The 57,671-nt window shown below is 44.2% G+C and carries 52 protein-coding genes and 2 tRNA genes (1 of these 54 only partly in view); 9 read left to right on the top strand and 45 right to left on the bottom strand.

The features are described 5' to 3' along the window. Nucleotides 1–166: 166 nt before the first annotated feature. Entirely contained in the window at nt 167–571 is a 405-nt protein-coding gene (locus PAN94_RS05805) for a YwiB family protein (RefSeq protein ID WP_285875089.1), read from the bottom strand. A 117-nt stretch (nt 572–688) separates the two neighbouring features. Between PAN94_RS05805 and PAN94_RS05800 the strand changes: the two genes are divergently transcribed. The 4 genes from PAN94_RS05800 to PAN94_RS05785 are packed head-to-tail and all read left to right on the top strand — an operon-like array spanning nt 689 to nt 5,265. Further along, complete coding sequence (locus PAN94_RS05800; protein ID WP_285875088.1) at nt 689–1,990, top strand: HD domain-containing protein; 1,302 nt, start codon at nt 689–691, stop codon at nt 1,988–1,990. A 1-nt stretch (nt 1,991) separates the two neighbouring features. After that, nucleotides 1,992–2,801, top strand: a complete 810-nt coding sequence (yidA, locus tag PAN94_RS05795) for a sugar-phosphatase (RefSeq protein ID WP_285875086.1) — start codon at nt 1,992–1,994, stop codon at nt 2,799–2,801. Beyond that, the gene (locus tag PAN94_RS05790; protein WP_285875085.1) at nt 2,801–4,015 is read left to right on the top strand and encodes an aminoacyltransferase; all 1,215 of its coding nucleotides are present in this window, start codon (nt 2,801–2,803) and stop codon (nt 4,013–4,015) included. The genes yidA and PAN94_RS05790 overlap by 1 nt, the downstream gene beginning before the upstream one ends. A gap of 14 nt (nt 4,016–4,029) precedes the next feature. Continuing rightward, nucleotides 4,030–5,265, top strand: coding sequence for an aminoacyltransferase (locus tag PAN94_RS05785; RefSeq protein WP_285875084.1), 1,236 nt, complete (start codon nt 4,030–4,032; stop codon nt 5,263–5,265). A 33-nt stretch (nt 5,266–5,298) separates the two neighbouring features. Here the strand turns inward: PAN94_RS05785 and PAN94_RS05780 are convergent, their stop codons facing one another. From PAN94_RS05780 to parE, 22 genes are all read right to left on the bottom strand, one after another. Next, nucleotides 5,299–9,432 carry a GBS Bsp-like repeat-containing protein gene (locus PAN94_RS05780; RefSeq protein ID WP_285875083.1) on the bottom strand — a complete coding sequence of 1,378 codons (4,134 nt, stop codon included), beginning with the start codon at nt 9,430–9,432 and terminating at the stop codon, nt 5,299–5,301. 64 nt (nt 9,433–9,496) lie between these two features. Continuing rightward, the gene (gene tpiA / locus PAN94_RS05775; RefSeq protein ID WP_048763789.1) at nt 9,497–10,255 is read right to left on the bottom strand and encodes a triose-phosphate isomerase; all 759 of its coding nucleotides are present in this window, start codon (nt 10,253–10,255) and stop codon (nt 9,497–9,499) included. A 159-nt stretch (nt 10,256–10,414) separates the two neighbouring features. Further along, nucleotides 10,415–11,176, bottom strand: a complete 762-nt coding sequence (locus PAN94_RS05770) for an HAD family hydrolase (RefSeq protein ID WP_285875082.1) — start codon at nt 11,174–11,176, stop codon at nt 10,415–10,417. Next, nucleotides 11,157–11,561, bottom strand: coding sequence for a PaaI family thioesterase (locus PAN94_RS05765; RefSeq protein ID WP_285875081.1), 405 nt, complete (start codon nt 11,559–11,561; stop codon nt 11,157–11,159). Before PAN94_RS05765 ends, PAN94_RS05770 begins: the two co-directional genes overlap by 20 nt. Before the next feature lie 245 nt (nt 11,562–11,806). Beyond that, entirely contained in the window at nt 11,807–12,997 is a 1,191-nt protein-coding gene (locus PAN94_RS05760; RefSeq protein ID WP_285875080.1) for an MFS transporter, read from the bottom strand. Nucleotides 12,998–13,075: 78 nt separating this feature from the next. Beyond that, entirely contained in the window at nt 13,076–13,939 is an 864-nt protein-coding gene (locus PAN94_RS05755; protein ID WP_285875079.1) for an Rgg family transcriptional regulator, read from the bottom strand. Nucleotides 13,940–14,275: 336 nt separating this feature from the next. Then, nucleotides 14,276–16,171, bottom strand: a complete 1,896-nt coding sequence (locus tag PAN94_RS05750; RefSeq protein ID WP_149555695.1) for an ABC-F family ATP-binding cassette domain-containing protein — start codon at nt 16,169–16,171, stop codon at nt 14,276–14,278. A gap of 238 nt (nt 16,172–16,409) precedes the next feature. After that, nucleotides 16,410–17,816 (bottom strand): 6-phospho-beta-galactosidase, encoded by a 1,407-nt coding sequence (gene lacG / locus PAN94_RS05745; protein ID WP_002899825.1) that lies wholly within the window; start codon nt 17,814–17,816, stop codon nt 16,410–16,412. Between the two features lie 231 nt (nt 17,817–18,047). Then, complete coding sequence (locus PAN94_RS05740) at nt 18,048–19,754, bottom strand: lactose-specific PTS transporter subunit EIIC (RefSeq protein ID WP_149555696.1); 1,707 nt, start codon at nt 19,752–19,754, stop codon at nt 18,048–18,050. After that, nucleotides 19,754–20,071 (bottom strand): PTS lactose transporter subunit IIA, encoded by a 318-nt coding sequence (gene lacF, locus PAN94_RS05735; protein ID WP_125371058.1) that lies wholly within the window; start codon nt 20,069–20,071, stop codon nt 19,754–19,756. Before lacF ends, PAN94_RS05740 begins: the two co-directional genes overlap by 1 nt. Before the next feature lie 24 nt (nt 20,072–20,095). Beyond that, nucleotides 20,096–20,929 (bottom strand): PRD domain-containing protein, encoded by an 834-nt coding sequence (locus PAN94_RS05730; RefSeq protein ID WP_149555697.1) that lies wholly within the window; start codon nt 20,927–20,929, stop codon nt 20,096–20,098. Between the two features lie 427 nt (nt 20,930–21,356). Continuing rightward, complete coding sequence (locus tag PAN94_RS05725; protein ID WP_149555698.1) at nt 21,357–21,722, bottom strand: hypothetical protein; 366 nt, start codon at nt 21,720–21,722, stop codon at nt 21,357–21,359. Nucleotides 21,723–21,726: 4 nt separating this feature from the next. Beyond that, a complete protein-coding gene (locus tag PAN94_RS05720) occupies nt 21,727–22,464 on the bottom strand; it encodes a matrixin family metalloprotease (protein ID WP_187759269.1) in 738 nt (245 codons plus the stop codon). 151 nt (nt 22,465–22,615) lie between these two features. Next, nucleotides 22,616–23,809 (bottom strand): 30S ribosomal protein S1, encoded by a 1,194-nt coding sequence (rpsA, locus tag PAN94_RS05715; protein ID WP_148876301.1) that lies wholly within the window; start codon nt 23,807–23,809, stop codon nt 22,616–22,618. Nucleotides 23,810–23,971: 162 nt separating this feature from the next. Continuing rightward, nucleotides 23,972–24,043 (bottom strand) — tRNA-Gln (locus tag PAN94_RS05710). A gap of 9 nt (nt 24,044–24,052) precedes the next feature. Continuing rightward, nucleotides 24,053–24,133, bottom strand: a tRNA-Tyr gene (locus PAN94_RS05705). Nucleotides 24,134–24,183: 50 nt separating this feature from the next. After that, the gene (locus PAN94_RS05700; protein ID WP_125388101.1) at nt 24,184–24,414 is read right to left on the bottom strand and encodes a DUF2969 domain-containing protein; all 231 of its coding nucleotides are present in this window, start codon (nt 24,412–24,414) and stop codon (nt 24,184–24,186) included. Between the two features lie 93 nt (nt 24,415–24,507). Beyond that, on the bottom strand, nt 24,508–25,611 hold the full coding sequence (locus PAN94_RS05695) for a branched-chain amino acid aminotransferase (protein ID WP_125388100.1): 1,104 nt from the start codon (nt 25,609–25,611) through the stop codon (nt 24,508–24,510). A 62-nt stretch (nt 25,612–25,673) separates the two neighbouring features. Next, nucleotides 25,674–28,124 (bottom strand): DNA topoisomerase IV subunit A, encoded by a 2,451-nt coding sequence (gene parC / locus PAN94_RS05690; protein WP_285875076.1) that lies wholly within the window; start codon nt 28,122–28,124, stop codon nt 25,674–25,676. A gap of 52 nt (nt 28,125–28,176) precedes the next feature. After that, nucleotides 28,177–28,911 (bottom strand): CPBP family intramembrane glutamic endopeptidase, encoded by a 735-nt coding sequence (locus tag PAN94_RS05685; RefSeq protein ID WP_285875075.1) that lies wholly within the window; start codon nt 28,909–28,911, stop codon nt 28,177–28,179. Beyond that, a complete protein-coding gene (locus PAN94_RS05680) occupies nt 28,892–29,725 on the bottom strand; it encodes an aminoglycoside 6-adenylyltransferase (RefSeq protein ID WP_285875074.1) in 834 nt (277 codons plus the stop codon). Before PAN94_RS05680 ends, PAN94_RS05685 begins: the two co-directional genes overlap by 20 nt. A 104-nt stretch (nt 29,726–29,829) precedes the next feature. Next, complete coding sequence (gene parE, locus PAN94_RS05675; RefSeq protein WP_285875073.1) at nt 29,830–31,773, bottom strand: DNA topoisomerase IV subunit B; 1,944 nt, start codon at nt 31,771–31,773, stop codon at nt 29,830–29,832. A gap of 222 nt (nt 31,774–31,995) precedes the next feature. Here parE and plsY point away from each other — a divergent pair, with 222 nt between their 5' ends. Further along, nucleotides 31,996–32,640 carry a glycerol-3-phosphate 1-O-acyltransferase PlsY gene (plsY, locus tag PAN94_RS05670; protein WP_285875071.1) on the top strand — a complete coding sequence of 215 codons (645 nt, stop codon included), beginning with the start codon at nt 31,996–31,998 and terminating at the stop codon, nt 32,638–32,640. Nucleotides 32,641–32,810: 170 nt separating this feature from the next. Here plsY and nt5e read toward each other — a convergent pair whose 3' ends face one another. From nt5e to PAN94_RS05605, 13 genes are all read right to left on the bottom strand, one after another. Further along, nucleotides 32,811–35,051: a cell surface ecto-5'-nucleotidase Nt5e gene (nt5e, locus tag PAN94_RS05665; RefSeq protein WP_285875070.1), complete on the bottom strand. Its 2,241-nt coding sequence runs from the start codon at nt 35,049–35,051 to the stop codon at nt 32,811–32,813. A gap of 291 nt (nt 35,052–35,342) precedes the next feature. Further along, the gene (locus tag PAN94_RS05660; RefSeq protein WP_285875069.1) at nt 35,343–36,611 is read right to left on the bottom strand and encodes a dihydroorotase; all 1,269 of its coding nucleotides are present in this window, start codon (nt 36,609–36,611) and stop codon (nt 35,343–35,345) included. A 12-nt stretch (nt 36,612–36,623) separates the two neighbouring features. Then, nucleotides 36,624–37,088 carry an NUDIX hydrolase gene (locus PAN94_RS05655; RefSeq protein WP_002904550.1) on the bottom strand — a complete coding sequence of 155 codons (465 nt, stop codon included), beginning with the start codon at nt 37,086–37,088 and terminating at the stop codon, nt 36,624–36,626. Between the two features lie 8 nt (nt 37,089–37,096). Next, the gene (locus PAN94_RS05650; protein ID WP_285875068.1) at nt 37,097–37,750 is read right to left on the bottom strand and encodes a uracil-DNA glycosylase; all 654 of its coding nucleotides are present in this window, start codon (nt 37,748–37,750) and stop codon (nt 37,097–37,099) included. Between the two features lie 34 nt (nt 37,751–37,784). Further along, nucleotides 37,785–38,537 (bottom strand): DUF4336 domain-containing protein, encoded by a 753-nt coding sequence (locus tag PAN94_RS05645; RefSeq protein ID WP_285875067.1) that lies wholly within the window; start codon nt 38,535–38,537, stop codon nt 37,785–37,787. Beyond that, complete coding sequence (locus PAN94_RS05640) at nt 38,534–40,072, bottom strand: glycosyltransferase-like membrane protein (RefSeq protein ID WP_285875066.1); 1,539 nt, start codon at nt 40,070–40,072, stop codon at nt 38,534–38,536. The genes PAN94_RS05645 and PAN94_RS05640 overlap by 4 nt, the downstream gene beginning before the upstream one ends. 112 nt (nt 40,073–40,184) lie before the next feature. Beyond that, on the bottom strand, nt 40,185–40,814 hold the full coding sequence (gene pyrE, locus PAN94_RS05635) for an orotate phosphoribosyltransferase (protein ID WP_005589648.1): 630 nt from the start codon (nt 40,812–40,814) through the stop codon (nt 40,185–40,187). Nucleotides 40,815–40,861: 47 nt separating this feature from the next. Then, nucleotides 40,862–41,554 carry an orotidine-5'-phosphate decarboxylase gene (gene pyrF, locus PAN94_RS05630; protein ID WP_005589646.1) on the bottom strand — a complete coding sequence of 231 codons (693 nt, stop codon included), beginning with the start codon at nt 41,552–41,554 and terminating at the stop codon, nt 40,862–40,864. A 203-nt stretch (nt 41,555–41,757) separates the two neighbouring features. Continuing rightward, on the bottom strand, nt 41,758–42,696 hold the full coding sequence (locus tag PAN94_RS05625) for a dihydroorotate dehydrogenase (protein ID WP_285875065.1): 939 nt from the start codon (nt 42,694–42,696) through the stop codon (nt 41,758–41,760). Between the two features lie 12 nt (nt 42,697–42,708). Next, on the bottom strand, nt 42,709–43,515 hold the full coding sequence (locus PAN94_RS05620; protein WP_285875064.1) for a dihydroorotate dehydrogenase electron transfer subunit: 807 nt from the start codon (nt 43,513–43,515) through the stop codon (nt 42,709–42,711). Between the two features lie 212 nt (nt 43,516–43,727). Next, entirely contained in the window at nt 43,728–44,693 is a 966-nt protein-coding gene (locus PAN94_RS05615) for a hypothetical protein (protein WP_353048968.1), read from the bottom strand. Nucleotides 44,694–44,720: 27 nt separating this feature from the next. Then, nucleotides 44,721–45,566, bottom strand: coding sequence for a hypothetical protein (locus tag PAN94_RS05610; protein WP_285875062.1), 846 nt, complete (start codon nt 45,564–45,566; stop codon nt 44,721–44,723). A gap of 145 nt (nt 45,567–45,711) precedes the next feature. After that, nucleotides 45,712–46,527 carry a hypothetical protein gene (locus PAN94_RS05605; RefSeq protein ID WP_285875061.1) on the bottom strand — a complete coding sequence of 272 codons (816 nt, stop codon included), beginning with the start codon at nt 46,525–46,527 and terminating at the stop codon, nt 45,712–45,714. Nucleotides 46,528–46,637: 110 nt separating this feature from the next. On the opposite strand from PAN94_RS05605, the gene PAN94_RS05600 reads away from it, so the two are divergent. After that, entirely contained in the window at nt 46,638–47,546 is a 909-nt protein-coding gene (locus tag PAN94_RS05600; RefSeq protein ID WP_002895403.1) for a LysR family transcriptional regulator, read from the top strand. Between the two features lie 48 nt (nt 47,547–47,594). Here the strand turns inward: PAN94_RS05600 and PAN94_RS05595 are convergent, their stop codons facing one another. The 6 genes from PAN94_RS05595 to rpiA form a co-directional block, all read right to left on the bottom strand. Continuing rightward, complete coding sequence (locus tag PAN94_RS05595) at nt 47,595–48,326, bottom strand: NAD-dependent protein deacylase (protein WP_048764639.1); 732 nt, start codon at nt 48,324–48,326, stop codon at nt 47,595–47,597. Further along, a complete protein-coding gene (locus PAN94_RS05590; RefSeq protein WP_285875060.1) occupies nt 48,319–49,095 on the bottom strand; it encodes a Gbs1250 family HEPN protein in 777 nt (258 codons plus the stop codon). Before PAN94_RS05590 ends, PAN94_RS05595 begins: the two co-directional genes overlap by 8 nt. A 2-nt stretch (nt 49,096–49,097) precedes the next feature. Further along, entirely contained in the window at nt 49,098–49,805 is a 708-nt protein-coding gene (deoD, locus tag PAN94_RS05585; protein ID WP_015604594.1) for a purine-nucleoside phosphorylase, read from the bottom strand. A 222-nt stretch (nt 49,806–50,027) separates the two neighbouring features. Beyond that, on the bottom strand, nt 50,028–50,840 hold the full coding sequence (locus PAN94_RS05580) for a purine-nucleoside phosphorylase (protein ID WP_285875059.1): 813 nt from the start codon (nt 50,838–50,840) through the stop codon (nt 50,028–50,030). 26 nt (nt 50,841–50,866) lie between these two features. After that, nucleotides 50,867–52,078 carry a phosphopentomutase gene (locus PAN94_RS05575; protein WP_285875058.1) on the bottom strand — a complete coding sequence of 404 codons (1,212 nt, stop codon included), beginning with the start codon at nt 52,076–52,078 and terminating at the stop codon, nt 50,867–50,869. A 13-nt stretch (nt 52,079–52,091) separates the two neighbouring features. After that, nucleotides 52,092–52,769: a ribose-5-phosphate isomerase RpiA gene (gene rpiA / locus PAN94_RS05570; RefSeq protein ID WP_285875057.1), complete on the bottom strand. Its 678-nt coding sequence runs from the start codon at nt 52,767–52,769 to the stop codon at nt 52,092–52,094. A gap of 229 nt (nt 52,770–52,998) precedes the next feature. On the opposite strand from rpiA, the gene PAN94_RS05565 reads away from it, so the two are divergent. From PAN94_RS05565 to PAN94_RS05555, 3 genes are all read left to right on the top strand, one after another. Continuing rightward, complete coding sequence (locus PAN94_RS05565) at nt 52,999–53,613, top strand: CD20-like domain-containing protein (RefSeq protein WP_285875207.1); 615 nt, start codon at nt 52,999–53,001, stop codon at nt 53,611–53,613. 220 nt (nt 53,614–53,833) lie between these two features. Continuing rightward, entirely contained in the window at nt 53,834–55,207 is a 1,374-nt protein-coding gene (mnmE, locus tag PAN94_RS05560) for a tRNA uridine-5-carboxymethylaminomethyl(34) synthesis GTPase MnmE (protein WP_285875056.1), read from the top strand. Between the two features lies 1 nt (nt 55,208). Continuing rightward, nucleotides 55,209–55,394 (top strand): hypothetical protein, encoded by a 186-nt coding sequence (locus PAN94_RS05555; RefSeq protein WP_285875055.1) that lies wholly within the window; start codon nt 55,209–55,211, stop codon nt 55,392–55,394. 107 nt (nt 55,395–55,501) lie between these two features. Here PAN94_RS05555 and PAN94_RS05550 read toward each other — a convergent pair whose 3' ends face one another. The 3 genes from PAN94_RS05550 to PAN94_RS05540 form a co-directional block, all read right to left on the bottom strand. Further along, complete coding sequence (locus PAN94_RS05550) at nt 55,502–56,167, bottom strand: ABC transporter ATP-binding protein (protein WP_285875053.1); 666 nt, start codon at nt 56,165–56,167, stop codon at nt 55,502–55,504. Further along, on the bottom strand, nt 56,168–57,229 hold the full coding sequence (locus tag PAN94_RS05545) for an ABC transporter permease (RefSeq protein WP_285875052.1): 1,062 nt from the start codon (nt 57,227–57,229) through the stop codon (nt 56,168–56,170). Between the two features lie 253 nt (nt 57,230–57,482). Then, nucleotides 57,483–57,671, bottom strand: the 3' end of a protein-coding gene (locus PAN94_RS05540; RefSeq protein WP_268731393.1) for an SP_0198 family lipoprotein. Its footprint extends 243 nt past the window's final position; only the last 189 of its 432 coding nucleotides appear in the window; its start codon lies off the right edge, out of view; the stop codon is at nt 57,483–57,485.

The following is a 57,671-nucleotide window of genomic DNA, read 5'->3' as shown; positions in this document are numbered from 1 at the left end:
CTTTCAAAATAAACAAAAAAGAGACCTGTTTATTAACAAGTCTCGCTATTTCATACAAGGCCGGAAATTTCTTTCGTATTGACGACCTTGTAACGGTAAAACCGTTAGCTACTCCCTTGAGTGTATTTATTATACCAAAATTTTTGTATTTTTCAAGGCAGAGCTGTTATTTTTCAAACTTTTCTTCCGTCCATTCGATTTTCATCTGATAGGAAGCAAAAAGCTGATCATCGTCGGCTCTTTTCAAATCATAGTGAAGTTCCAAAGCCTGATTTTCTACATCTAAGTGATAGTGCTGAGTGTCCGTCACAAAATGCTGAGCTCCTAGCGGAGTTGGGATGGATACTACATGCTGACCATTCTTGATAAAATGAAGAATGGTTTTTGGCTCAGAAAAGCGGGTCATGGTCAGCTTGTCCTCATTAAACTTCAGAACGACCTTTTCCTGCTCCTCGCTCTGATAAATCAAATAGTGATTGCTTCCTTTTTGTGCCCATTCTACATCATAGACCTGGTCAATCAACTCCATTTGCTCATCTAATTTGATTTGATTTCTCATTCTGATTTTCATTATTTTCTCACATTCCTTGTTTCTTTCTTCTATTTTACCAAAAATTTCTTGAGAATTCTTCCTTTCTACTTCAGGCTTTGAATGTCGCCCACTGAGCATTTATGATATAATAGGACTATGGTTGAAAAAGTATTTCGGGACCCGGTTCACAATTATGTGCATGTGGATCATCAGGTCATTTATGATTTAATCAATACCAAAGAATTTCAACGGCTGCGTCGCATCAAACAGCTGGGCACTTCTGGCTATACTTTTCACGGCGGGGAGCACAGCCGTTTTTCGCATTGTCTGGGAGCCTATGAGATTGCTCGACGCATCACCAAGATTTTCAATGAAAAATACAGCGAGGTCTGGGATAGTCACGAAAGCCTGCTGACCATGACTGCTGCTCTTCTACATGATTTGGGGCACGGCGCCTATTCACATACTTTTGAGCGCCTCTTTGATACTAATCACGAAGATATTACGCGGCAAATCATCACCAGTCCAGAGACAGAGATTCATCAAGCCTTGGTACAGGTTTCGCCAGATTTCCCCGAAAAGGTGGCTAGCGTCATCAACCATACCTACCCCAATAAGCAGGTGGTCCAGCTGATTTCCAGCCAAATTGATGTGGATCGGATGGATTATCTCTTGCGGGATTCCTTCTTTACTGGTGCTTCCTATGGGCAATTTGACTTAACCAGAATTTTACGAGTGATTTGTCCAGTAGAAAATGGCATCGCCTTCAAGCGCAATGGCATGCATGCGGTAGAAGATTACGTTGTCAGCCGCTACCAGATGTACATGCAGGTTTATTTCCACCCGGCCAGCAGGGCTATGGAAGTTTTGCTGCAAAATCTGCTCAAGCGGGCCAAGTTTCTCTATCCGGCTCAGAAGGATTATTTTGCGCTGTCATCGCCCAATCTCATTCCATTCTTTGAAAACAGAGTGACCCTGCAGGATTATCTTGCCTTGGATGATGGTGTTATGAATACCTATTTCCAAGTTTGGATGACTAGTCCAGACAAGATTTTATCTGACCTGGCTCAGCGTTTTATCAACCGCAAGGTCTTTAAGTCTATCGTCTTCTCTCAGGAAAACGAAGCGCATTTGGATATAATGCGAGACCTAGTTGGACAGGTTGGCTTTGACCCTGATTACTATACTGCTATTCATCGTAATTTTGATTTGCCTTATGATTTCTACCGGCCTGACGTTGAAAAACCCCGGACTCAGATAGAAATTCTGCAAAAAGATGGCAGCCTAGCAGAACTGTCCAGCCTGTCTCCTATCGTTCATTCGCTAGCCGGGACCAGACAAGGCGATAATCGCTTCTACTTCCCCAAGGAAATGCTAGCAGAGACCGGACTTTTCAGCGAAAAAAACCAGACCTTTATGCACTATATCAAAAACGACCAATTTACCTACGGAGAATAATATGTCTATCAAATTAGTTGCCGTCGACATTGACGGCACCCTTTTAAATAACCAAAAAGAAATCACTCCTGAAGTCTTCAGCGCTATTCAGGATGCCAAGGCTGCTGGTGTCAAGATCGTCATTGCAACCGGCCGTCCTATTGCAGGAGTTCAAAAGCTTCTCGAGGAGCTAGGGCTTAATCAGCCAGACAACTATGTCGTTACCTTCAACGGCGGACTGGTGCAGGATACTGTTACAGGTCAAGAATTAATCAAGGAAACACTGACTTATGACGACTATCTCGATATCGAACTGCTCGGGCGAAAATTAGGCGTTCACATGCATGCCATCACCAAGGACGGCATTTATACTGCCAATCGCAACATCGGCAAGTACACTGTTTACGAGTCCAATCTTGTTAACATGCCTATCTTCTACCGCACGCCTGAAGAAATGACTGATAAAGAAATCGTCAAGTGCATGTATATTGATGAGCCAGAAATTCTGGATGCGGCCATTGCCAAGCTTCCACCAGAATTGGCCGAAAAATATACACTGGTTAAATCCGCTCCTTTCTATCTAGAAATTGTCAAAAAAACTGTCAATAAAGGAGCTGCTATCCTCCATCTAGCTGAAAAACTTGGCTTGAGCAAGGAGCAGACCATGGCTATTGGTGATGAAGAAAATGACCGTGCCATGCTGGAAGCAGTCGGATCTCCTGTTGTCATGGAAAACGGCAGAGAAGAACTCAAGAAAATCGCCAAATACATCACCAAGTCGAACGAAGAATCCGGCGTAGCACACGCTATTAGAGAGTGGGTTTTAAAATAATGTTTAGCTACAAAATTGGAATTTCAGCTCAGGAACACGATGATTTTGTCACGGCTCATCCGCAGGCCAATCTCCTGCAGAGCTCTGCTTGGGCTCAAATCAAGGACAACTGGGGAAATGAACGCTTGGGCTTCTACAAAGACGGCCACTTGGTTGCTGCAGCCAGTGTCCTGATTAAACCACTGCCCTTGGGGATGACCATGCTTTATATCCCTCGCGGTCCTATTATGGACTATAGTGACAAGGAGCTGCTGACCTTTGTTTTGGCGTCGCTCAAGAAATTTGCCAAGGAGAAAAAAGCGCTCTTTATCAAGTTTGACCCTAGCCTCTTTCTGGCAGAAAGCAAGATGGGGGGCCAATTGCAAGACAATACCGAGACTGTTGAGCTGATTCAAGAGCTGCAACAAGCAGGAGCTGTCTGGGTCGGACGGACGGAGTCTCTGGACGAAACCATCCAGCCTCGCTTGCAGGCCAATATTCATAAAGAAGACTTCAGCGAGGATCTGCTTTCTAAAAGTACTCGTCAGGCTATTCGTACAGCCCGTAACAAAGGCATTCAAATCCAATTTGGCGGAGCAGAACTATTGGATGACTTTTCAGCCCTGATGAAGAAAACGGAAAATAGAAAAAACATCCACCTGCGTGGCAAAGACTATTACCAAAAACTCTTGGATACTTATCCTGAGCACTCCTACATCACCTTGTCTAGCATTGATCTAAAGGCACGCTTGGAAGACTTGCAGACTCAGCTGACCAAGACACTCAAGGAAGCAGAGAAATTTACCGAGAAAACCAAGCCCGGCAAGATTGAGAATAACCAGCAAGAACAGAAACGCCTCCAAGAAGAGATTGACTTTCTGCAGGACAAAATCAGCCAAGGGGCTGCTGTCGTTTCCCTGTCTGGCACACTGGTCTTGGAATACGGCAAAACCTCTGAAAATATCTATGCCGGGATGGACGAGGAGTACCGCCGTTACCAGCCAGCCATCATCACTTGGTACGAAACAGCCAAACATGCTTTTGAGCGCGGAGCTGATTGGCAAAATATGGGCGGAATCGAAAACGACCTCAAGGGTGGTCTCTATAGCTTTAAATCCAAGTTCAATCCGACCATTGAGGAATTTGCTGGTGAGTTTAACCTTCCGACCAATCCCCTCTACCATCTTTCCAATTTCGCTTACACCTTCAGAAAGAAACTGCGCAGCAAGCATTAACAGAAAGGAAGCCTATGACCTTTAAACTTCTCAACCAAGAAGAATTCATCCAGCATACCTCAGCTAGCTCCCAACGCTCTTTTATGCAGACCGTGGAAATGGCAGAGCTGCTGAGTAAGCGGGGCTTCAGTACCCAGTATGTCGGCTACACCGACCCGCAGGGACAGGTCGTGGTGTCTGCTGTCCTTTACAGTATGCCGATGACTGGCGGCCTCCATATGGAAATCAACTGCGGCCCTGTTTCTACCGATGCTCAATACCTGACTCCCTTCTATCAAGCTTTGCAGGCTTACGCTAAAAAAGAAGGCGTCCTGGAGCTCATCATCAAGCCCTACGAGACTTATCAGACCTTTGACAGCAATGGCCAGCCCACATCTGATGAAAAAGTCGAGCTTATCCAGCAACTGACTGATTTGGGCTTTGACTTTGACGGCTTACAGACAGGCTATCCAGGCGGGGAGCCTGATTGGCATTATGTCAAAAACTTAGCTGGTCTGACGAAGAAAGACTTGCTCAAGTCCTTCAGTAAAAATGGCAAGGCGACCGTCAAAAAGGCGAATACCTTTGGTATCAAGCTAAAAAGACTAGAACGTGACCAACTTAGCGTTTTCAAAGACATCACAGCTGCTACTTCTAACCGGCGGGAATATGATGATAAGCCACTAGACTACTATCAAGATTTTTATGATAGCTTTGGACAGCAGGCGGACTTTATGACAGCCAGTCTCAACTTCAAGGACTATCTTCAGAACTTACAAAAGGATCAAGAGAAACTGGGCCAGAAAATTCAGAAACTGCAGGCGGACTTGGAAAACAATCCTCAATCTGAAAAGAAGCAAAATCAGCTGCGAGAGCTTTCCAGCCAGTTTGACAGCTTTGAAATCCGCAAAGCAGAGGCTCAAGAGCTGATTGACAAGTACGGCGACCAAGACCAAATCCTGGCTGCCAGCCTCTTTATCTATACTCCTCAGGAAGCAACCTATCTTTTCAGCGGCTCCTATCCTGAGTTTAATAAATTCTACGCCCCTGCCTTGCTGCAGGAATACGTTATGACCGAAAGCATCAAGAGAGGCATTCCATTTTATAATTTTCTCGGAATCATGGGAATTTTCGACGGTTCTGACGGTGTTCTGCGCTTCAAGCAGAACTTCAACGGCTTCATCGTCCGAAAAATGGGGACTTTCCGTTATTATCCTAACCCACTCAAGTTTAAGCTGCTTCAGCTCATAAAGAAAATTCTAAGACGTTAAAAAACCAAGGTCCCCCTTGGTTTTTTTGTATGTTTATCTATAACGAGGTGTCGCAAAACCACGGATATTTCCGTGACCGATGCGGTAAGTGTTGCGTTTAACTACGTTATTGCTGTTGCCTTCAATCGTGTGAATGATGCCATTTTCAACTTTTTCGACAATACCGATATGATCAGCCCAGCCATCATTTTGCTGGCTATTTTGATCCCAGTTAAAGGTGATGATATCGCCCGCTTTAGGGGTAGAATTACCATCTTCATTCCAGATACCTAGACGTTTAAAGATGTGAATATGGCGCTCAACACCACATTCGCGACCAATGAGATCGCTCAAGCCTTCTCTTTGGAAAATAACTGTTGTGAAAATGTCGCACCAGTCATCTGAATTCTTCACAGCATAACCGACTGGTAGCGGTCTAACGCTATTATAGTCATTGACCAGACGGTGGTGCTCGGCACTGCCTCCCTTGACGCCAACCATCGCTGCTGCTGCTGCAAGAACACGATCACGCTGACTGCTAGGCGATTGAGGATGCTTAATAGAAATCGTGGTCTTCTCTCCACCAGCCCCTTGCAGCTGATTGCGATTATTCAAGTAATATAGGTGAACATTGTACTCGCCTTGGCTATTTTTATGATCTCTTGCATAAACATGCTTACGATAAGTACCATCAGCTTGGCGTTCCGCCGTATACCACTGAATATCATCTTGTCCATTTTGACTGGACCAAGTTGGCAAATAGACAGTTTTGACACCTTCTGGAGCTACAACACCAGAAACGACGATATCAAATTCACCAGTTTCATTATTTTTATTTTGGATACTGATTTTACCCTGTGGTTTCTCCCCTGTCGCAATGGACACCTTGGTCGTTGTACCGCCAACACCGACCATCTTGCCGTCGTTTTGGATATAGTACAAGTGGACACTGTAGTCGCCAACAGAATTTTTGTGCTCGCTGGAACGGACAGTAAATTTATAAGTACCGTCTGACTGTTTCTGTGCCTTGTGCCAGATGATGTCATCCTGACCATTCTCATTTGACCAAGTTGGAAGCAAGACTTCGCGAACACCTTGCGGGCTAGAAACTTCTGACACGATCACATCGAATGTACCGGTCTTGGGATTGTTGTTGGCAATAGTCAACTTGCCTTCTGGTTTAGCAACGGAAGCAAGACTAACCTTAGTCGTCGTACCACCAACGCCAACCATCTTGCCATCGCTTTGGACATAGTACAAGTGGACACTGTAGTCGCCAACAGAGTTCTTATGCTCGCTGGAACGGACAGTAAATTTATAAGTACCATCTGACTGTTTCTGTGCTTTGTGCCAAATGATGTCGTCCTGACCTTGATCATTTGACCAAGTCGGAAGCAAGACTTCACGAACCCCTTGCGGGCTAGAAACTTCAGACACGATCACATCGAATGTACCGGTCTTTGGATTGTTGTTGGCAATAGTCAGCTTGCCTTCTGGCTTAGCAACTGAAGCTCGAGTGACTTTAGTCGTTGTACCGCCAACACCGACCATCTTGCCGTCGTCTTGGATATAGTACAAGTGGACACTGTAGTCGCCAACAGAATTTTTGTGCTCGCTGGCACTAACGGTAAATTTATATGTACCGTCTGACTGTTTCTGTGCCTTGTGCCAGATAATATCATCCTGACCTTGATCATTTGACCAAGTCGGAAGCAAGACTTCACGAATCCCTTGCGGGCTAGAAACTTCTGACACGATCACATCGAATGTACCGGTCTTGGGATCGTTGTTGGCAATAGTCAGCTTGCCTTCTGGCTTAGCAACTGAAACCTTAGTCGTTGTACCACCGACGCCGACTAACTTACCGTCACCTTGAACGTAGTACAAGTGAACACTGTAGTCGCCGACAGAATTTTTGTGTTCGCTAGCACGGACAGTAAATTTATATGTACCGTCTGACTGTCTTTGAGCCTTGTGCCAGATGATGTCATCCTGACCTTGCTCATGCGACCAAGTTGGAAGCAAGACTTCACGAACACCTTGCGGGCTAGAGACCTCGGACACGATCACATCGAATGTACCCGTCTTGGGATTATTGTTAGCAATAGTCAACTTACCTTCTGGTTTCGCAACTGAAACCTTAGTCGTTGTACCACCGACGCCGACCAACTTGCCGTCATTTTGGATATAGTACAAGTGGACACTGTAGTCGCCGACAGAGTTCTTATGCTCGCTGGAACGGACAGTAAATTTATAAGTACCATCTGACTGTTTCTGTGCTTTGTGCCAGATGATGTCATCCTGACCATTCTCATTGGACCAAGTTGGAAGCAAGACTTCACGAACCCCTTGTGGGCTAGAAACTTCAGACACGATCACATCGAATGTACCGGTCTTTGGATCGTTGTTGGCAATAGTCAGTTTGCCTTCTGGCTTAGCAACTGAAACCTTAGTCGTTGTGCCACCGACTCCGACTAACTTGCCGTCACCTTGAACGTAGTACAAGTGAACACTGTAGTCGCCAATAGAATTCTTATGCTCGCTAGAACGGACAGTAAATTTATAAGTACCGTCTGACTGTTTCTGTGCCTTGTGCCAAATGATGTCATCTTGACCTTGATCATTTGACCAAGTTGGAAGCAAGACTTCACGAACCCCTTGCGGACTAGAAACTTCAGACACGATCACATCGAATGTACCGGCCTTTGGATCGTTGTTGGCAATAGTCAACTTACCTTCTGGTTTCGCAACTGAGACCTTAGTCGTTGTACCACCAACGCCGACCAACTTGCCATCACCTTGAACGTAATACAAATGAACATTGTATTCGCCCGTAGAACCTTTATGGTTGGCAGCATTAACAGTCAGCTTATAAGTTCCGTTAGCTTGCTTCGTTGCAGTATACCAAACAATATCATCTTGTCCACGCTCACTGGACCAAGTCGGAAGTTTAACTTCCTGAACTCCATGTGGTGCGGAAACTTCGGAAACAACAACATCAAATGTGCCAGTTTTTGGATTATTATTTTGAATACTAATCTTACCTGTCAGAGGTTGTTTAACCAAAGTAGCTCTAGCTGTAAATCTTCCAGAATAGTCAATGCTCTGGTCAAAAACATGCTTACCAGAAAGCAGCTGCGCTTGAGAAGTAAATTGCCAAGCTCCTGCTCTGCTATTATACTTCAAATTTTTAGCGTCATTTGCACTTAGCTTAGGTGCTGGATACTGAGCAATCCAAAAATTATCAAGGCCAAAGAGAGATGTATTAATTGAACCTTTGTGGCGTAGGTTATTCTGGTCAACCCAGCTAGCACTTGTGTAATACATCAGATTTGCATATCCCTGCTTGCGCATTTCATCTGCCCAAGCCTGAGTATGCTGGTTGATCCCCGATTGCATTTTAGGGTCTTCCATATCATTAACCATGACTGTATTTTTAGGCAAGGATAGTTTATTAGCAAAAGCAGCATAGTAACGGGCCTCTGCTCTCGCTTCTGCATCATTTGTATAATGCGAGAAGGCATAGGTTGATACTTGCAAACCAGCTGCTTGCGCATTTCGAACCTGAGACTCAGCATAAGGATTTGTATAGTGGGTTCCTTCTGTCAGTTTGACAACGACACCGCCAACACCTTTGGATGCTAATTGGCGATAGTCTTCTACGCTGATATGGCCGTTATGACTACTCACATCCACAAAGGTAGAGCCCTTGATTTCTGCTTGTGAATTCCCACGCGCTGTTTGTCCAGATGAAGAAGCCGCATTATAAAAAGAAGTACTGCCTTTTTTGGATGCAGGACTAGCGCTGATCGCTGGGGAAGTCTGCTCAGCCTTTACTGGATTCTGAATCGCTTCAGAAGTAGCTATCTTTGCTTGTTCACTCGCTTTATTTTCTGGTACATTTTCCTTGACCAGACTAGCAGCAGGTGCCAGATTTTCTGGTGCCTTGTATACTGGACTAGCTTCAAATTTTGCGGCCGAGCTTTCTTGTTTGACTTGACGGTCAGTAGACACCGCTTCTGGTAAGGCTACCTGCTGAGGTTGATGATCCTTTTCTACTTGAAGTTCTGCCTTAGCTACTTCAGGATCTGTGGTTGTCGGCGCATTTTCTTCTGCCTGTACTACGTTAGCCGTTGCTGCTAGCAATATAGCTGTACTGGCTAAATAGATAAGTTCCTTTGATTTCACCTTTTATCTCCAAACTTTTAAAAAGCTTGCCACCTTTAAGGCAACAAGCCATTTATTGTTATTCTTATTTCACAAAATCAAGAAGAGCTAGGAAGCTTTCAGCTTCAAGTGACGCTCCACCAACAAGGGCACCATCAACGTCTGGGCAAGCCATGTATGAAGCAACGTTTTCAGGTTTAACTGAACCACCATATTGAACGCGAACTTTGTCAGCAACTTCTTGACCAAAGTCAGCTGCTACAACGTCACGAACAACTTTACACATTTTTTGTGCATCGTCTTGTGAAGCTGATTTACCAGTACCGATAGCCCAGATTGGCTCATAAGCGATAACAGTTGCAGCAACTTGTTCAGCTGTCAATCCAGCAAGAGCAGCAGATACTTGAGCGCCTACGAATTCAGCAGCTTTACCAGCTTCGTAAGTTTCAAGGCTTTCACCACAACAGATGATTGGAAGCATACCATTTGCAAAAATTGCTTTTGCTTTTTTGTTGATATCTTCGTCAGTTTCATGGAAGTAGTCACGGCGTTCTGAGTGACCGATAACAACGTAGTCAGTACCGATTTCTTTCAAAACTTGTGGGCTTGTTTCACCAGTGAAAGCACCTGCATTTTCAAAGTAGCAGTTTTGAGCAGCAACTTTAAGGTTTGAACCTTTTGCAGCAGCAAGAACAGTTGTCAAATCAACTGCAGGAGCTGCGATACCTGCTTCAACAAGGTCTGATGAAGGAAGTTTTGATGCAACTGCTTCAACGAATGCTTTTGCTTCTTCTGGATTTTTGTTCATTTTCCAGTTACCAGCGATAAATGGTTTACGTGACATTTCACATACCTCTTCTATTTTTATTTATATGGGCTATTATATCATAAGTAAGCAAATTAATAAAGGTTATCCACAATTTTTCATCAAATCGTAATGTTTCTACGAGTTATCCACAGTCTTGGCTGTGAATAAACCATTCAAAGACCTCGAAGTCGTCTTTTACTTCCTATTTTCCAGCAGTTCTTCTATATCTGTAATGACTCTGGCCTGCATTTTATTTAGCTTATCTATCTCTGCAGCTGAGTACGGGAAAGTGTTCAGCAAGATTCCATCAATCCCAACAGCTTGAGCAATAGCCATATCCGTAGAAAAATCATTGCCAACCATCACCGTATCTTCTGGATTGAACCGATTCTCCTCCAGTACGAGTTCTAACCATTCTGCTTGTGGTTTTTTGATCTGATAATCAGAAGAAATGTAAATTTTATCCAGATAGGGAGCACAACCCGTCAATTCAATTTCTGGCATTGTAAAAGCCTTTTGAGCATTGGATAGCAATATAATATCGCCTCCCTGGTCCTTAATGGCCTTTAAAACTTTGAGGGTATTCGGATAGGCATGGAGCTGACGACGAGACAAACTCCGAAAAGTCACAGCCAACTGCTCTCCCCAAGCCTGCACATCTGGAAGCGGAGTCTGGGTTTCATGCTTAGATGGAGCTTCCTGCAAGAGCTGGATGAAAACCGCCACCAAATCAACCTCGGGATAGGCCACGCTTTTCTCTTGCGCTATCTTGCTTTCTTGCTTTACTACCAATTGTCCATATTTCTTTTTCAAGTCTTCTGGCTGATAATCTGCTCCATATGCTGCATAGATGCGGGAAAGATGCAACCATAAAGTCGGATCATCTTCATCAGTCCGGATATCTACTAGTGTTCCGTAAAAGTCAAAAAGATAATGTTTATATTCTAACTTGTGCATTTTCTCCCCTTTCGCCAGTGACAAACATGGTAAAGGTCGCCTTACATACATTTCTACCGTCTTGATTGGTAATATCCACATCTACCACTCTAGTCGTTCGGCCAGCATGGACACATTTCCCCGTGATACTTAGGATATCGCCAAGCTTAGCCGCTTTGAGATAGTTGATGGAGGATTGTAGGGTCACGGCGTCAGCTCCTTGTGAAATGACAACCAAACCACTAATCTGATCGCACAAAGTGAACAAGTAGCCTCCATGTGCATTGCCATAATAGTTTAGAGAAGAGGGGACGACCTCTGTGGTTACTAAAACATGGCCATCTTTGGCCTCCTCAATTTTATAGTTTTCAAATGCTGAAATCGCATCAAAATGAAAATCTTTCATTCCTCACTCCATTAATTTTGCTTATACTTCATCATACTACTTTTACTAGCAAGGAACAATGATTATATGCACATTCCAATGGAAAAATTTTTTCTACCAGCTATTCAAATCCCCAGTACTCCTGATCTATCAGCCGATTGGACTAGTAGCTTGGAAATAAAGTTCTAAGCCAAATTAGGCTGGTAATGAATTTAAAAATTTTCAGCTGAAGATTTGCAAGACAAAACATTAAACTAGGTTGGAAATCACTCCAACCTAGTTTGTTCTATTTTCTTTTGATAAAGGTAGGAAATCAAAGCCAGTCCTATTACCCCCAGACCAATCAGAAGGAAGGAAAGGGTGCGAACACTCGGCAGCAGCGTCATCAGAAAAGTCGCAGGAGGCATGAAAAGAATTGCCAGCGTGTAAATCGTTGAGAAAACGCGGCCTAGATACTGCTTATCCACCTTGGTCTGAACCTGGCTGAAGAAATGAATGTTGAACACAGTCATAAAGAGCTCGCAGATAAGATTACCAGAATAAGAAAAATATGGATGAACTGGTATCAAGGCAGAGAGGCCCATGACTGCTACCCCGACACCGGTCAATAGCAGGGCTACAAGTAGATTTCCCATACTGGCCTTAACCTTGCTGGCTAAAATAGCTCCGATAATCGAGCCAATAGCCCCCAAGCTCAGAACAGTTGCATAAGAGCCGGTCTTGCCGTAGAGCTGATTGGTAAAAGGCAGCAGGTAATTAAAGGCAGCAAAGAAAAAGTTGACTGCAGAAGCTACCAAGAGCAGAAAGAAGATTTCCTTTTGCTGGCGGATATAAACCAAGCCTTCCTTGATATCTCTCAGGATATTGCCAAGATTGATGGGCGACTGCTGCTTGCTTGGCTCATGATTAGGCAGAAAATAAACCAAGGCAAAAGCCAGAAAGAAGCTCAGCGCATCCAGTTGAAGAGTCACGCGCAAATTTGCATACTGCATCACGATAAAAGACAAGACCGGAGCTGAGACACTGATAACCTGCAAGGCCAATTCCAGATGAGAATTGTAGGCCACAATGTCTTCCTTGTCCACAATTTCGGTAATATAAGACTTATTAGCTGGCCGAGAAAAGGCAAAGGCTATAGCCTGAACTACATTGGCAAAAATCAACGCTCCAATCATGAGCTGGTCATTTGAAATAAAAGAAATCAGCAGACAAAGACCAGCACAAATCAAATCTGTTACCATCAAAACCTTACGCCTGGAAAAGCGGTCCGTAATGGCTCCTCCAAAAGGATTGAATAAGATGGAAGTAACTAGCTCTGATATCTGATAAATGCCCAAGACCGTCTGTCCCAGAGCTCCCAAAGAAGCAAGCCAGATGCTATTTCCATAGTCATAAAGCATATTTCCAATTTTATTAATAGCAGCCCGTGTAATCAGCTGTGCTGCCTGTCGATTCATAAAAATACCTCCTTCCATTTCTGGAACTATTGTAACAGGAATAGAGGGAGGTTCTTTATTTTTCCCATATTTGGGAAATTATGCTTTTACAAACTTATCGAAATGCTCTTGATAATAGGCGACTTGCTCAGGTAAATTCAGCACTTCAAAGATATGCATGGCTTCCTGCATTTGCGTGATGCCCTGCTTCTTCTGCTCCTTCTGATAAGCAGCAAACCCCTTGAGATAGAGGAACACATTGCGTTCATAGAGTTTAATGCCCTTGCCAATGATTTTCTCTACGTAAGCCTCAAAATAACTAGCCTTATCAAAAGAACGACTTTCCAAACAATGCTGGTAGCAATTGAGCGCTAAAATCAAGACTAGTCTCTTATGGCGACCGATTTCTTTGTAGTAGTCCTCTCGCTCCATAACTTCCTTGCCCAGACGGTAGACGTAGTCCACATCATAGAAGCTATAGAGATTGCCAAATAGGATAAGCTCATACATAGTCCAATCTTCCACTTGGAAGAGATAATCAGCCACCTTATCTAAACCCTCTTGCCTCATGCGAAACTGACTGTCTCGCTGACAAATCAAGCCCTGCATCAAAATCCAATTCAGTTCATAGTAAAGAGGCGCGCTGCTGGCCTCGGCCTTTTCCAACTGCTCCGCTTGCAAGTCTTGAAATCCCTTGATGTCATTTGAGTAGTAAAGAGGGATAATCTTACCCATCATGGCCACGTGCTCATGCTGCTGGAAATTCCGTGCCTTGTCTATAAAATTTTCAAGGGTCACATGAATATTATCCAAGAGATCTAAAAATTTCGAGAGGGTCATGTCCGACTCACCCAGCTCAAAACGAGACAGCTGAGAAGTCGAGCAAACCTGACCCGCCGCTTCCTTCAATGAATAATGTCCATTTAAACGAAAATCACGAAAAACTTTGCCTAAATCTTCCATTTGTTTACCACTTCAATTCCTTTAATTGCTGTTTCGCTTCCCTAGTCGCTTCTTTCAAAACTATCTTCACCGCCCCTTGTTCGGATTTTATTTTCAGACGAGGCTCTTTTCGTCAAAATCTTATCGGCTGAAAATCGGAAAAGGCAGATTCTGCCAAAAGAACTTATATTACATGAAGAATAGTTTATTTTCCTCGAAAAAATCTCAGAACACATGTAAAAATTCGTTTTTTACTCTTTTTTGGCTGATTCCACATGTGAATTAAGCATTTTGAGCTCTGGGGAGCTCATTTCTAACGGAAACTAGGCATTCCTGCATAGATTCAATTCACTCCTCCTACACCTTCTCCGCCAGTTCTTCCCATTCTAACATAGCTTCTTCTTGGGCGGCGGTCAGCTGGTCGATTTGCTGCTGGCTCTCCATGAGTTCGGCGGCGTCATTAGTGGCCTCCATGGCTTCCTGAAGCTGACTGATCTGACTGTCCCAGTCCTCGATTTGCGCTTCCAATTGCTCTAGGCGGCGGGCCAGCCGGCGCTGTTCTTTCTGGTTTTCCTTTTGAAGCTGATAGTCATTGGCAGGGGCAGGCTTATCAGAATCAACCTGCTCCGTCTCCTCACGCAAGGCTTCCTGCTCTGCCTTTTTCTCCAGATAGTAGTCATAATCACCTAGATAAAGGGTGGAACCAGTCTCAGAGAGCTCAACAATCTGGGTGGCTACGCGATTGATAAAGTAGCGGTCATGGCTGACAAAGAGCAGGGTTCCGTCAAAGTCAATCAGAGCATTTTCCAGCACTTCCTTGCTGTCAATGTCCAGGTGGTTGGTCGGCTCGTCGAGGATGAGGAAGTTGTTGTTTTCCATAGACAGCTTGGCTAGGAGCAGACGCGCCCGCTCTCCACCTGATAGCATGCCGACAGACTTCTTGACATCGTCTCCCGAGAAGAGGAAAGCGCCTAAGCGATTGCGAATCTCGACCTCTGGCGTCAGCTTGAAGTCATTCCATAGCTCATCAAGTACCGTATTGCTGGCAGTCAGTTTACTCTGGGTCTGGTCATAGTAGCCCACTTCCACATTAGCCCCCAGCTGTTCCTTGCCTCTGATGAAGGGTACTTGCCCGATTAGTGATTTAATCAAGGTCGTCTTTCCAATCCCATTTGGTCCGACAATAGCTACCGCATTAAACTTGCGAATGTCAAGGTTAATCGGCTCCGACAGCACTTCCTCACTATAGCCAATAGCTGCATCTTCCAAGGTCAGAACAACATTGCCCGAAACTTTATCAGATTTGAAAGTCATATTAGCCGAGCGACTGCCGGTCTCCGGCCTGTCCAAACGTTCCATCTTTTCCAGCTGCTTGCGACGGGACTGAGCCCGCTTGGTTGTGGAAGCCCGAACTAGATTGCGATTAACAAAGTCCTCCAGCGCAGCGATTTCTTTCTGCTGCTTTTCGTAGTTCTTAGCTTCGGTGGCCAGCTTCTGCTCCTTTTGGACCACAAAGCTAGAGTAATTGCCCACATAGCGATCCAAGGAATGCTTGGTCAAGTCCAGCGTGATGGTCGCAACCTTGTCTAAGAAATAGCGGTCGTGGCTGACGATGATGAGGGCACCTTTATAATTTACCAAATAATTCTCCAGCCAGGCAATGGTCTCGATATCCAAGTGGTTGGTCGGCTCGTCCAGTACCAGCAACTCTGGCTTTTCCAAAAGCATCTTAGCCAGAGCCAGACGAGTATTCTGCCCGCCCGACAACTCAGAAATCTTCATCTGCCACATGGACTGGTCAAACTTGAAACCATTCAAAATCGCTCTAATATCGGCCTCATAGGTAAAACCACCTTTCTGGCGAAAGTCCTCTGACAGCTGGTCATACTGGGTCATGAGAGCCGTCAGCTCTTCTCCTGACAACTCTCCCATTTGGAGCTCCATTTGCCGCAAGCGCTTCTCCTGCTGGCGCAGGCTATCAAAGACCAGCAGCATCTCGTCGTAGATAGTATTCTCCGACTCAAAGCGACTGTCCTGAGCCAGATAGGACAAGGATAAGTCTCGTTTTTTATTGATTTGACCAGAAGTCGGCTCTTCCTCGCCCACTAAAATCTTGAGCAGGGTTGACTTACCAGCTCCGTTTTTACCGACCAGTGCAATCCGGTCACTCTCATCCACCTGCAGGTCGATATTATCAAAAAGTAGCTCCCCTGCAAAAGAGCGTTCAATCTTGTTTGCTTGTAAAATAATCATAAGACCATTATAGCAGATTTCCAAGTACAGGGCCATTGGCTGTCATAAAAAATGCAATCCAAACTATCTGTCTCTCAAGCCAATTCAAAGAAAAATTTTAAATTTTTTCGCAAGTACTCCGACCAGAATATCCTGTCTAGTGATTGAGCACCAAGCTTTCCCTACCATCAAATCAGACTTTAAATATATTGGCATGCCCAATAAAGCCGATAGAGTTCAATTCTATCGGCTTTATTTCCTATTCAATCATTTGCGTTTCGGCTAGTTTCTTATACCAGTGAGCGGATTTCTTCGGATAGCGTTCCTGCGTTTCGAAATCTACGTAGAATAAGCCGTAGCGTTTTTCATAACCGTTAGACCAAGAAAAGACATCCATCAGAGACCAGATAAAGTAGCCCTTGACATTAGCCCCATCCGCAATCGCATCGGATAAAACTTCCAAATGCTGCTTGACATAGTCAATCCGAGCATCGTCGTAAACCGTATTGTCCACAAATTCATCTTTATAACCCAGACCATTTTCTGTGATATAAATCTTCTTGTAGTTTGGATAATCTTTCTTAATCCGCATGATTTGATCATAAAGACCTTGCGGATAGATAATCCAATCCCAATCAGTTTTTGGTATATGGGTTGGAGATTCTCTGCGCCCTACACCCTTAATCTGGTACTTGGAGCTTCCCTTTTCGCCTTTTCCGTTATGGATAATTTCTGTTTCACCATCAAAGTCGCGCATCCAATCACTCATATAGTAGTTGATGCCAAGGAAGTCATTGAGGTCTTTAGCTGCTTCTAGAGCCGCAAAGTCTTCATCTCGCAAATCCAGCTGGCCACCATTAACCTTAAGGATGTGATTCACTCCTGCCAGAGTTACATCAGAATAGTGCCCCAGATAAGTCGCATCTAAGATAAACTTGTTATGAATAATATCTTCCAACTCAGCCGCTCTGACATCTGCTGGATTTTCTGGATCGTAAGGATATTTTGTCGGAAGTGCATGAACAACACCGATTTCACCCTTGTATCCCTTGTCCTTATAAAGCTTAACGGCACGGGCATGAGAGACCATCATGTTGTGATGGGATTGGAAAACCTTGGCCAAGTCATACTGAATACCCGGAGGAAATTTTCCGACTAAGTACTGACCATCACCAATGGGACCAATTTCATTGAAAGTTGTCCAATAGCGAACTTCTGGAAATTCTTCAAAACAGAAAGCTGCATAGTCCACAAAGTGCTCAATATTTTCCCGATTGAGGAAATCGCCATTTGAATGAAGAGCCTCTGGTGTATCAAAGTGGTGGAGGGTCACAAAAGGTTCTACATGGCGCTTGTGGCATTCTGCGAAAAGATTATGGTAAAATTCCACACCTTTTGGATTGACCTCGCCATATCCTGTCGGGAAAATCCGTGACCAAGCGATTGAAATCCGAATCCCATTGACACCATACTCTTCAGCCAATTTCAGATCCACAGGGTACTTGTGGTAAAAGTCGCTGGCAGGTTCTGCCGTGTACCAGTAGTTATCCTCTAGGTATTTATCCCAGGCAACAGGTCCTTTTCCATCTGTGTGGGTTGCTCCCTCAGCTTGATAGGCTGCTGTTGCACCACCGAAAATAAAATCTTTAGGTAAGCTTTTTGTCATCTTATTTTCCTTTCAATAGCATTTGGAGAGTGGGACAGAAATCGGTAATTCGTTAGAATTCGATTTCGTCGTCCCACCTCCGCACAGTTGAGTAGGGCTATAAAAGCTGATGAAATCAGCGTAGTAGAGCCCACTCAACCACTGCGTCTTGCTCGACAATCCAAAGACAATTGAGAGGCTAGGACTTTTGTCCCAAACTCTATCAAGTTGCTTCATCTCAAATAAACAGATTTAGTTGTTAAATTGCTCCTGAACGAAGGCAAGCGCCCCTTTACCATCACGGGTTAGTTTGATGTATTGGCCGCCTTCAGTCTTAGCTAACTTGATACCCAATTTATCCGTTTCAGCCTTCATGTCTTCAAAGTTGGAGGCAACTTGAGGAGCCAGGATAACTAGGTCAAACTCAGGCAGCATTTCACGGTGAGCACCGTAACCACCCGCTGCTGCTTTGACAGGAACATTGTATTCAGCTGCTGCTTTATTCAAAGCGTTGGCTAGCAATCCACTAGTACCACCGCCTGCACAGAGCACCAGAACATTGGTTTCTTCGCTAATATTGTTTTGAGATGGAGCTTCTTCATCCACTCCTGCTTTTTCAAGGATAGCGTCTGCTTTAGCAGTATTAAAGTTAGCTGCTACTTTTTCTTTAAGAGCATCGTTAGCTTTACCAGAACGTTCTTCTTCTAGGATTTGTTCGTCATAAACCTTGACAAATGGATAGTAAATAATCACATCCACTACGACAAGAAGGGCTGCAAGAACAAAGGACAGAAGCTGGAAGTTGGTACCCAGCACAATTCCCAGAGGTCCAGGTGTCACCCAAGGAAGATTGGCTGAGAAGGAGTTCATGTTTAAAGTATCAACAAAGAATTTGAAAATCCATACGTTTACGATAGGTGCAAAGATAAATGGAATGAAGAAAATTGGATTGAGTACGATTGGAGCACCAAAGAGAATAGGCTCATTGACACCAAAGAAGGTTGGGACAACAGATGCCCGTCCAATCGCACGGTTGCGCTCAGACTTACAGATCCACATGAAGAGGAATGGAACAATCAAGGTCGCACCAGTACCACCCATGGTCACGATGAACATTTGAGTACCAGAAGTGATGACCTTATCCGCATGCTGACCAGCTTGAAGCAAGGCCAAGTTGGCATCGATATTGGCATAAGTAATAGCAGCAATAGCAGGCTCAACAATAGACGGACCGTGAATTCCCACGAACCAGAAGAAAGCATAAGCACCAAAGATAAGCGTGATTCCTAGATAGCCATCTGCCGCTGAGAAAAGAGGAGCAAGAAGCGTTCCAATGGATTCAGCAACCGTTACTCCCAGACTTGCTTTAACAAGCAGTTCCAAACCGTAGAGCAGAACGACTGAAACAGTAAATGGAATCAAGTCTTTAAATACTTGGGAAATATTTGGTGGAACTTCTTCTGGCATGCGGATGGTGACATTATTTTTTACACAAACCTTGTAGACATTAACCGTCACAAAGGCTGCGATGAAAGCTGTCAAAAGACCTTTTGTTCCCATGAAGGCAGTCAGGAAGCCACCTTCTTTGGCAGGCTCAGCTGCCATGAGGAGGAAGCCGACCATAGAAGCCAGCATAGTAGATAAGAAGTTAATCTGGTTTGTAGCAGGCAGGCTGCGATTGACAGAGTCCGTCAAAGCCTTGGCAGTGGTCCCACCCACAAAGAAAGCCAGAATCCCCATTGAATAGCTATAAGGGGTCATTAAGAAAGTTTCAATATCCTTAGACCAGTGGAAGCCCCACGCATTTGGCACATAGGCAATCAAGATAAAAATAGATGAGAAGAGGATGACTGGCATACCGGCGATAAAGCCATCCCGAATAGCACGGAGGTAGATGTTCCGAGAAATCTTCTCAAAGAAAGGCTTCCCTTTCTCAATAAGTCCGATGAGTTTGTTCATTATTTTACTCCTCTTTTATATAGTTCAATCATGTGTTTCATCAAATCCTTGAGCAACAAGGTTGTCATCAGGTGGTCTTGGCCGTGCATCATCGTCACGCTATAAGCCAAGTCCTCACCAGCAGCTTCTTTGGTCAAAAGGCTGGTCTGAGCATGGTGCGCTTCGACAATACAAGCATTGGCTTCTTCCACCAAACTTTCTGCGCGGTCAAATTCTCCAGCCTGAGCTGCATTTAGTGCTTCCAGCAACTTGGAGCGAGCGTCACCTGCGTAGGCTACGATTTCAAAACCAAGTAATGTTACTTCTTCTCTATTCATGATAGATCCTCCTTTTAATGTTCCTTATAGTAATCGTTGAATATGTAAAACCAGATAAACTCGCTCACTATGATACAAATCTATTCCAGTTTTCTGGGCAATAATCTCATATAGACTACTTCCGATTTGATAAGCTTTGGGATAGGTCAGTTTAATCTGACTTTCCATTTCTAACAGTGAAACGTTATCATCTCGGCTTCTGTCTAAGTAATCTAAGAAGTAATTAAGATGAATCATAAACCGGTCATAGAAGTTGCTATTATCCGATGTTCTTTTTATTCCCTGTTTTCTTAGCTCTTCTTCTACAGCAGCTAGAATTTCCTTACGCTGATCTAAATGACTCTGCCCTGCTGGACTGGAAAATCCTTCTGCATTGATAAAGTGATAGGCAATTCTATTTATTTCATCGTCTGGAAAGGCTTCTAAGAGTCGTTCCCGATAAATAGCCACTGCTTCTTGTGCAATTTGATAAGGAATGGGATATTTACCTGAAGCATCTGGAAGGTCACTGCTCTTGTACCGCCCCTGCTGAACCGCTTGATAAGAACAGTAGATATGGTCCGTCAGTGTGACATAGATATACTCCTGGACTGGGTAATGGTATTTCTTGGAAAGCGTGTCAATCACATCATAGGTCACTGTGATAAAGTCTAGTGGAACATCTTTGAGCAAGGCAACAAAGTTTTCCTTGGACTCTTCCGTTCTCATACGAAAGACTTTCTCAATCTTACTTTCCAGAACAGGATCACCCTTTTTCTTATTGAATGCTATCCCACTACCAATCAGAACAACCTCTTCACCATTTTCATGTTTGGCTAGAGCAACATTGTTATTCATAGGAAGTATGATTCGATACATAGTTCCCTCCTTATCATTTTCTTGGGTTTTCGTGAAATAAAAATGACCGCAAATAAACGGAAAATACAAGAGCACTTGCCTCTTCCAATTCATTTGCGGTCACGCCTAATCCAACTTAGTAACGCTCACCCTATTCAATTTATGATTTCATTATAGCATATCAAAATACGAATGTAAACCCTTTCTTTTGCTTTTTTAAAAATATTTTTTAGAAGTCCACTTTTTTACTAAGCATGATCAAGGCTCATCAAACTTTTTGAAGCTTGAATCCCCGACTTTGGATAAAAGTAGGAGCCAAGAGCAGAAAGTGCAAGACTTCCTAAAAGCTTCTCGAAAGCTTGCACTGAACTTGCCATGAAAGACTTGCTCTCACTCGATTAAGGCTCTTCATGTCATAAGTTTTTTTCTTCTATAAATTGCTTGTAGTTTACAGAAAACTAGCTAAAACTTCTTGATTTTGCATGACCAAGTAAATGCCCAGCAAAATAATCAAAACAAAGAGACTTAGCTTTATCATCCCTTTGACAAAACGAACAATCCATAGAATAATCATGGAACCAATCAACCACATAATGGCTGAATGCTGGAAAAATCCTTGAACGGTCTCAACATTCTCTCCAAAAAAGGCCTGAATAGGCGCTGGAACATGAGTTTCCCAAGCTGCTGTCACGCCTAGCTGGTTAGCAATATCGCTGCCGCTTTTCCACAGCCAAGCAAAAATTCCTGAGTTAAAAATAAAGAGGAAAACTTGCTCTGGGAAGCGTCTAATAAAATTAAAAATCGTTTTTAGCATACCTTTACGATTGATACAAGTCTTTTACAGCCTGAATATCTGCTGGCTGAATACTATAAAATGAGCCTGCCGACTGCATCACTGATTCCTCCTCATTATGGTCTAATCCGATAGCATGGCCCAATTCGTGCGCTGCTGTATTGACAATCCGCTCATGAGAATAACCATAGCGTCTGTCCAACAAGTAGTAACTATTAAGGCGAACAGTCACATGGGTGAAACGATTGGTCAGCAGGTTGGTCTTGGACTCTGCCTCGCCAGCTGCACTGACATTGCCATCATTCATTTCCATAGCAACGATATCCGCTTCTTCTTTGTCATTGATGATTTGAAAGGTGAAGGCACCTGTCTGGTTCCAGGAACTAATGGCCTCCTGATAGGCTGAACGTAAAGTTTCATTCGTGGTATCGATATACACCGTAGCACTAGCCTTCTCCCAGCGAGCTCCCGTCCCTTTATGCTCATCTGTCAGCTGATGGGGCTGAATTCCCTCACTAGTCTGAAGACCAGTGGAAAGTCCTTGATGCGTTAAAAATTGATCCACTTGAGTAACAGTAGTTCGAAAAGCCTGCGATAATCCCTCTGCCCCCGTCTCTGTCGAAGTAGTAAAATAAAAAACACCTACAAGAACAAGAAAACTGAGTGCCATAGACCAAATAAGCCCCCAGATGAGCCGCCAAAGCAAGCGAACTATAAATCTAATAGAATTGAAAATAAACTTCACGGCAAGCTCCTTTCTCATAGAATGCACGAGAGATTTAGTCTAGCATCTTTCGCTTAAATAAAACTGAATATACATAAAGAGCAAGTATCGCAATAAATAACTCGAATGCAAACTCCCACTTGAAAAGACGAAAAAAGAAGCTGAGAAACTCAGCCTCTTCTTAAGTAAATTACAATTCGATATCACCGAAAAGATCAGCCATTGAGAAACCAGTTTGAGTTTCTGGAAGCTCGAAGTCACGTTTTTCTTGACGACGTGGACGAGATTGACGTTTTTCTTCTTTTTGGCCTTCTTCTTGAGCTGGACGCTCTTCAAGAGCCTTGATAGAAAGTGATACACGCTCAGCAGCAGCATTCACTTCAAGAACTTTAACAGTTACTTCTTGACCAACTTTAAGAGCATCTTTTGGATTTTCAACACGTTTGTGTGAAATTTGTGAGATGTGAACAAGTCCGTCGATACCTGGCAATACTTCAACGAAAGCACCGAAGTCAGTCAAACGTTTTACTGTACCTTCAACTACATCGCCAGCAGCAAGTTTTTGTTCAACACCATCCCATGGTCCAGGGGTTGTAGCTTTAAGTGAAAGAGACACGCGGCCTTCTTCTTCGTTCAAATCAAGAACCTTCACTTCGATTTCGTCACCAACTGAAACAACAGATTTTGGTGAAACGTTACGCTCGTGAGAAAGTTCAGTCAAGTGAACCAAACCATCAACACCACCAAGGTCAATGAAAGCACCGAAGCTTGTGATACGAGCAACTTTACCAGTTACAACATCACCAACATTCAATTTACCAAATACTTCTGCACGCGCTGCTGCAGCCTCTGCTTCAACAACTTCACGACGTGAAAGGATGAAGCGGTTTTCTTTTGGATCTACTTCTTTGATCTTAGCATCAAATTCTTGACCTACAAAACGTTCAGTGTTGCGAACGAAACGAGTATCGAGCATTGAAGCTGGAATAAATCCACGAAGTCCTTCAAACTCAACAGAAAGTCCACCTTTAACAGCACGAGTGCCCTTAACAGTAACAACTTCTTCTTCACGACCAACCAATTTGTCCCATGCTTTGCGAGCTTCTAAACGTTTTTTAGATACTAGGTAAGTAACTGTATCTGTATCTTTACCTACTACTTGACGAAGAACAAGCAATTCAAGTGTGTCACCTGGTTTTACAAAGTCATTGATGTCAGCATCACGATCATTTGTCAACTCACGCAGAGTCAAAACCCCTTCAACACCAGTACCAGCAATGGCAACATTAGCTTGGTTAGCATCCACTGTCAATACTTCAGCAGTAACGACATCACCTGGCTCGACTTGGCTAACACTGTTTAGCAAATCTTCAAATTCATTCATCTAAAAAAATCCTCCAACAATCAAGTATACTACTTGACATACTTATAATTATTTTCCTAAGCACCCGCAAACGACATTGATTTATCTTTACCGTTTTCCACCCTATAAAGAAATAAAATATCCGACGATATTTTATCCTTTATCTGATATATTACCTAAGAACTGGGGTAGCTGGATTCGAACCAACGCATGAGGGAGTCAAAGTCCCTTGCCTTACCGCTTGGCTATACCCCAATGATGAAATGGAGAGAGAGGGATTCGAACCCCCGAACCCGAAGGAGCGGATTTACAGTCCGCCGCGTTTAGCCTCTTCGCTATCTCTCCGACAATCAACGATATCAATTATATCATTAATCTAATAAAAGCGCAAGCCCTTATTTTCCTAAATTGTAGGTTTCAATCAAAGTTTCCACCGCTTTTTCAAGCTTTTTATATAAACTTTCAACATTTCCATTCTTGATAATAGCAAACTGACCGTCAAACTCGGCAATCTCGCCAATGACTTTTTTCCCAATAGAAAGTGTGTAGCCATCAAATTGATCCGCACCAAGTGTCACCTTACTATCCGCAATCTGAATCTCAATTTTTTTATCTTTTTTACTCATTCTTCTACCTCTTTCAAGTTTCTATTTTACACAAAAATAGCAAAGCTGGCAAGTGATTTCCTCAATAAAAAGAGCCTCAAAGGGCTCTTAAAGTTATTCGTCTACTTTTACAATCCAACCTTCTGGGGCTTCCACATCACCAAATTGGATACCAGTCAGCTCATCGTAGAGTCTGCGAGTCACTGGACCGACTTCTGTCTCGCTATAGAACACATGGAAATCATCACCGTGCTGGATTCCTCCAATTGGTGAGATAACTGCTGCCGTACCACAAGCTCCTGCTTCGACAAAGCGATCTAAGTTATCAATCGGAACATCACCTTCAACCGGAGTCATGCCCAAGCGGTGTTCTGCCAAGTAAAGTAAAGAATATTTGGTAATGGACGGCAGAATGGACGGGCTAAGCGGAGTCACAAATTCATTGTTTGCTGTAATTCCAAAGAAGTTGGCTGATCCGACTTCTTCAATTTTGGTATGAGTTGACGGATCTAGGTAGATAACATCAGAGAAGTTGCGAGACTTAGCCATCTTACCTGGTAGGAGACTAGCTGCGTAGTTACCACCCACCTTAGCAGCACCCGTACCATGTGGAGCTGCACGGTCATATTCATCTTGGATCAAGAAGTTGGTTGGAACCAAGCCACCCTTGAAGTAGTTTCCAACTGGCATAGCAAAAATCGTAAAAATGTACTCCTCTGCTGGTTTTACACCGATGATATCTCCGATACCAATCAAAAGGGGACGAAGGTAGAGAGTTCCCCCTGTTCCATATGGCGGTACATAGTCTTCGTTTGCGCGGACAACAGCCTTACACGCTTCCACAAACATTTCAGTTGAAACTTGTGGCATCAAGAGACGATCACATGTGCGTTGCAGGCGCTTAGCATTCTCATCTGGACGGAAAAGCTGGACACTGCCATCCTTGGTACGATAAGCCTTTAGACCTTCGAAAGCCTGCTGGCCATAGTGAAGACTTGGTGAAGACTCCGAAATATGCAGGGTCGCATCTTCTGTCAGCTTGCCTTCTTCCCACTGACCATTTCGATAATAAGCGATATAGCGATAAGGCAATTTCATATATGAAAAGCCAAGATTTTCCCAATCAAGATTTACTGTCATAGTCTTTTTCCTCTTTTCCTTATCTTTCAATTTATAGATACTCCCTATTGTACACCTTTTTCTGAAAAATTCAATCATTATTTTCAATTTTCTGAAAATTTATTTTTTAAAAAACCAGTTCGTGTGAACTGGCTTGTTGATTACTTGATATAAGCTGAGAAGACTTCTTCGTCTGAAATAGAATCAGAAATGAAGCTACCGTTGCTGGTGCGCTCAGACAGGCTGAGGTCGGCCAGATTGATTTCATAGGCCGTTCCTTTATTAGAAAGCACCTGCAAAATCTGCTCCTCACTGGCTTCAGCTTCTGTTGTAAAGAGGTCAAAGTCTGCTGCTTCGTCATAGACTGGTCCAGCCGCAAAGACTCGATGTGGCTTGGTCTTAAGCTCTCTCAGAACTTGAAGACCGCGATTTGCTCGACTAGTAACAGGAATGTCTGCGACTGCCATACGCTTGAGCGAACCGCGCTGAGTCAGGATGTAAAGCGAGTCAGTATTGGCAATAAAGGCTGCTGCTAAGACATCGTCCTTCTTGAGGTTGATAGCTTTAACCCCAGCTGCCTTAGCTCCGATCACAGGAACTTCCTCAATATTGAAGCGAAGAGCATAGCCATTCTTGGTCACGAGCATAACATCATCCAGCTTAATCGGCGCCAGAGCAATGACCTGGTCGTCTTCATTTTTTAGTTTAGCAAACTTAAGGGACTTGGACTTATAGGTCCGCCAAGGACTGAATTCCTTGCGCTCTACACGCTTGATTTGGCCCAGCTTGGTCGCTGCAAAGTAGGTCCCCTCCTCAAAGCTGTCCAGCAGCTCTGCGTAGATAACCTCTTCTTTGGTATCAAAGTTGCTGATGGTCTGGCTGAGGTGTTCTCCGATTTCTTTCCAGCGGATATCTGACAGCTCATGAACAGGCCGGTAAATAACATTTCCCAGACTGGTGAAAATCAATAAATGCTGAGTCGTCTTGGCCGGGCTAACAAAAATCAGTCGGTCATCGTCACGCTTGCCCATCTCCTCTAGGGTTGAAGCCGAGAAAGAACGCGGACTGGTCCGCTTGATATAGCCAGCACGTGTCACGCTGACATAGGTCTCTTCCTCCACGATGAGACTAGCTGTATCAATCTCGATGGCGTTTGCTGTATCCTGCAGCTCGCTGAGACGGGGATTGCCAAACTTCTTCTTGACATCGCGGAGCTCCCGCTTCATGAGATTATACATAGTGCGCTCATCGCCAATAATGGCTGCCAACATGGCAATCTTCTCGCGGAGCTCTGCTTCTTCCTCTTCCAGAACCACTACGTCTGTATTTGTCAAACGGTAGAGTTGGAGAGTGACGATAGCCTCAGCTTGCTCCTCGGTGAAATCATAGCTGACTTTCAGATTTTCCTTAGCGTCTGCTTTGTTTTCTGAAGCACGAATCAGGGCAATCACCTCGTCCAAGATGGAAATAACCCGAATCAGTCCTTCCACGATATGAAGCCGTTTCTCAGCCTTGGCCTTGTCAAAACGGCTGCGAGCCAGAATAATCTCCTTGCGGTGAGCAATATAACTAGTCAAGATTGGTACAATCCCCACTAAACGCGGCGTGAAATTGTCGATCGCCACCATGTTGAAATTGTAATTGACTTGCAAATCAGTGTACTTGAAAAGATAGTTGAGAATCAGTTCAGTATTGGCATCTTTCTTGAGCTCGATGGCAATACGCAGACCATCACGGTCAGATTCGTCCCGCACTTCTGCAATGCCAGCCACCTTATTATTGACCCGCACATCGTCGATCTTCTTGACCAAGACCGCTTTATTAATCTCGTAAGGAATCTCGGTAATGACGATTTGCTCTTTTCCGCCCTTCAGCTTTTCAATCTCAGTTCTGGAGCGCACCACGACGCGACCTTTACCAGTCTCGTAGGCTTTCTTTATTTCATCACGGCCTTGGACAATAGCTCCTGTCGGAAAGTCTGGACCAGGCAGAAACTCCATGAGTTTGTCCACCTTGGCAGACGGATGGTCAATCATATAGATAACCGCATCAATGACTTCCGCTAGATTATGAGGTGGAATATCAGTCGCATAACCAGCGGAAATCCCAGTTGCTCCATTGACCAAAAGGTTAGGAAAGGCCGCCGGCAGAACGGTCGGCTCCTTCTCGGTATCGTCAAAGTTCCAAGCAAAAGGAACGGTATCTTTCTCGATATCCTGCAAAAGATAGCCAGCCATCTCAGACAGCCGCGCCTCAGTATAACGCATAGCCGCTGGTGGATCACCGTCCATGGAACCGTTGTTACCGTGCATCTCAACGAGAATCTCACGGTTTTTCCAATCCTGAGACATACGAACCATGGCATCGTAGATGGAGCTGTCACCATGGGGATGGAAATTCCCCATGATGTTCCCGACTGACTTGGCAGACTTGCGGTAGCCCTTGTCAAAGGTATTGCCGTCCTTGTTCATCGAATAAAGAATACGGCGCTGAACAGGCTTTAAGCCATCTCGAATGTCTGGCAAGGCCCGCTCTTGAATAATGTATTTGGAGTAGCGACCAAAGCGCTCTCCCATGATGTCCTCAAGGGACATGTTTTGAATATTGGACATAATAATTCTCTTTTTAATGTTTAGTTGCAAAGTAAATCTATATTTTATAAATTTAACTGTTTCTTTGTAGGTAGTGAGAAAAGAAGAGCAATCCTACTAATCCTAGAATGAATAAAAGATTAATTTTAATAACAAATAAGCTAAGTAGGGTATTAATTAGGCCGTGAAAAATGGCACAATAAAGGATCGACTTAGTCTTTTTGAAAACAGCTGCTAGAAGAATACTGAGATAAATTGCAAATAGACTGAATAATATAAAAGGCATCCTACTTTGGGAACTTCCAATCACAAACCATAAAGGTACATGCCATATTGCCCAAATACAACCTGTCATCAAACTGGAAATCCAAAAGGAAAATCTAGTTTCCAAAGTTGGTTGCAAGGTGCCTCGCCATCCCAATTCTTCTTCTCCACCATAAAAACAGACTGCACTCAAAAAAACAACAAACAAATTTCCTAGCGGAAAAGCTGGATTAATCTCCTTAGACGAGAAAGCAATAACACCCGTCTGCACGAAAATTAGTAAAAGAAATAATAAAATATATTTCTTTGAGTCCCCTAAGATAAAAGAGACTATGCTTTTAATTGATTTTTGAGGCAAACAAGAAATGGATGCAATGGTTGGACCGAAACCTCCTAATAGATGGAGAAAAACTCCCAGTGGACTTGTTAGACTTAAGAGGCTCATTTGCGTCAGAAAAGCGAGCAATCCCCAACCAAATCCCCAAGAAATGAGAAAACTAATCAATAAAAATTTTGTTATCTTATTATTTTGTAAATGTTTCATTTGTTTCGAGTCTCTCCTCAGCATACTCCATCATCGTCTCTGCGGTTGCTTTGTCATAGTGGAAGCCAGTTTTGCGAGAGAAGGCTTGTGCTTCTTTGTGGAAAAAGTCCATGGTAGCTAAGAGAGACTTGGTGAGACTTTTCTGGTCAGAAAAGTCAAGCAGGCTTGTAAATTCCTTTTCTTTCTCGGCAGGCAAATACTGAAAGAGGTACTTGTAGTTCTTGCCAACATCGACCGTCCCCTTATCTGCTGCCACTTGCCAAGCTAACAGCTTGAGCAATTCTTGCTGGCAGATGCCATAGAGATGATCCGTCGCATAGACAAGGTGATTTCGACAAATGCCCTTGACCACATAGGCTGATACCCACCAAAATTCATTGCAGGATTTGTCAAAGTCAGTCGCACTGGCTGGTGCCGTCCAATAGCGCTTAGTCGTCGGTGCATAAGGGGCAAAAAGCCCCTGCGGGTCATCCAGCACTGTAAAATCCGCTTCACTATCCACCCACTCTTTGATGTTCTCCTTGGGGCAGAGGGTCAAATCAATCCGATTGCCATCTTCAAAGAGCATAAGATAGAGGCGACGATGGTCAAGTAAGTTATGCTGCTCAATCATGCGCTTGCCAAACTGGTCTAACCAAGCAAGGTCAGCCACCAGACCATCCAAATCCTCTACAATGTAGACCACATCATAGTCTTGGAACTCGTCCTTGGGAGCATTTGGGTTTGTCCGCGAGCCGGACATAGCAACAGCGTCAACCTGTAGCGCTTTTGCAATTTGCAAAATCACATCAAACATCTCGGGTTCAGTTCTCATGGGAATCACACCTTTCACGAAAACACTTAAATTATATAAGTTATGAAACATTAGTAATTAAATGCTAATGAATTCAGAAAATAGTATATAGGGATAAAGTATTACTAAAACGCCGTTGTTTCTTCCAACGTAAACTTGACGTTATCCTCAATCCACTTGCGGCGTGGTTCGACCTTGTCGCCCATGAGGACATTGACACGGCGTTCGGCTCGGGCCAGGTCTTCGATGGTGACACGTATGAGGGTGCGGGTATCGGGATTCATGGTCGTCTCCCAGAGCTGGTCGGCGTTCATTTCACCGAGCCCTTTGTAGCGCTGAAGCATGGCCCCCTTGCCAAACTTGCGGCGCAGGTCATCCAGCTCGCCATCGGTCCAGGCATACTCGACAACTTCGCTCTTGCCCTTGCCCTTGGACATCTTGTAGAGAGGGGGCAGGGCGATATAGACACGGCCAGCCTCGACCAGCGGGCGCATATAGCGATAGAAAAAGGTCAGCAGCAAGGTCTGGATATGGGCACCGTCGGTGTCCGCATCGGTCATGATGATGATCTTGTCATAGTTGGCATCCTCAAGGGTAAAGTCTGACCCAACACCCGCTCCAATTGTGTAGATCATGGTGTTGATTTCTTCGTTCTTGAGAATGTCCGCCATCTTAGCTTTAGCAGTATTGATAACCTTACCGCGCAGGGGCAGGATGGCTTGGAACTTACGGTCACGGCCCTGCTTGGCTGAGCCACCGGCAGAGTCTCCCTCGACCAGATAGAGTTCGTTCTTGGCTGGGTTCTTGGACTGGGCTGGAGTCAGCTTACCAGAGAGCAAGCCCTTGTCTTTCTTATTCTTCTTGCCATTCCGACTTTCATCACGCGCCTTGCGGGCCGCTTCCCTAGCATCTCTGGCCTTGATAGCCTTACGGATGAGGTTAGAAGCCAGCTCACCATTTTCCAAGAGGAAGAAGGTCAGCTTGTCAGAGACGATGGAGTCCACGGCAGGACGAGCCAAAGGGCTGCCCAGCTTGTCCTTGGTCTGGCCTTCAAACTGCAGGTGCTCCTCTGGAACTAGGATAGAAAGAACAGCAGCCAGACCCTCGCGATAGTCTGAGCCTTCCAGATTCTTGTCCTTTTCCTTGAGCAGACCTGTCTTTCTGGCATAGTCGTTCATGGCCTTGGTAATAGCGGTCTTGAGCCCCGTCTCATGGGTACCACCGTCCTTGGTGCGGACGTTATTGACAAAAGACAGGATATTGTCAGAGTAGCCGTCATTGTACTGGAGGGCCACCTGAACTTGGAAGCCGCTCTCCTCGCCCTCGAAATAGAGGACAGGAGTCAGGGTTTCCTTGTCTTCATTGAGGTAGCTGACAAAGTCTTCAACGCCGTTCTCATAGTGGAACTCTACTTCTTCGCCAGTCCGCGCATCGGTCAGCGACAGGCGGACATTCTTGAGTAAGAAGGCTGATTCCTTAAGCCGCTCCGCAATAGTGTTGTACTTGAAGTCCGTCGTTGAAAAAATCGTATCATCCGGCATAAAGGTCACTTTGGTCCCAGACTTGGACTTAGGTGCAGTGCCGATTTTCTTGAGCGTAGTGACAGGTTTTCCGCCATTTTCAAAACGCTGCTTGTAGACTGTACCATCACGGGTAATTTCTACTTCTAACCAGCTAGATAGGGCATTAACAACCGAAGAACCAACCCCGTGGAGACCGCCCGAGGTCTTATAGCCCCCTTGACCGAACTTACCGCCGGCGTGGAGAACGGTGAAGATGACCTCAACCGTGGGAATGCCCATAGCGTGCATGCCGACCGGCATCCCGCGTCCGTGGTCTGCGACAGTCAGACTGCCGTCTTTATTGATGGTGACCTCGATTCGGTCACCGAAGCCTGACAAGGCTTCATCGACTGCATTGTCTACAATCTCCCAGACCAGATGATGAAGTCCGGCTCCATCGGTCGATCCGATATACATCCCTGGACGTTTGCGGACCGCATCCAACCCTTCTAATACCTGAATGGCATCGTCATTATAATTGTTAATATTGATTTCCTTTTTTGCCACAAGGAACCTCCTGCATGATAGTCATCCTTATTATCTTACAAGTTTTTGGTAAATTTTGCAAAGCTTTTTTCTACAAAATACCCTTTAAAGGCTGATAGAATCTGGATTTCAAGTGATTTTAGAGAAAGGCAGCCTAGCTGCAGGCGTCAGACTAGACAATTCACTTAAAATATTCTTATCATAGTCCTTTGTCCACGTTCCAAATCATGGTATAATAAAATCATGATGAACACGATACTTGGATTATTACTAGCATATTTATTGGGCTCCATTCCGACAGGTTTGTGGATTGGACAGATTTTCTTTAAAAAGAACCTGCGCGAATACGGCAGTGGCAATACTGGCACGACCAATACTTTCCGTATTCTGGGAAAGACGGCCGGCACTGCCACCTTTGCCATTGACTTTTTCAAAGGTACACTGGCAACGTTGCTGCCACTTTTCCTACATATTGATGGGATTTCACCACTGATTTTTGGTCTCTTGGCCGTGATTGGCCATACCTTTCCAATCTTTGCTGGCTTTAAGGGTGGAAAAGCCGTGGCAACCAGTGCTGGAGTTGTTCTGGGCTTCTCACCTACTTTCTTTATCTATCTGATATTGGTCTTTGTGACGACTCTCTATCTGGGAAGTATGATTTCCCTCGCCAGCGTGGTTTCTGCAAGCGTGGCTATCCTGTCTGTCTTGATTTTTCCTGCTTTAGGCTTTATTCTACCAAGCTATGATTTCCTCTTTACCCTGATTATTATTCTCTTAGCGGCTATTATCATCCTTCGTCATCGGGACAATATCCAGCGGATTCGAAATAAAACCGAAAACCTAATCCCTTGGGGCATCAACCTGACCAAGCAAAATCCAAAAAAATGAGGGTGGGACAGAAATCGGTAATTCGTTAGAATTCGATTTCGTCGTCTCACCTCCGCACAGTTGAGTAGGGCTGTAAATGCTGATGAAATCAGCGTAGTATACACTGCGTCTTGCTCGACAATCCAAAAAAACAATTGAGAGGCTAGGACTTTTGTCCCAGCCTCATTTTTTTAATCTTTTTGAGTTTTTTTCAGGCCTGCTGCACCCAGCATTCCGAATACCAAGCCAAACATAGAAAGAAGGAAAGGATTCTTGCTTCCTGTTTTCGGAAGAGTTCCTTGTTTGCTTGCTAGTTCTGTCGGACGAACCTGTGCTGGAGCTTGATAAGTTGCCTTATTTGCTGCTGGCTGAGCTATATTTGGCTTCTCAACAGAAGGTCCTTCTTGTGGTTTTGTCTCAGACACAACTGGATGATTAGGTTGGCTAGGAACTACTGGACTGCTTGGTCTTGTTGGAACTGTTGAATTAGTTGGGTTGGTAGGATTTGCTGGGTTAGTCGGATTGGTTTGTTCAGGCTTAGAAGCGGCATCTTTTGGATCAGTGCCCTGCTGGATTTCCTCGATATCTGTGTAACCATCTCCATCTGTATCCTTGCTAGCAGACATAGAAATCGTGCGAGAATTTGGATTGATTGCTGCATAAGCTGTCAAATCCGCACTTTCCAGATATTCTGCAAAGGCCACGTCCATAGATGGCCCTTCCTCACGCGCACCACCCAGCATGGTATAACCATCACCACCTGCTGCTAGGAAGTCATTGGTTGTCAGGTAATAGGTCTTAGCCAAGTCAAGGGCTTCATAAGCACCTGTTTCTTTATTTTTGATTTCAATGCGAAGGATTCGTTTCTCTGCTGGCAGAGTTGTGTCATAGTAAACTTTGGCACCAGAGACTTGCAAGAAACCGCCGCTTGGCTCTAGCAATGGTTGGCCGTTTTCATCCAAGACAGGTTTTCCATCTTTTTCTTGCAGAATGGAGCCCAAGGATTTGGCAAACATATCTGCGATATTCTGACCTGTTACCTTGATTTGAGAAATGGTATTTCCAAAAGGCAATACAGCGATGACACTTCCCTTTGTGATTGGCTTGTCTTTGGCAATGGTTTCCCGTAGGCCACCACCATTGGTCACAGCCAAGTCTGTTTTGTTGGCAAAGCCTGTTTGGCCATATTTGTAGAGGGCATCGGCTACCACATTCCCCAGATTAGTTTCTCGAACGCGGACATTTTCACGATCCCCGTTAAGCTCCACAGGACTCTTGGCAACGATTACCTTGGCATTTTCTGCATCGTATTTTTCCTTGATCTTCTTGACCATTTCTGCTACAACTGGGTCTGGACTAGCTTTTTTAGCTGTTGCAGCTGGGATTTGCTGAGGATTGCCCAGAAGTTGGTTGGCCTTGAAAGTAACTTTACCGATATTGTGCAAATAGCTACCAGTCTGGTTATAGGTCACATTTTCACCGTAAGTAGTAGACTCTACTGTGTGAGAATGGCCGTCAATCACTGTAACGCGCTTGCCCTTCAGCTTAGCATTTTTAGAAAGGGCTTCAGCCAAGGTAGAACCGCGCCATTCAACTGGTGTCGTAGTATCCACACCCAAGTGAGCCAGAACGACATAGTTTTTGTAAGTCTTACCTTCAGCTGCTGCACGCGCTTCAACTTCGTCGATCACCCGATTAACCTCTGTGATTGGATCCGCAAAAGTCACACCTTGAATATTTTTTGGGTGCGTTTTGGTAGCTGTCTCAGGAGTGGTCACCCCGATCACGACAAATTCATCACCTTCTACATTTTTATCCTTGTCCACAATGGTTGATGCTTGGAACACACGGGCATTGTTGGCATAGGTATTAGCGCTGAGAAGTGGAAAATTGAGAATTTCTTTGTATTTTTTGGCTTCATCCAAACCGAAGTCAAATTCATGGTTTCCGACCGCCATAGCATCATAGCCGATTTCATTGAGGATCTTCGCACGTTCTTCCCCTTTAGAGCTATTAGAAATTGGCAGACCTTGGAAAGCATCTCCTGCATCTACGACCAGCGTTTGAGGATTTTTCGCACGTTCTTCCTTGATAACTGTTGCAAGTTTGGCATCTCCGATAACACCTTTCTCTTCGACGATACGACCGTGCACATCGTTTGTATGAAGAATGGTAGCTTCAGGCAAGCTTGCGTCGGACGCTCCTGATACATCTTGAGCATTAGCTGCGATGGCCGCATTAACACTAGCTTCATCGGCAGAAACTCCACCTGCTTGCGCCAAATCCGTTTCAACCGGTTTTTGAGCTGGTTCGTTCACATTTGCCACAGCAGTTGCTGGCTGAACCTCATCCGCAGCAACTTGATGGTCCAAAAAGGCAGGTGCCAACAGAACCGTAGACAAAACAGGTAAAATAAGATGCTTCTTTTTCATAAATAAAAGCTCCAGTCTATGTTTTTTCTACTATTATACTGTTTTTTTTGTAAAAAGGAAATGCTATTTCAGGCTAATCTTTTTTCTGATAAAAAAGAGGCTGGGACAAAAGTCCTAGTCTCTCAATTGTCTTTGGATTGTCGAGCAAGACGCAGTGGTTGAGTGGGCTCTACTACGCTGATTTCATAAGCATTTACAGCCCTACTCAACTGTGCGGAGGTGGGACGACGAAATCGAATTCTAACGAATTACCGATTTCTGTCCCACTCTCTGACTTTATATGAATACCTACTAGTCTTGGAAGACGATTTCTCCATCGCAGATTGTAAACTTCACTTGGCCTTTAAGCTTTTCACCAACGAAAGGTGAATTGGCTGCTTTGGAGGCAAAATGATCAGTCACAAGTCTATCTGCTGCTGGGTCAAATATTGTCAAATCTGCAGGGCCTTCTTCGGCTAGAAAGCCAGCATCAAAACCATACAACTGAGCTGGATTGACTGTCATTTTCTCCAAAAGTTCCATCAAGCTCAGATGACCAGCCTCAACCAAGTAGGTCAGACCTAGAGAAAGCGAAGTCTCAAGACCAGTCATACCAGAAGGTGCTTTAGTGATGTCTTCAACATTTTTCTCATCAGCGTGATGTGGAGCATGGTCCGTTGCAATGACAGAAATAACACCAGACTTGAGCCCTTCGATAACGGCCAGACGGTCCGATTCTAAGCGCAGAGGCGGATTCATCTTAGCATTACTGCCCTTGGTCAATAGCAATGCTTCTGTCTTAGAGAAGTGCTGAGGTGCTGCTTCAGCGGTGACTTGAGCGCCTAGTTTTTGGGCAAACTCGACAACCTTGACACTTTCTGCCTTGGACAAATGCTGGATATGGACATGAGCCTTCGCATCATAAGCAATCATGACATCGCGGGCAATCATGCTGTATTCTGCCACACCTGTCGCGCCACAGATATGAAAATGCTCTTTGGCAATATGTTCATTGAAACCAAGGATGCCGTTGAGATTAGGATCTTCCTCATGCAAGCTGATAAAAGTATCGTTTTTACGTGCTTCTATCAGGGCTTGGCGGACAATCCCAGCGTTAGTCAGCGGAATTCCGTCATCTGAGAAACCTACTGCACCAGCTGCCAAGAGATCTTTGAAGTCTGTCAAATGCTGACCATCGAAATTCTCAGTAATGGTCGCAACCGACTTGATATGGATATTTTCATGACTAGCCGACTCCAGTACTTCTTTCAGAGTTTCAACCGTAGAGATGGTCGGATTGGTATTGGCCATCATAACAACCGTTGTAAAGCCGCCCGCTGCCGCTGCCAAGGCTCCCGTGTGAATGTCTTCTTTATGAGTCTGGCCCGGCTCCCGGAAGTGAACGTGAATGTCAACCAGACCGGGGGCAACGACCAAACCACTAGCATCTAGGACTTGGGCATCAGTCGCTTTCAGATTTTGGCCAATTTTGACAATTTTCTTGCCCTCCACCAGCACATCGCACACTTGATCCAGACCAGACATAGGATCCATTACACGGCCATTCTTGATTAGTAGCATTTTCTATCTCCTTTATTCGTAAAAATCGACCTGCGTGTCGAGCAGTTTATCACCATCATAAACAAATTTGGCTGAAAAGAAGGGCTTATCCTCCAGTAGCCACTCAACAAAGGTATGATCTCCTTCCCAAGTCGGCTTTGAAAGAACCTGATCGTAAGGCACCCATTCAAGCGTCCCTTCATTGCAATCAATCAGTTCCCCCTCAAACTCCGTCACCTTGAAAACATAAGTGTACCAGTCCAAGTCAGGAGTGAATTCTGGAAAAGTAATAACACCTTTTAAGACAGGCTTGGCCTTTAGACCTGTTTCCTCTAGAATCTCTCGTGCCGCGCATTCCTGCGGGGTTTCTCCTCGCTCTAGCTTACCACCGACACCAATCCACTTCCCAGCATGGACATCGTTGGGCTTTTTGTTGCGGTGCAGCATGAGAAATTCCCGCCCATTATCGATATAACAAATTGTTGCTAACTGAACCATACTACCTCCTATGCTAACCAATCGATAGGTTCCAAGCTCTTAGCCACTAAGAAATCATTGGTTCGTGAAAAGGGTTTGCTGCCAAAGAAGCCACGGTAGGCAGACAGCGGACTTGGGTGAGCCGACTCGATTATCAGATGTTGAGGATTGCTTATCAAGGCTTTTTTCTTGCGGGCGTAAGAACCCCAGAGAATAAAGACAACTGGATCAGTCTTCTCATTAACAACCTTGATAATCGCATCTGTAAAAGGCTCCCAGATTAAGCCAGCATGCGCATTGGCCTGGCCAGCAGGCACTGTCAGACCGGCATTGAGCAAGAGAACACCTTGCTCAGCCCAAGACGTCAAATCGTGCGACTCTTTCACGCCGATATCATCCGCCAGTTCTTTGAGAATATTCTGCAAAGAAGGCGGAGCTGGAATGTCATCAGGGACCGAAAAACTCAAGCCCTGTGCCTGTCTTGGTCCGTGGTAGGGATCCTGCCCTAAAATAACCACCTTAACATCCGCTAAATCTGTCGTCTGAATCGCATTAAATACCTTGTCCCGAGGTGGGTAAATGGTTCCCGAAGCATACACTTCGTCTAAAAAATGATTGATTTTTGCAAAATAACCTTCTGGCAGCTGCTCCTTAATCAAAGCATGCCAAGCTGAATGCTGCATATCTGTCTCCTCTCATTTCCTACAATTGGATATTTTATCGAATCCACCTAAGTGCTCTTCTGAGTTCTGCTACTCCATTTTCCAGAAAACAGCGACCGTGAGCCAGAATAATTTTTTCTGGTTTCCATGCTAACATCTGCTCTAGACAGTCCTTGGCTTCTTTTTGATGACCGATAAAGGTCATACGGTAGTCAATAGGAGTCTGACCGTCCGGAGCTGCAACACGAACTAATTTATAAGCCTTGCTGCGAAGCGGACTTGGAAAACGCTCTGCTTCAAAATTCTCGATCAAATCCGTCAAAATTAAGGTTTGACTGTCCTTGTGAAAAAAGACAACTTCCTCAATATAAGCACTTCCCTTGAAAACCAACTGATCTATCTGCCCTGCCCAAGCTTGTGGAGCCTTATCTGTCAGCTTTTCATCAAAAGAGACTGGTATTTTCTGCTTGGCTGCTCTCTCTTCCACTCCTGGGCTAGACCAAGCAATCGACTCAGGATATCGCTTCTTCCAGTCAGCTATATAGGCATAGTGAATCTTATTAGGTGAAACGAGGTGTGCAACTGGTCCCAAAGCGTCCAACTGGTCAAACAAAGCCTGATTTGGTTGGATTGGTGAATGGCACCAGAGCTGGCCATTTGCTAACTTGATGACCGTCATGCGGGTAGAAAAAGGCAACTTTGTCAGCACCGCATCCATCTCAATCAAATCACCGTCGACAATCCAGATATTCTCGGCAATAGGCTTCAAGGTATAAAGCGGTTCATAGATAGGAACAGGTCTTGTCATTTCAAAGAGTCCTTCTTTCTAGTCCAAAAATAATATTTTCCTATAGCCTGTGGATATTGAGTCAATCCCACAGCTGACAGAATCAAAATCTGTGGCAAAAACTGAATCAGATAACGCGTCTTGCCTCCTTCGAAAATTTGCAGAAAGAGGAGACCACCGAAAACTGCCAAGATCAAGAAATTCAAGGAATCATTTGGTCGGTATTTCCAAAGGGCAAAGACCAGCCCCAAAGCCATGACAATCCAAACTGCCTGCTTGAGCAGCGAATAAAATCGAAAACTATCCTTATCAGAATTGAGGAAGAAATCACGGATAAACTGGGCGAATGCATTGTCTTTGGTGAACTCATAAAGCGGTGAAATATAAGGTGTCTTTTCATTTTCAACACTACGATAGAGCCAACCCAAGTTCCCTTCAGCAACCGTCAAAGAGTGTTTATAATACAGGTGCTGTAGAAAGGTCAGCGGGGTGTATTCTTTCAGACGGCGCTTGATTTCTTTGATGACATTCTCCTTGGCAAACATGCCATTATTGTAGTCAGCCCGCTTGTCAGGTTCCACGTATTGCAAGAGCCCTTCCTTCATGTCCTCCTGATCGTGACCGATATTGGTTAGGCCCAGATTGATGAAAAGCAGTGGCCCTTTGGCCAGCCCTTGGCCTTGGATGATCGGCACTTCTGTCTGGTGCGCTAGGCCATAATGAAGTGGAAGGTAGCCTACTGAAAAGCTTAAAGTAAAGACCGCAGCAGTCAAGAAAAACTTTTTCCAGTTTTGTCTCAAGAACAAAACTCCAAAAACAGCAATCAACAGAATCATCACTGTCGGACGAATCAAAAAGGCAAGACTGGTCAGAATCCCTAATATAAGGCTTCTAGAAATGATTTGGCGCCTATCTCCCTTATTTTCCAACAAACTCAGAGCCAGAAAAATCTGTAGACTAATCAAAGGCAAGGGAGGGATGTCCGTGTACATAGACATGTAGTAAGGCGAAAATCCGACCAAGGTCACATAAAGACTAAAAACCGCATCTGCTGTAGCCTGCGAAAAGTATCGCTGACAGCCTTTGTAGAGAATCCAAGTCGCAATATTGACGTAAAAAAGATTGAGTCCCTGCATAATCCAGAGCGCTGCTTCGCCAAAAAGGTTAAAGAAAAAACGCTCATAGAGAAAGAGGGGCAGATTATTAGGATTGCGCGTCAGGTAGCTGGAAATAGAGGACTCCTTCAGATACTTGAAAGCCCCTGTAAAAACCACCGCTGCATCCCGTCGAATCAAAAGCTCAGCCGATAGGAGCATGATGAGCTGAAAAAGGAGAGCTGCTAAAGCAATGGCAAGCTTGTGTCTCATGAGAAAATGATAAGACTTTTTAAGCTGAAACCGATAGCGATTCGCTAGGATTGCCAAGACTCCAAACAAAATCAGAGCCAAGCTACTTAACTGCGACACATGAAAAATAGCTGTAAACAGCCAATGAAGACTCAATACCAGCATGATTTTTTGCAGAATCAAAAAAGTGATATGATAAATCTTAGACATGGCTTTATTATAACAAAATCAGCCACTTTTTGCTATTTTAAAAAGTGAGCAGAGGCCAAGTAAATCCTAAAAAGGAGACAGGAACATGCTAGTCCCGCCTCCTCGTACCTTCTTAATTTTGCCAGTTTTCTTGATCATCTTTGAACTTCTTCAGCAAAGTCAATCCTTCTGCATTGATGTAGCCTTCTTGCTCAGCCAAGTGGATAAGCTCTGTGTAGTTAGACAAGGTCACCAACTTCACGCCTGCATCCGCAAAGTTCTTATCCGCCTTTGGCAATTCGTAGGTGAAAATGGCTGCGGCACCGATTACATCTGCTCCTTCACGCTTAGCTGCCGCAATAGCATCCAAGACAGAGCCGCCAGTGGAAATCAAATCTTCAATCACAACCATCTTTTGACCAGGAGCTACCCGGCCTTCAATCTGATTGCCCGCCCCGTGATCTTTTGGTTTACTGCGGATATAGGCAAAAGGCAGATTCATCTTGTCGGCAATGATAGCACCGTGAGGAATACCCGCCGTTGCTGTCCCCGCGATCACTTCCACATCAGGAAATTCCGCACGAATCTTTTCAACAAAGCCATTTTCGATCAAAGTTCTAGTCTCTGGGTAGGCCAAAGTCACTCGGTTATCTGTATAAATCGGTGATTTAATCCCAGAAGCCCAAGTAAAAGGCTCCTCTGGTTTCAAGTAAACCGCTTTGATTTTCAACAAGTCGCGTGCAATATCGTTGGCTAAAGTCATTTTTCACTCCTTATACATCTGTTATTCGTTTCATTTGAAATTCTTATTTAGCTATTCCACTGTTTCTTAATTTCGTGATAAGCATCCCAAGGATTTTCAGCCTGAATAATCGGGCGACCAACCACAATATAATTGCTGCCAATCTGATGAGCTTCCTGCGGCGTCATGACCCGTTTTTGGTCACCTATTTCAGCACCTGCTGGCCGGATACCTGGCGTCACGCAAAGAAAATCGTCCGCCGTAGCTGCCTTGATGAGTTCAACTTCCAAAGCTGAGCAAACAACCCCATCCAGCCCAGCTTCTTTTGCCTTGCGAGCATAATTAACAACCGATTCCTGCACGGTTGTTTGGATATTTTGACAGTCGCGCATGTCTTCTTCACTGGTCGAAGTCAACTGGGTTACCGCTACCAGCTTCGCATTGTCACCGAGAACTTTTTTGGCCTCACGCATCATCTCAACGCCGCCAGCCGCATGAACCGTCACCATATCAATACCAAATGTTCCCAAAACAGACATAGCTGAACGCACGGTATTAGGGATGTCGTGCAATTTCAAATCGAGGAAAATACTATGTCCCAAGCCTTTCAGATAATGCACAATTTCTGGACCGATGGCATAAAAGAATTCCATGCCGATTTTGACGTACAGTTTTTCATCTTCAGGGAAATGCTCCAGAAAGTTTTTGACATCATCAAAAGATGGAAAGTCTAGGGCGATAATAGGACGTTCTTCACGCATACGGTTCTTCTCCTTGCTTGTTACTTACTATAAAGATGATTACAATCATAGAAAAAACCTTGCCCGAGAGCAAGGTTACACGAAAATGTGGCAAAATCTGCCATTTTAAACGTATGCGCCTTAGAGCCTCTCTGGACTTCTTTAAAGGTTTTATCTTAAACATTCTATAATTTACTGGGAAGTTTGTCAAGAGAAAATCAAGCTTAAAGTAAATTTTCTCTGACTTCTTTTCTCAAGCTTTCTAAGCTTTCAATGCCGTATTTATCCATGACTTGCGGAATCTTTTCTATAATGTTAGGACAGGCATAAGGGTCGGTAAAATTCGCTGTTCCGACGCCGATAGCTGATGCACCAGCGATAAACATCTCCAGCGCTGCCTCTGCCGAGTCAACTCCGCCCATGCCAATGATTGGTAGTTTGGTAAACTGCGCAACCTGACGAATCAGCTTGAGAGCCACAGGAAAGACAGCTGGACCAGACATACCACCCGTTCCATTAGCAATGATTGGCCGTTTCGTTTTCAAGTCGAAACGCATTCCCACCAAGGTATTGATCATGGTCAGTCCGCTCGCGCCCGCATCTTCTGCCGCCTTGGCCACTTGGGTAATATCTGCTACACTGGGGGTTAATTTGACATAGACTGGGACTTGAGAGGTAGCAACTGCTGCTTTTACTGCTTCATAGGCTAGCTCAGGGACTTGTCCGATTAAAAGCCCCGCATTGCCATGGTCCACATTGGGGCAGGAAATATTGAGCTCAATGGCTTTGACATTGGGAGCTTGGGAGATTTTCCCAGATACATAAGCATATTCTTCATTGGAGAAACCAGCCACATTGGCAATAATCGGTAAGTCCAGATAGTGCTGAGCCAGCCAAGGAAGTTTTTCAGCCAAAACGGCATCGACCCCTGGATTTTGGAGGCCGATAGCATTGAGCATACCAGCTGGCGTCTCAGCCACACGGGGCGTTGGATTGCCAAAGCGGGGATGTTGCGTCGTCGCCTTGATCATGATAGAGCCCAGTAGATCCAAGTCATAGTATTTGGCATATTCCTGACCAAAACCAAAACAGCCTGAAGCTGGAATGATTGGATTTTTCAGCTCTAATCCTGGCAGAGAAATTTTCAAACGATTTTCAGTCATTTCCTTATCCTCCTAAAGCACGATAGTCCCAGTCTCAAAAACTGGACCGTCTTCACAAACCCGCTTATTGACCGCTTCATCCTGACCTGCTACATGAACGACACAAGCATAGCAGGCGCCCATGCCACAAGCCATGCGAGACTCCATCGATAGATAGGCATGGGGATGATCGTGAAATCTCCGATCCACATACTGGAGCATACCGGGCGCTCCACAAGAATATACCGCAGCAAACTCATCTGTCAACTCGTCGACAATCGTTGATACATAGCCCTTTTGACCATAAGTCCCATCATCTGTAGTGATAAACAACTGACTGCACTCACGAAACTCTTCTTCCAAAATAACCGCAGATTGATTGGCAAATCCTAATACTGCTGTAACCTGAGCACCCTTGGCATACAGTTCTTTGGCCGTTTGTAAGAGAGGAGGCACACCGATACCACCACCAATAATCAAAACCTTGCCGCCCTTTTCTACCGGAGACAAATCAAAGCCATTTCCCTGAGGTCCCATGACATCAAGATAGCTACCGACAGGAAGCTGAGAGAAAATGGCCGTTCCGCCACCTTCGACCCGATAGATAATCCGGCAGATATCTTTCTCCCGATCAATCTCCGATATGGAAATCGGGCGTCGCAGAAGCTTGCTATCATCTGGCACTCGGATATGCAGGAATTGCCCAACCTGCATCTGGCTCACCATCTTTCCTCTCAGGCGCATCGAAAAAATCTGAGGCGCAATTTCTACCTGCTCCAAGAGCTCCATTTGCTCCAGCATAATCTTGCCAAATCTCTTTTTACAACTGTCACTAACCATGACAACCTCACTTTCTACAAGAAAAAACCTTGCCACAGCAAGGTTTCGCAAAAAACAAGGCAGTCAAATTGCCCCTTATACCGTTTTTCCTACCTTGCAGCCTCACTGGACTTGTTTAAAGGTTAAATTGTAAACATTATATCTTTAGCGATAAGGATTGTCAAGGCAGAAAAAACATTAGTGCTTTAAATCTTCTCAAGCAAATCACAGTCTTACCAGCTCTTGTCAAATTCACTATTTGCATTTGCCAGATAAAAACTGCCATCTTCCTGCCGTTTGAAAATCAAGGTTACTGAATCATATTTTCGTTCTCTATTTCGAAAGTTTCTATAATTGGCCCGTAGTGATAAGGGGCTATCGCTCATCCCACTTCCATAAATATTAAGTTCTGAAGGAAGTCCAAAACGCTCAACAACCTCTTGGTAAGTCATCCCGCCTTTGCCATGCTGGCTATCACCTATTTTTAATGTATCCATATCTTCTGGCTTCCACTTAAAGACAAATTCGTCTTTCGTCGCTGAAGGATAGCTACTGTCATCTAAATATACTGCACTTTTACTTATCAAATAATAGTTCTTGCCATTCGAATCTGGGTCATAAAAAACCAAACTGATTTCCTGAGGATGTCCCGATGAGCCATATCTCGGAACATCTATAATTCTTGTCTTATAAGTTAGTGTCAATCCTTTTGTGCCAAAACTCACAGCTGAACCCTTACCGTATTTCGCAATGACTTCTTCTAAAGTTGGACTATTAGTCCCCCCATTTTCCACCTTGAGCTCTACAAAATTATCCAATGTCCAATTAAAAGCAAACTTCTCTTCATCTTCCTCAACAATTTTCTGTTTCAGTTCCTTTTGTTCTTGGGTCAATTTTGATTCATCATCATTTTGCTGACTAGCCGAGCTGTCTCCACTAACTGACGAGGCTCTATCGTCATATTTGTACTTCAGTTCGGCTTTGTTAGGAACCTGTTGCGATAAGTAATAGAAGCCAAAGAACAAAGCAAAAGAGATTGCCAAACAAAGAAGGGTAAAAGCCAAGCTAATTCTTTTTTTCTCCTCCTTCATCGTCATCATTCTGAGCTCTTCTCGTTTTAGCTTTTGTTGACGATAAAGGTCTCTTTTGATCTCTCTAAACGAATGAAGATCACGTTTTTTCTTGCTACTTCTCCTCATTTTCCTCCTCTTTCTTATCGATTTAGTTTACTCACTTTCTTTAGACACCAAACGCCATCTACCATCTCCTTGCTTGTAGAATTCTAAATGAACTCTTTTCAATTGTTCTGGATTTTGCCAAGAATCTGGATTAACATAATCAACCCGCATCTTCAGTTGATTGTCGTCTCCAGAAATCGTCTGATATAGAGGTAAGCCGACTTTTAAAACAATCTCATCATATGGTGTACCTTTAGCTGTTCCTTCTCTAGCACCAATAACAAGACTATCGATGTATGCTTGCGTCCATAAAAAGGATCTTTTAGGATTGTTATCTACCTGAATTTTATCACTTGAAAGGCTAAAATGGTATTTTGAAATGAGCTTATAGACACCATCAAATTGAGCAAAGGTTAAAGATACATAGCCCATACTACCATTTTTCGATTTCCATATAAGGCGAATATGTTTTTGAACTTTATGATTTGGCAAAAAATCAATCCAGGCCCCACCTTGAACTGGTTTCCCAAATTCCTTTAAAACATCTTCCAAGACGGCTCCGCCCTTGTATTTGTTTATGGGAAGCGCGACTGCCTTTTCAACTGTCCAAAGAAAGGGACCGCTTTTTTCTGGAGAAACAATAAGACTTTTAGCGAATTGTTCTGCTTCAGCTTTCTCATCTTCCAAACTATTTGATGACGAACTAATCTGGCTAGACGGAGTTGGCGTCTGATTGGCTTTGCTTTTTCCTGACAGAGAAAGCGTCAAAAAAACTGTTCCAATGATAGAAAATACAACAATAGCTACTACCATGAATGGCAAAAACTTAGATTTATAGGTTTGCTTTTCTAATTCAAAAGCAATATCTTCAAACGAATCTTCTTGTCTCTTCATCACTGCTCCTTATCAGTCTAAAAACTTATCATATCATGAATAGATCGAGATTGCAAAATGTACCTCAGTCTGTTTATACAGAAGAAAGCCCAAATTCCCCGTCTTTTCTGCTTGCTTTGGCTACCTAAGGAGACCATCAATCTCCCTATCTTTCTCTTCTATCGATATGACTAGTAACTATCGTCAACCGAAAGACGCCATCTTCTTGACGATGAAAGATTAAATGAACCCATTCATTATTATATCTTTCATCTGATGTTAAGTATTTGAGTTCCAAGCCAATATGCTGACTATCTGCCGCATCCAAGTGAGAAATAACAACTGCTGATTCTCTAGGTAGGCCAAATAATTGAATGATTTCTTCATAGGACATACCAGGATTGCCTGTGCTCTCGTCACGAACTTGTAAACCTGCAATTTCATCCTTTGTCCAGAGATGGGGACTATCTCCCTGAGGCAAAGTTGGATAAGCCTCATCAAGAATATTCGCTCTCTTCCCAATGAGATGATAGCTTGTTCCGTTTTTTTCAAATGTTAACTTTAAATGACTATGACGGCCTTGAATAATCTCACTTGTATAGCTTAATTCAATATTTCCATTGCTCTCAGTATAAAAAAAGCTTGAAGCCTTGCCATGCTTTTCAAGGATTTGATCCAGAGAAGCTCCGTTTTGGCCAGCAGCGGTATCCTTTATTTGCAGATTGACGATGTCAGCAGTTGTCCATGTAAAACGAGAGTTTTCTCTATCAACAACTTTCTCCTCTAACAGAAGCTCCTCTGATGACTTTTGACGAACAGATGAAGACATGCTGCTTCGCCCAAGTTCCTCATAAGCAGAGTTAAGCCCCCACATGATCATCACCTTCCCAAGTGGAATCATTAAGCAAATTGTCAAAAATACTATAAAAATAGTGATAGGTAGTCCTACCAAACGATTTTTATAGTCATCCTCTTTGGCCATATCGCCCTCCTTATTTCCTTCATTTTAGCATAGGAAACTTTAGCAAGCAAACATTTTCTAAACTTCTGATTTATCAGGAAAAAATCCCCAGTTTGTGATAAAATAGACCTATGAGAATTCAACAATTACACTACATTATCAAAATCGTCGAGACAGGTAGCATGAACGAGGCTGCCAAGCAACTTTTTATCACCCAGCCTAGCTTGTCCAACGCTGTGCGGGATTTGGAAAATGAAATGGGCATCGAGATTTTCATTCGCAATCCCAAAGGAATTACCTTGACCAAGGACGGCATGGAGTTTCTTTCCTATGCCCGGCAGGTTGTTGAGCAGACTCAGCTTTTAGAAGAGCGATACAAAAATCCTGTCGCCCACCGCGAGCTTTTTAGCGTCTCTGCCCAGCACTATGCCTTTGTGGTCAATGCCTTTGTCTCCCTGCTTAAAAAAAGCGATATGGAGAAATACGAGCTCTTTCTACGGGAAACTCGGACTTGGGAGATCATTGACGACGTAAAAAACTTCCGCAGCGAAATTGGCGTCCTCTTTCTCAATAGCTACAACCGCGATGTTCTATCCAAGATGCTGGATGACAATCACCTGATTGCTACTCATCTCTTTACAGCTCAGCCCCATATCTTTGTCAGCAAGTCCAATCCGCTGGCCAAGAAAAAGCTGGTCCAATTATCCGACTTAGAAAACTTCCCCTACCTAAGCTACGACCAAGGGACTCACAACTCCTTCTACTTTTCTGAGGAAATTCTCTCTCAGGAACACCATAAAAAGTCCATCGTCGTCAGCGACCGTGCAACACTGTTTAACCTTTTGATCGGTCTGGATGGCTACACGATTGCGACCGGTATTCTCAACAGCAACCTCAACGGAGATAATATCGTCTCCATTCCACTGGACATTGATGATCCGATCGAGCTGGTCTATATCCAGCACGAAAAAGCCAGCCTGTCCAAGATGGGCGAGCGCTTTATCGAGTATCTGATTGAGGAAGTACAGTTTGATAAATAAAGCAAAACACCTGAAACAAGCATCTAATGCTCACACCAGGTGTTCTTTTTATTGTCGTAATTTGCCCAAAACTTCCCCAATCTTGCCTTCGATGACGAGGTCAGCTTGCTTGTCCTGTGGGATGCTGGTCTTGTTGATAACGACCAGATGCTTGCCAGCAAAGTACTGGATGAGACTAGCCGCAGGATAGACCACCAAGGAGGTGCCCCCGATGATCAACAGGTCGGCTTGATGAATGGCCTGCGCAGCTTGCTGGAAAGTCTCCATATCCAAGGGCTCTTCATAGAGGGTCACATCGGGCTTGATCACGCCGCCGCAGTCAGGGCAGTAAGGCACCGTCCCAGGCAGAGCTAGAAATGCCTCCAAATCGTAAAATCGCTGACAGTTTAGACAGAAATTTCTATCCGCACTGCCGTGCAACTTGAGGACATTTTTTGAACCAGCCATTTCGTGCAGGCTGTCAATATTTTGCGTCACCACAGCCTTGAGCTTGCCGGTCTTCTCCAGATGAGCCAGATAGGCGTGAGCCGCATTGGGCTTGGCATCTGGATAGAGTAGATATTTCTTGTAAAAGTCGAAAAACTCCTGCGGATAGCGCTCAAACATGGTATGCGAAACCAACTGCTCTGCCGTAAAATGCCGACCTAGCTTGACACTATAAATCCCATCCGAACTGCGAAAGTCAGGGATATTAGACTCGGTCGAGACACCCGCCCCACCGAAAAAGACGATATTCTGACTTTGGTCAATCATGTCTTGCAACTGCTGTATTTTATCCATTTTCCTCTCCTGTCAATAAAGCTCTAACCAAGCGGTTTGCCTCATCAAAATAAAAATGGTCCCGATCGTAGACAATCCCTGTGAAGCGCGCCAAGTCCACCAAAATCTCCATGAAATACTGGGATGAAAAGCCGGTTGTCCGATATAATTCTGCCTCATCAAAGGGCTTAATCAGATGAGCCAGCGGATTTCGGACTGACTTTTCCAATTCCCGCAGCTGTCTGACCTCTTCCTTGACAGACTCTGGCAGATCCAAATGCAAAATCAACTCTGTCAGACTAGATGAATTGACCGTGCTTTCTGCATGAAAGACCTGTAAGACAGCATAATCTGACTCCCGCATCCGTTCAAACTTCCAACGGTCATAGCTGGCTTCACGAGAATTATGGATAAAGTGCTCAATATCAGGAATTTCCAGCTTGATCAAGCGCATGAAAATCCGATAAATCGCTGGGCTGACCGCTCGAACGAAGTCAATAATCTGCTCATTGCACAGCTTGGCTTCCAAATCATAGAGATAGTTGGCCAACTGCTCGTCAGCCAAATCGGTATGACAAAAAAGCTGAAAACCACTTTGCGTCTGCAAGGCAGTCTTCAACTCTTCATCCATGGCTGGCAGAATATTGAGCTCTCTGCGCTCTGCCAGAATAGCCAACAGGCTAGTTACAATCGAGGAACTTCCCATCAACTTCTGCGCCAGTTTATAGGCATAAGCATAGTCATAACGGGAAATCGCAAAGAGAATCTCCTCTTTTAAATCTAGATTCATGCTTAATCAATCAAGGTTTCCAAGCCAACCTTCATCATATCAGTGAAGGTGTTTTGCCGTTCCTCTGCTGTCGTATCTTCGTCAGGATTGACCAAACTATCAGAAATGGTCATGATAGCCAGGGCATCTACTTGGTGCTGGGCAGCCAGATAGTAAAGTGCCGCAGCTTCCATTTCAACAGCTTTTACGCCCCATTTGCCCAGCTCGATATTTTTCTCAAAATAGTTCGAATAGAAAACATCTGACGACAAAACATTTCCGACATGGGTTGTCATTCCTAAGTCTTTGGCGATATGATAAGCCTTGTCCAGTAGGTCAAAGCTGGCAATCTGCGGAAAATCATACTGAGGCCAGTCATTGCGGATAATGTTTGAGTTGGTCGCAGCCGCTTGAGCCAGAACCAATTCACGAACGTGAACATCTGCATTGAGCGAACCAGCCGTTCCCACACGAATCAGCTTTTTCACACCGTAGTCCACAATCAGCTCACGCGCATAGATGGAAATAGACGGCATTCCCATCCCAGTTCCCATGACAGAAACACGTTGTCCTTTGTAAGTACCAGTGTAGCCAAACATGTTCCGCACTTCGTTAAAGCAAACGGCATCTTCTAGGAAATTCTCCGCAATAAACTTAGCCCGCAGCGGATCGCCTGGCAAGAGAATTTTATCAGCAATTTCACCTTGTTTAGCAGCAATATGGATAGACATAATATAAGATACTAAGGGCTTAAAAGAGGCAAAGCAAAAATAGGAAATCGAACGAAGATGCGACTGCATCTAGGTAGATTTATATTTTTTGCACCGCCTCTAGCCCGAGTTCAATTTAAACTCGGACGCCCTTCCTTTCTGTGTTTATTGAAAGATAGTTTTCCGCTCGTGTTCAAATCAAAACACACGCTCTACCTTTCTTTCGTTTAATATTTTATTTTCTTACAATTCAGCAAGAATGGCTTTAAGTAGTCGTTTGAAATCACCTTTGACACGCTCTGTCACTTCAACCACTTCCTCGTGATTAAGCTCTTCTTGGAATCCAGCAGCATGATTGGTAATGCATGAAATACCGAGGACTTTCAATCCTGAGTGGGCAGCCACGATCACTTCTGGAACAGTAGACATGCCAACTGCATCAGCTCCGAGCGTCTTATAAGCACGGATTTCTGCTGGCGTTTCATAAGTTGGACCGGTAACACCAATATAGACACCGTCATCCAGCTTGATACCAAGCTTATCAGCAACTTTGTGAGCGACGGCACGGTATTCTGGAGTGTAAGATTTAGACATATCAGGGAAACGTGGGCCAAATTCATCCAAGTTTTCACCGATCAAAGGATTTTGACCCGTCATATTGATGTGGTCAGTGATGGCCATAAGCGTACCAGGACCATATCCAATACCACCGGCAGCATTTGTCACAATAACACCTGTCGCACCGAGAGCCTTCATCACACGCACTGGGAAAGTAACGACTTCGAGAGGATTTCCCTCGTAGAAATGGAAACGACCTTGCAGTGCCAAGACTTTGCGGCCTGCCAAGTCTCCATAGACTAATTTCCCAGCGTGACCAACGACGGTTGAGCGGCCCCAGTTTGGAATATCCGCATAGTCAAGACTAACAGCATTTTCGATTTCAGAAGCCAATTCTCCCAAACCAGATCCCAGAATCAAGCCGAATTCAGGTTCTGTCATGCCTTTTTCTTTCAGAAAGGCTGCCGTTGCTTTGATTTTCTCAGATAATGTTGTCATTAAATATTTTCCTCACTCTCTTATGCTTATACCAATTTGTCCAAGAAGCTTTCACCGATCATAGCCTTGTCCACACCGAAGTTGTCAGCGATGGTTGCTGAAATGTCCGCAAAATGTCCGATAGGCAAGTGGCCATTCCCCTTGAGGGATTTACCAAAGACCAAGAGCGGAATGTACTCACGAGTGTGATCTGTTCCGGCATAAGTCGGGTCATTACCGTGGTCAGCAGTAATCATGAGCAAATCATCTTCACGCATGTTTTCAATGATTTCTGGCAAGCGAGCGTCAAATTCCTGCAGACAATCACGGTAGCCATGCGGATCACGACGGTGACCATAAAGAGCATCGAAGTCTACCAAGTTGGTAAATGAGAAGCCATACTTGAAGTCATCAGACTGGATAGCCTTGACCAAATTGTCTACACCATGATTATTGGACTGGTTGTGGCCCATGTCATGGTTGATACCTGCACCGTTGAAGATGTCGTTAATCTTACCAACTGAATAAGTATCAATGCCAGCTTCATTGAGCTTGTCCAAAACAGTTGGCTCAAATGGAGATACTGCATAGTCATGGCGATTGGCTGTACGAGTGAAGTTGCCTGGCTCACCTACATAAGGACGAGCAATGATACGTCCTAGAAGCGCAGGGCGTTCCAAGGTGATAGAGCGAGCGTATTCACAGATACGATAGAGCTCTTCCAAAGGAATAATCTCCTCATGAGCTGCGATTTGAAGCACTGGATCTGCAGAAGTATAGATAATCAATTCGCCAGTTTCCATCTGGCGAGGACCGAAGTCATCAATAACAGCCGTTCCAGAATAAGGTTTGTTTGCCTCACGAATAACTTTGCGACCAGAAAATTCTTCAATTTTAGTCAAGATTTCCTCTGGGAAGCCGTTCCAGAAAGTATCAAAAGGCTCAGTAATGTTCAGACCCATGATTTCCCAGTGGCCTGTCATGGTATCTTTACCTAAAGAAATTTCTTCTAATTTAGTATAGTAACCACTTGGATTTTCCTCAGCTGGTACAGTTTTCAGCGCTTGCTCACGCTCGATATTGCCCAAGCCTAGCTTAGCCATATTTGGCACATCTAGACCGACTGCTTTAGAAATGTGTCCCAGCGTATCAGAAGCTCCATCTGGTACCCCTGCATTAACAAAATTGTTAGCATCTGGTGCTGCCCCAATTCCGACTGAGTCCATAACGACTAAGTGAATACGATTAAATTTTGACATGAAAACCTCTTTTCTAGTTATTTGCTTCTAAAATGTTTACGCCACCTTGACCAGCGACGATCACCTTGTTGACCATTTTGGTGAAAAGGCCGTGCTCAACAACGCCCACAATATGATCTAATTCTCGGCCAAATTCGACTGGATTTTCGATTACACCTAGATCCAAATCGATAATGAAATTCTGCATATCCGTGATAAAACGTTTGCCATTTTTTTCACGGAAACTTGGCTTGTAGCCTGCCTCTACAAAACGACGGAAAACTTGGTCTGCACCATATTGCACTACTTCGACTGGCAGCTTGAAAGCACCTAGCTTTTGAACCAATTTGCTTTCATCAACCACCCAGATATAGTCCTTGGTATGTGTCGCAACAACTTTCTCCATCAGCAGGGCTCCGCCTCCGCCTTTGATACCGTTGAACTGAGGATCCACTTCATCAGCTCCATCAACGGTCACATCGACCTGATCCACTTCATCGATGGATTTCAGCGGAATGCTCAAGCCTTCTGCTTGCTTGCTAGTCACGCTAGAGGTGGTGACTGCAGTAATCTGCAAGCCTTCCTCTTTGATACGTCGACCAATTTCCTCGACAAAATAGTAAGCAGTCGAACCTGTTCCCAGACCGACCACCATCCCGTCTTCGACAAATTCAGCAGCCTTGATGCCTGCTAGTTTCTTTAGAGTTTCCATAGCACCTCCTCAAATCAACTATGTTTAGTATATCACAATTCTTTGAAATTTGAAAGTGTTTTCAGCTCTTTAAACGGTTCTTCACCTTTTAACAGTGCTCCATTTCACGAAAATCTCCTTAAAATCTTGCTCCTAGTTCTATTTTACGCTACAATGAAGATAGGCAAATTACTAAAAGAAATACATATTTCAAGTAGTAAGCTATAGAAAATCTGAGGAGGTTGTTATGATGCAGCAAGAAAATAAAGTTTTAGGTATTTTAGCCATTGTCTTTGGAGCAATCGCTTTACTTGGCTCCTGGATACCAATCATCAATTATCTATCTTTTTTTATCGGTACTATTGCTCTTATCCTGGCTATTATCGGCCTCATTATTAACCAAAAGAAACCGAAAACTTTGGCCATTATTGGCTCTGTCATTTCCTTTTTCTCCTTAATTATAGCACTGGTCACTCTATCATTCTATTCCCGTATGTTCAATGAAATGGGAAAAAGGTTTGATACTCTTTCGAGCACTTATCGTTCCTATATTGATTCGTCAGAAAGAGAAGAAGAAAAGGAAAAAGAAGAAAGTACAACGTTTACATGGACAAAAGCAGAATTTGATGCACTCAAAGAGGGTGATATTTTGAAAAGAGGTGCAGGCGGAACAAAATACGACGACGTCATTCGCGACCACGGCAAACCAACTGACGAAACTACTTCTACTGTCAGCGGCTCTGAATTAAAAACCATTACCTACTTACCAGGAGGAAGCAAGTATCAAGCCGTCGTCCTAACTTTTTCAAAAAACGAAGACGGTTCTTTCCTACTGACTAGCAAGATAGGAACAGGCTTAGAATAAAATAAATTTCCTACCCGACAGCTGTTTATATTCTACCAATATTTGAAAGAACTCTAGCCGTCAATCGCATTTTACTAAGACACAAGGATTTAACTATCACTTTCCTATTATACGTATTAATTGATGTAAAGTAAGGACAAAATGATGCACAAATCTCAAAAACTTTTTGGGTGAATTTTGGGACAGATGTTTGCAAAATAGATTTTCAGAAAGGATATACATGATAACACGAGAATTTGATACCATCGCTGCGATTTCGACCCCTCTTGGGGAAGGAGCCATCGGTATCGTCAGACTAAGCGGGACTGACAGCTTTGCTATTGCCCAAAAAATCTTTAAAGGCAAGGACCTAAGCAAAGTTGCCAGCCACACACTCAACTACGGCCATATCATCGACCCTCAAAATCAAGAGATTCTGGATGAGGTCATGGTCGGGGCTATGCGCTCTCCCAAGACCTTCACGCGCGAGGATATCATCGAGATCAACACCCATGGCGGAATTGCGGTCACCAATGAAATCCTGCAGCTGGCTATCCGCGAGGGGGCTAGACTGGCAGAGCCTGGCGAGTTTACCAAGCGGGCCTTTCTCAATGGGCGCGTGGATTTGACTCAAGCTGAGGCCGTCATGGATATCATCCGGGCCAAGACCGATAAAGCCATGAACAATGCTGTCAAGCAGCTGGACGGCTCTCTCTCCGACCTTATCAATAGCACCCGCCAGGAAATCCTCAACACACTGGCTCAGGTCGAGGTCAACATCGACTATCCTGAGTACGACGATGTTGAGGAAGCAACGACGGAAATCATTCGTGAAAAAACACTTGAATTCGAGCAACTTCTGACCCATCTTCTCAAAACTGCTCGACGCGGCAAGATTCTGCGAGAAGGTATTTCTACCGCTATCATCGGTCGACCTAATGTTGGCAAATCCAGCCTCCTCAACAATCTTTTGCGTGAGGACAAGGCCATTGTGACCGATATCGAGGGGACGACTCGTGATGTGATCGAGGAGTATGTCAATATCAACGGCGTACCGCTCAAGCTTATTGATACGGCAGGTATTCGCGAGACAGATGATCTGGTAGAGCAAATTGGCGTTGAGCGCTCTAAAAAAGCCTTACAGGAAGCTGATTTGGTTCTCTTGGTTCTCAATGCCAGCGAGCAACTAACTGACCAAGACCGCCAATTACTTGAAATCAGCCAAGACAGCAATCGCATCGTCCTGCTGAACAAGACTGACCTTGAAGAGAAGATTGAACTAGACCAGCTGCCGACTGATGCAATCAAGATTTCCGTCCTCCACAACCAAAATATTGATAAAATCGAGGATCGCATCAATCAGCTCTTCTTTGAGAATGCTGGAATTGTCGAGCAAGACGCCACTTATCTGTCCAATGCCCGCCACATCTCTCTCATCGAAAAAGCTGTCGAAAGCCTGCAAGCCGTCAATCAGGGACTGGAACTAGGCATGCCTGTAGATCTCCTCCAAGTCGATCTGACCCGTACTTGGGAAATCCTTGGTGAAATCACTGGAGATGCTGCACCAGACGAGCTTATCACCCAGCTCTTCAGCCAATTCTGCCTAGGAAAATAATATGGGAATCACAGAGTTTATCAAAGCAAAAAATCTGGGCGAATACCTAGAAAGCCGAATGAATGAGCACGTCAGAGAACGCATCCAAAAACGCAGCTGGCTGGAGGTTCTCCTCCACAAAGCCCGCACCACCAAAATAAATCCTGAAAATCACCAAAAAGCGAAGAAAACGAAACACGGTTCCTGAACAATGGAACCGTGTTTGCTTGTCTATTCAATCCAGCTAATGCTTTGCCTGATCATGAATTGCGGCACTCTTTTTGCCCCAATCTATTTTTTTGTTTGGCTACATCTTTATCGGACTTGAGTCAGCACTCCGTCTTGCATTTCATAGACCTTGTCAACCTCGTCCAGTAGGCGGGTATCATGGGTAATCATGACTACGCTCTTGTTGAATTTTTGAGTCACTTCTTTGAGCAGATGGACCACGCGCTTAGCCCGCTCCGTATCCAGACTAGCTGTCGGCTCATCAGCCAAGATAATATCAGGGCTATTGTAAAGCGCTCTAGCGATAGCAGCTCTCTGCCGTTCTCCGCCGGACAATTCTTTGGGATACTGCTTGAGCGTGTCTTTTAGATCTAGCAGCTCAACCAAACTGTCTAGATCCGTCCTTTCCTTTTTAGATAAGCGGTCAATCAGCTGGAACTGGTCTTCGATTTTCAAAAAAGGAATGAGATTGGAAGCCTGCAAAATAAAGCCAAAATCATTGAAGCGTAGAGCAGCCCGTTCCTTTTCCTTAAGCTGGGAGGTATCTTTCCCACGTAGGAGAATCTGTCCTTTTGAAGGCGTTTGTAAATGCCCTAGCAAGGTCAGAAAGGTTGTTTTCCCTGATCCTGATGGCCCAATAATAGCTACAAACTGCCCCGCTTCCAATCGGAAATCAGTTGGTTTCAGAGCTTGAACCAACGTATGCCCCTGACCATATTCTTTTGTAACACCCTTTAGTTCTATAATTGCCATTTACTCACCTCCGATTGCTGTGATAGGGTCAATTTTTAGAACCCGGTGAATGGACAAAAGTCCGCCAGCCAGTGACATGAAAACAATCAGGACAATCAAGCCAGCATAAGCTCGCCAGTCACTGTAAAAAGGCATAGAAGCCGGCAAGACTAGCTGGGTTCCCAAGAGAGCCAAAACAGCTAAGCTGATTCCCAGAGTGGATAGGATGAAAATCTGCCAGAAAATAGAAGCAATAATCTTCCTACTGGCAATCCCTTGGGCCCGCATAATACCGTAAAGTTGAGTCTTCTGAATGGTAATGATGTACATGAAAATTCCCAATACTAAAAAGGTAATCAGAACCATGGCACCAATCATAAAGGAAAAAGTCAGAACCTGAGGCTGATAACCAGGGATATTTTCTATAAAATCACTCATAGAGAGCTGACTAAGCCCAGTTTCTTCAATCTTCTGACCATCCTTGACCACAAGTGCACTGATATTCTTAACCTGACTAGAGCCGTACTTTAATTCCCTGAAATCATCTAGAGCCATAAAAATTACAGGTTGCGTAAAGAAGCTATTATCCTCGGTGAAACCAACAACCTGATAGAGGCGCTCACTGCCATTGAGCTGAAGCTGGTCGCCTAGTTTCACACCTTTTTGCTGCAGACGCTTATCCGCAATAACTTCATGAGCATTCTCAGCAGGACGTCCCTCAATAATGTCAGGCGCTAGAAAACTATCCCAAGAGAGACCAAAAACCTGAGCATTGAGTTTATCAGTCCCATCTTCATAATTGGCCACTGCTGACGTTTGTCCCAAAGCAGCGATTGAGTCCCCTTGAAGCAAACTACTATACTCCTCTTCCTTGAGAGTCGAAGCAACCAGATTCTTATTTGCGTACTCCGATAAGACGATTGACTCAGCTTGCCATTGGTCCAGAGCCAAGCGATTGAGCCTAGCCAAGCCGACGGAAAGACTGGATAAAAAGAAAACCATATAGGTAATAAGAAAGACCACAGAAACCACTAAACGATAGCGTCCACGGCTGTAGACAATCTCTTTAAAAGCTAAAAACAAAGCTGTCCTCCTTTAAGATATTAAAGATCATTATATCATAAAGAAGCAAGCTAGAAAAACATATGAGACTAATAATGACTAGATTCAGGCGAAAATCACTAAGTCGTATAGCGATTCCCTAAGTAAGAAACATTCCTTGAAAGAAATTCATAAAATAAAAAGAAACAAGGGCTTCAGTTTATATACTGAAACCGTTCTTGTTTCTTTTCTTTACGCTTCGCACACACTTTTTCTGAGCAGATTGAGAAACGCTTTACTGCTTGGTAAAGGTCAGAGTATCTGGATCATCATCTAGTTCGTCCACAATTAGCTGATTGCCATTTTGTCGGTAACTTTTGACATCGTCACCGACAATTAGTCTTTGGTTCGCTGCATCTACTTGTACCTGTTTGATTTCCTTACTGCCATCGACCTCGGTCTCAGTCCAAGTGCCAGTCTTACC

Source organism: Streptococcus sp. SC1 (assembly GCF_030272855.1).
Classification (GTDB): domain Bacteria; phylum Bacillota; class Bacilli; order Lactobacillales; family Streptococcaceae; genus Streptococcus.
This window is presented reverse-complemented; position numbering and strand designations above follow the sequence as displayed.

Excerpts from the sequence above, each read along its gene's own strand:
- nt5e (WP_285875070.1), bottom strand. The coding sequence starts at position 35,051 with ATGAAAAAGAAGCATCTTATTTTACCTGTTTTGTCTACGGTTCTGTTG.
- PAN94_RS05725 (WP_149555698.1), bottom strand. The coding sequence starts at position 21,722 with ATGCTAAAAACGATTTTTAATTTTATTAGACGCTTCCCAGAGCAAGTT.
- PAN94_RS05620 (WP_285875064.1), bottom strand. The coding sequence starts at position 43,515 with ATGGTTAGTGACAGTTGTAAAAAGAGATTTGGCAAGATTATGCTGGAG.
- PAN94_RS05760 (WP_285875080.1), bottom strand. The coding sequence starts at position 12,997 with ATGAATCGACAGGCAGCACAGCTGATTACACGGGCTGCTATTAATAAA.
- PAN94_RS05700 (WP_125388101.1), bottom strand. The coding sequence starts at position 24,414 with ATGAGTAAAAAAGATAAAAAAATTGAGATTCAGATTGCGGATAGTAAG.
- PAN94_RS05655 (WP_002904550.1), bottom strand. The coding sequence starts at position 37,088 with ATGGTTCAGTTAGCAACAATTTGTTATATCGATAATGGGCGGGAATTT.
- parC (WP_285875076.1), bottom strand. The coding sequence starts at position 28,124 with ATGTCCAATATTCAAAACATGTCCCTTGAGGACATCATGGGAGAGCGC.
- PAN94_RS05720 (WP_187759269.1), bottom strand. The coding sequence starts at position 22,464 with ATGAGAAAGGAGCTTGCCGTGAAGTTTATTTTCAATTCTATTAGATTT.
- PAN94_RS05805 (WP_285875089.1), bottom strand. The coding sequence starts at position 571 with ATGAAAATCAGAATGAGAAATCAAATCAAATTAGATGAGCAAATGGAG.
- deoD (WP_015604594.1), bottom strand. The coding sequence starts at position 49,805 with ATGTCTATCCATATTGCTGCTAAACAAGGTGAAATTGCTGATAAAATT.
- yidA (WP_285875086.1), top strand. The coding sequence starts at position 1,992 with ATGTCTATCAAATTAGTTGCCGTCGACATTGACGGCACCCTTTTAAAT.
- PAN94_RS05785 (WP_285875084.1), top strand. The coding sequence starts at position 4,030 with ATGACCTTTAAACTTCTCAACCAAGAAGAATTCATCCAGCATACCTCA.
- PAN94_RS05650 (WP_285875068.1), bottom strand. The coding sequence starts at position 37,750 with ATGCAGCATTCAGCTTGGCATGCTTTGATTAAGGAGCAGCTGCCAGAA.
- PAN94_RS05750 (WP_149555695.1), bottom strand. The coding sequence starts at position 16,171 with ATGATTATTTTACAAGCAAACAAGATTGAACGCTCTTTTGCAGGGGAG.
- rpsA (WP_148876301.1), bottom strand. The coding sequence starts at position 23,809 with ATGAATGAATTTGAAGATTTGCTAAACAGTGTTAGCCAAGTCGAGCCA.
- PAN94_RS05605 (WP_285875061.1), bottom strand. The coding sequence starts at position 46,527 with ATGGCCAAAGAGGATGACTATAAAAATCGTTTGGTAGGACTACCTATC.
- PAN94_RS05640 (WP_285875066.1), bottom strand. The coding sequence starts at position 40,072 with ATGTCTAAGATTTATCATATCACTTTTTTGATTCTGCAAAAAATCATG.
- tpiA (WP_048763789.1), bottom strand. The coding sequence starts at position 10,255 with ATGTCACGTAAACCATTTATCGCTGGTAACTGGAAAATGAACAAAAAT.
- PAN94_RS05645 (WP_285875067.1), bottom strand. The coding sequence starts at position 38,537 with ATGACAAGACCTGTTCCTATCTATGAACCGCTTTATACCTTGAAGCCT.
- PAN94_RS05680 (WP_285875074.1), bottom strand. The coding sequence starts at position 29,725 with ATGAGAACTGAACCCGAGATGTTTGATGTGATTTTGCAAATTGCAAAA.
- PAN94_RS05660 (WP_285875069.1), bottom strand. The coding sequence starts at position 36,611 with ATGCTACTAATCAAGAATGGCCGTGTAATGGATCCTATGTCTGGTCTG.
- plsY (WP_285875071.1), top strand. The coding sequence starts at position 31,996 with ATGATGAACACGATACTTGGATTATTACTAGCATATTTATTGGGCTCC.
- PAN94_RS05625 (WP_285875065.1), bottom strand. The coding sequence starts at position 42,696 with ATGACTGAAAATCGTTTGAAAATTTCTCTGCCAGGATTAGAGCTGAAA.
- PAN94_RS05685 (WP_285875075.1), bottom strand. The coding sequence starts at position 28,911 with ATGAAACATTTACAAAATAATAAGATAACAAAATTTTTATTGATTAGT.
- PAN94_RS05580 (WP_285875059.1), bottom strand. The coding sequence starts at position 50,840 with ATGACAACATTATCTGAGAAAATCAAAGCAACGGCAGCCTTTCTGAAA.
- PAN94_RS05740 (WP_149555696.1), bottom strand. The coding sequence starts at position 19,754 with ATGAACAAACTCATCGGACTTATTGAGAAAGGGAAGCCTTTCTTTGAG.
- PAN94_RS05550 (WP_285875053.1), bottom strand. The coding sequence starts at position 56,167 with ATGGCAATTATAGAACTAAAGGGTGTTACAAAAGAATATGGTCAGGGG.
- PAN94_RS05595 (WP_048764639.1), bottom strand. The coding sequence starts at position 48,326 with ATGGATAAAATACAGCAGTTGCAAGACATGATTGACCAAAGTCAGAAT.
- PAN94_RS05590 (WP_285875060.1), bottom strand. The coding sequence starts at position 49,095 with ATGAATCTAGATTTAAAAGAGGAGATTCTCTTTGCGATTTCCCGTTAT.
- lacF (WP_125371058.1), bottom strand. The coding sequence starts at position 20,071 with ATGAATAGAGAAGAAGTAACATTACTTGGTTTTGAAATCGTAGCCTAC.
- PAN94_RS05790 (WP_285875085.1), top strand. The coding sequence starts at position 2,801 with ATGTTTAGCTACAAAATTGGAATTTCAGCTCAGGAACACGATGATTTT.
- PAN94_RS05695 (WP_125388100.1), bottom strand. The coding sequence starts at position 25,611 with ATGATTGAATTTTTCAGAAAAAGGTGTACAATAGGGAGTATCTATAAA.
- PAN94_RS05770 (WP_285875082.1), bottom strand. The coding sequence starts at position 11,176 with ATGCACAAGTTAGAATATAAACATTATCTTTTTGACTTTTACGGAACA.
- PAN94_RS05800 (WP_285875088.1), top strand. The coding sequence starts at position 689 with ATGGTTGAAAAAGTATTTCGGGACCCGGTTCACAATTATGTGCATGTG.
- lacG (WP_002899825.1), bottom strand. The coding sequence starts at position 17,816 with ATGACAAAAAGCTTACCTAAAGATTTTATTTTCGGTGGTGCAACAGCA.
- rpiA (WP_285875057.1), bottom strand. The coding sequence starts at position 52,769 with ATGGAAACTCTAAAGAAACTAGCAGGCATCAAGGCTGCTGAATTTGTC.
- PAN94_RS05730 (WP_149555697.1), bottom strand. The coding sequence starts at position 20,929 with ATGTATCGAATCATACTTCCTATGAATAACAATGTTGCTCTAGCCAAA.
- PAN94_RS05755 (WP_285875079.1), bottom strand. The coding sequence starts at position 13,939 with ATGGAAGATTTAGGCAAAGTTTTTCGTGATTTTCGTTTAAATGGACAT.
- PAN94_RS05600 (WP_002895403.1), top strand. The coding sequence starts at position 46,638 with ATGAGAATTCAACAATTACACTACATTATCAAAATCGTCGAGACAGGT.
- PAN94_RS05765 (WP_285875081.1), bottom strand. The coding sequence starts at position 11,561 with ATGAAAGATTTTCATTTTGATGCGATTTCAGCATTTGAAAACTATAAA.
- PAN94_RS05610 (WP_285875062.1), bottom strand. The coding sequence starts at position 45,566 with ATGAAGAGACAAGAAGATTCGTTTGAAGATATTGCTTTTGAATTAGAA.
- PAN94_RS05575 (WP_285875058.1), bottom strand. The coding sequence starts at position 52,078 with ATGTCAAAATTTAATCGTATTCACTTAGTCGTTATGGACTCAGTCGGA.
- pyrE (WP_005589648.1), bottom strand. The coding sequence starts at position 40,814 with ATGACTTTAGCCAACGATATTGCACGCGACTTGTTGAAAATCAAAGCG.
- PAN94_RS05565 (WP_285875207.1), top strand. The coding sequence starts at position 52,999 with ATGCAGCAAGAAAATAAAGTTTTAGGTATTTTAGCCATTGTCTTTGGA.
- PAN94_RS05555 (WP_285875055.1), top strand. The coding sequence starts at position 55,209 with ATGGGAATCACAGAGTTTATCAAAGCAAAAAATCTGGGCGAATACCTA.
- pyrF (WP_005589646.1), bottom strand. The coding sequence starts at position 41,554 with ATGCGTGAAGAACGTCCTATTATCGCCCTAGACTTTCCATCTTTTGAT.
- mnmE (WP_285875056.1), top strand. The coding sequence starts at position 53,834 with ATGATAACACGAGAATTTGATACCATCGCTGCGATTTCGACCCCTCTT.
- PAN94_RS05615 (WP_353048968.1), bottom strand. The coding sequence starts at position 44,693 with ATGAGGAGAAGTAGCAAGAAAAAACGTGATCTTCATTCGTTTAGAGAG.